Source organism: Xanthomonas cucurbitae, from assembly GCF_002939885.1.
GTDB lineage: Bacteria > Pseudomonadota > Gammaproteobacteria > Xanthomonadales > Xanthomonadaceae > Xanthomonas > Xanthomonas cucurbitae.
In genome coordinates, this window is the sequence record NZ_MDED01000014.1 from 57286 (window position 1) to 105397 (window position 48112).

The 48112-nt window shown below is 65.5% G+C and carries 41 protein-coding genes and 2 pseudogenes; 22 read left to right on the top strand and 21 right to left on the bottom strand.

Annotation, left to right across the window (positions count from 1 at the left end; genetic code table 11):
* Nucleotides 1–93: 93 nt before the first annotated feature.
* The 3 genes from XcuCFBP2542_RS09395 to XcuCFBP2542_RS09405 form a co-directional block, all read right to left on the bottom strand.
* On the bottom strand, nt 94–1173 hold the full coding sequence (locus tag XcuCFBP2542_RS09395; protein ID WP_104603320.1) for a glycoside hydrolase family 5 protein: 1080 nt from the start codon (nt 1171–1173) through the stop codon (nt 94–96).
* A gap of 350 nt (nt 1174–1523) precedes the next feature.
* On the bottom strand, nt 1524–2519 hold the full coding sequence (locus tag XcuCFBP2542_RS09400) for a glycoside hydrolase family 5 protein (protein ID WP_249027634.1): 996 nt from the start codon (nt 2517–2519) through the stop codon (nt 1524–1526).
* A gap of 274 nt (nt 2520–2793) precedes the next feature.
* Nucleotides 2794–3867 carry a glycoside hydrolase family 5 protein gene (locus tag XcuCFBP2542_RS09405; RefSeq protein ID WP_104603322.1) on the bottom strand — a complete coding sequence of 358 codons (1074 nt, stop codon included), beginning with the start codon at nt 3865–3867 and terminating at the stop codon, nt 2794–2796.
* 316 nt (nt 3868–4183) lie between these two features.
* Between XcuCFBP2542_RS09405 and XcuCFBP2542_RS09415 the strand changes: the two genes are divergently transcribed.
* The gene (locus XcuCFBP2542_RS09415; protein WP_104603323.1) at nt 4184–5239 is read left to right on the top strand and encodes an NAD(P)-dependent alcohol dehydrogenase; all 1056 of its coding nucleotides are present in this window, start codon (nt 4184–4186) and stop codon (nt 5237–5239) included.
* A gap of 196 nt (nt 5240–5435) precedes the next feature.
* On the opposite strand, the gene XcuCFBP2542_RS09420 is transcribed toward XcuCFBP2542_RS09415, so the two are convergent.
* The 3 genes from XcuCFBP2542_RS09420 to XcuCFBP2542_RS09430 all read right to left on the bottom strand — a co-directional run bounded on the left by XcuCFBP2542_RS09420 (nt 5436) and on the right by XcuCFBP2542_RS09430 (nt 12083).
* A complete protein-coding gene (locus XcuCFBP2542_RS09420) occupies nt 5436–6917 on the bottom strand; it encodes an FAD-dependent oxidoreductase (protein ID WP_104603324.1) in 1482 nt (493 codons plus the stop codon).
* A gap of 110 nt (nt 6918–7027) precedes the next feature.
* Entirely contained in the window at nt 7028–11500 is a 4473-nt protein-coding gene (gene gltB, locus XcuCFBP2542_RS09425; protein WP_104603325.1) for a glutamate synthase large subunit, read from the bottom strand.
* A 202-nt stretch (nt 11501–11702) separates the two neighbouring features.
* Nucleotides 11703–12083 (bottom strand): I78 family peptidase inhibitor, encoded by a 381-nt coding sequence (locus tag XcuCFBP2542_RS09430; RefSeq protein ID WP_104603326.1) that lies wholly within the window; start codon nt 12081–12083, stop codon nt 11703–11705.
* A 56-nt stretch (nt 12084–12139) separates the two neighbouring features.
* Here XcuCFBP2542_RS09430 and XcuCFBP2542_RS09435 point away from each other — a divergent pair, with 56 nt between their 5' ends.
* Entirely contained in the window at nt 12140–13411 is a 1272-nt protein-coding gene (locus XcuCFBP2542_RS09435) for a DNA topoisomerase IB (RefSeq protein ID WP_208800434.1), read from the top strand.
* A gap of 101 nt (nt 13412–13512) precedes the next feature.
* On the opposite strand, the gene XcuCFBP2542_RS09445 is transcribed toward XcuCFBP2542_RS09435, so the two are convergent.
* Together XcuCFBP2542_RS09445 and XcuCFBP2542_RS09450 are read right to left on the bottom strand one after the other, a co-directional pair.
* Nucleotides 13513–13857 carry a hypothetical protein gene (locus XcuCFBP2542_RS09445; RefSeq protein WP_104603329.1) on the bottom strand — a complete coding sequence of 115 codons (345 nt, stop codon included), beginning with the start codon at nt 13855–13857 and terminating at the stop codon, nt 13513–13515.
* Nucleotides 13858–14176: 319 nt separating this feature from the next.
* Nucleotides 14177–15196 (bottom strand): integron integrase, encoded by a 1020-nt coding sequence (locus tag XcuCFBP2542_RS09450; protein ID WP_170066975.1) that lies wholly within the window; start codon nt 15194–15196, stop codon nt 14177–14179.
* Between the two features lie 185 nt (nt 15197–15381).
* Here XcuCFBP2542_RS09450 and XcuCFBP2542_RS19590 point away from each other — a divergent pair, with 185 nt between their 5' ends.
* The 7 genes from XcuCFBP2542_RS19590 (at nt 15382) to XcuCFBP2542_RS09490 (ending at nt 20587) form a co-directional block, all read left to right on the top strand.
* Nucleotides 15382–15855: a hypothetical protein gene (locus tag XcuCFBP2542_RS19590; RefSeq protein WP_139015168.1), complete on the top strand. Its 474-nt coding sequence runs from the start codon at nt 15382–15384 to the stop codon at nt 15853–15855.
* A 79-nt stretch (nt 15856–15934) separates the two neighbouring features.
* Nucleotides 15935–16261 (top strand): hypothetical protein, encoded by a 327-nt coding sequence (locus tag XcuCFBP2542_RS09460; protein ID WP_104603331.1) that lies wholly within the window; start codon nt 15935–15937, stop codon nt 16259–16261.
* 88 nt (nt 16262–16349) lie between these two features.
* On the top strand, nt 16350–16829 hold the full coding sequence (locus XcuCFBP2542_RS20295; protein ID WP_104603332.1) for a DMP19 family protein: 480 nt from the start codon (nt 16350–16352) through the stop codon (nt 16827–16829).
* A 1058-nt stretch (nt 16830–17887) separates the two neighbouring features.
* Nucleotides 17888–18133, top strand: coding sequence for a hypothetical protein (locus tag XcuCFBP2542_RS09475; protein ID WP_104603333.1), 246 nt, complete (start codon nt 17888–17890; stop codon nt 18131–18133).
* Nucleotides 18134–18257: 124 nt separating this feature from the next.
* Nucleotides 18258–18542, top strand: coding sequence for a hypothetical protein (locus XcuCFBP2542_RS09480; RefSeq protein WP_104603334.1), 285 nt, complete (start codon nt 18258–18260; stop codon nt 18540–18542).
* Between the two features lie 105 nt (nt 18543–18647).
* On the top strand, nt 18648–19178 hold the full coding sequence (locus tag XcuCFBP2542_RS09485; protein WP_104603335.1) for a hypothetical protein: 531 nt from the start codon (nt 18648–18650) through the stop codon (nt 19176–19178).
* Nucleotides 19179–19450: 272 nt separating this feature from the next.
* Complete coding sequence (locus XcuCFBP2542_RS09490; protein WP_104603361.1) at nt 19451–20587, top strand: saccharopine dehydrogenase family protein; 1137 nt, start codon at nt 19451–19453, stop codon at nt 20585–20587.
* Nucleotides 20588–20733: 146 nt separating this feature from the next.
* Here XcuCFBP2542_RS09490 and XcuCFBP2542_RS09495 read toward each other — a convergent pair whose 3' ends face one another.
* Nucleotides 20734–21210 (bottom strand): MarR family winged helix-turn-helix transcriptional regulator, encoded by a 477-nt coding sequence (locus XcuCFBP2542_RS09495; protein WP_104603336.1) that lies wholly within the window; start codon nt 21208–21210, stop codon nt 20734–20736.
* A gap of 118 nt (nt 21211–21328) precedes the next feature.
* Between XcuCFBP2542_RS09495 and folE the strand changes: the two genes are divergently transcribed.
* Genes folE through XcuCFBP2542_RS09510 form a run of 3 tightly spaced genes read left to right on the top strand, consistent with a single transcriptional unit; the run spans nt 21329 to nt 24111 of the window.
* Nucleotides 21329–21931, top strand: coding sequence for a GTP cyclohydrolase I FolE (gene folE / locus XcuCFBP2542_RS09500; RefSeq protein ID WP_104603337.1), 603 nt, complete (start codon nt 21329–21331; stop codon nt 21929–21931).
* Between the two features lie 19 nt (nt 21932–21950).
* A complete protein-coding gene (locus XcuCFBP2542_RS09505) occupies nt 21951–23420 on the top strand; it encodes a DUF3375 domain-containing protein (protein WP_104603338.1) in 1470 nt (489 codons plus the stop codon).
* Nucleotides 23407–24111: a DUF4194 domain-containing protein gene (locus XcuCFBP2542_RS09510; protein ID WP_104603339.1), complete on the top strand. Its 705-nt coding sequence runs from the start codon at nt 23407–23409 to the stop codon at nt 24109–24111. Before XcuCFBP2542_RS09505 ends, XcuCFBP2542_RS09510 begins: the two co-directional genes overlap by 14 nt.
* Nucleotides 24112–24245: 134 nt before the next feature.
* Here XcuCFBP2542_RS09510 and XcuCFBP2542_RS20225 read toward each other — a convergent pair whose 3' ends face one another.
* Entirely contained in the window at nt 24246–24368 is a 123-nt protein-coding gene (locus tag XcuCFBP2542_RS20225; RefSeq protein ID WP_276329809.1) for a hypothetical protein, read from the bottom strand.
* A gap of 271 nt (nt 24369–24639) precedes the next feature.
* Between XcuCFBP2542_RS20225 and XcuCFBP2542_RS09515 the strand changes: the two genes are divergently transcribed.
* Nucleotides 24640–28656 (top strand): SbcC/MukB-like Walker B domain-containing protein, encoded by a 4017-nt coding sequence (locus XcuCFBP2542_RS09515; protein WP_104603340.1) that lies wholly within the window; start codon nt 24640–24642, stop codon nt 28654–28656.
* 78 nt (nt 28657–28734) lie between these two features.
* On the opposite strand, the gene XcuCFBP2542_RS09520 is transcribed toward XcuCFBP2542_RS09515, so the two are convergent.
* On the bottom strand, nt 28735–29553 hold the full coding sequence (locus XcuCFBP2542_RS09520; RefSeq protein WP_104603341.1) for a sulfite exporter TauE/SafE family protein: 819 nt from the start codon (nt 29551–29553) through the stop codon (nt 28735–28737).
* A 46-nt stretch (nt 29554–29599) separates the two neighbouring features.
* On the opposite strand from XcuCFBP2542_RS09520, the gene XcuCFBP2542_RS09525 reads away from it, so the two are divergent.
* The 4 genes from XcuCFBP2542_RS09525 to XcuCFBP2542_RS09540 all read left to right on the top strand — a co-directional run bounded on the left by XcuCFBP2542_RS09525 (nt 29600) and on the right by XcuCFBP2542_RS09540 (nt 33564).
* On the top strand, nt 29600–29989 hold the full coding sequence (locus XcuCFBP2542_RS09525; protein ID WP_104603342.1) for a YchJ family protein: 390 nt from the start codon (nt 29600–29602) through the stop codon (nt 29987–29989).
* A gap of 217 nt (nt 29990–30206) precedes the next feature.
* Entirely contained in the window at nt 30207–30413 is a 207-nt protein-coding gene (locus tag XcuCFBP2542_RS09530; RefSeq protein ID WP_104603362.1) for a hypothetical protein, read from the top strand.
* A gap of 370 nt (nt 30414–30783) precedes the next feature.
* Complete coding sequence (locus XcuCFBP2542_RS09535) at nt 30784–32319, top strand: DNA recombination protein RmuC (RefSeq protein WP_211292991.1); 1536 nt, start codon at nt 30784–30786, stop codon at nt 32317–32319.
* A 693-nt stretch (nt 32320–33012) separates the two neighbouring features.
* The gene (locus tag XcuCFBP2542_RS09540) at nt 33013–33564 is read left to right on the top strand and encodes a glutathione peroxidase (RefSeq protein ID WP_104603344.1); all 552 of its coding nucleotides are present in this window, start codon (nt 33013–33015) and stop codon (nt 33562–33564) included.
* A gap of 138 nt (nt 33565–33702) precedes the next feature.
* On the opposite strand, the gene XcuCFBP2542_RS09545 is transcribed toward XcuCFBP2542_RS09540, so the two are convergent.
* Genes XcuCFBP2542_RS09545 through XcuCFBP2542_RS09570 form a run of 6 tightly spaced genes read right to left on the bottom strand, consistent with a single transcriptional unit; the run spans nt 33703 to nt 37787 of the window.
* Nucleotides 33703–34755, bottom strand: coding sequence for an MlaA family lipoprotein (locus XcuCFBP2542_RS09545; protein ID WP_104603345.1), 1053 nt, complete (start codon nt 34753–34755; stop codon nt 33703–33705).
* 10 nt (nt 34756–34765) lie between these two features.
* Entirely contained in the window at nt 34766–35053 is a 288-nt protein-coding gene (locus tag XcuCFBP2542_RS09550; RefSeq protein ID WP_104603346.1) for an STAS domain-containing protein, read from the bottom strand.
* Nucleotides 35043–35705: an MlaC/ttg2D family ABC transporter substrate-binding protein gene (locus XcuCFBP2542_RS09555; RefSeq protein WP_104603347.1), complete on the bottom strand. Its 663-nt coding sequence runs from the start codon at nt 35703–35705 to the stop codon at nt 35043–35045. Before XcuCFBP2542_RS09555 ends, XcuCFBP2542_RS09550 begins: the two co-directional genes overlap by 11 nt.
* On the bottom strand, nt 35702–36235 hold the full coding sequence (gene mlaD, locus XcuCFBP2542_RS09560) for an outer membrane lipid asymmetry maintenance protein MlaD (protein WP_104603348.1): 534 nt from the start codon (nt 36233–36235) through the stop codon (nt 35702–35704). The genes XcuCFBP2542_RS09555 and mlaD overlap by 4 nt, the downstream gene beginning before the upstream one ends.
* An 8-nt stretch (nt 36236–36243) precedes the next feature.
* A complete protein-coding gene (locus tag XcuCFBP2542_RS09565; protein WP_104603349.1) occupies nt 36244–36993 on the bottom strand; it encodes an MlaE family lipid ABC transporter permease subunit in 750 nt (249 codons plus the stop codon).
* The gene (locus XcuCFBP2542_RS09570) at nt 36993–37787 is read right to left on the bottom strand and encodes an ABC transporter ATP-binding protein (protein WP_104603350.1); all 795 of its coding nucleotides are present in this window, start codon (nt 37785–37787) and stop codon (nt 36993–36995) included. The genes XcuCFBP2542_RS09565 and XcuCFBP2542_RS09570 overlap by 1 nt, the downstream gene beginning before the upstream one ends.
* Nucleotides 37788–38166: 379 nt before the next feature.
* Between XcuCFBP2542_RS09570 and XcuCFBP2542_RS09575 the strand changes: the two genes are divergently transcribed.
* Entirely contained in the window at nt 38167–38454 is a 288-nt protein-coding gene (locus tag XcuCFBP2542_RS09575; RefSeq protein ID WP_104603351.1) for a DUF6916 family protein, read from the top strand.
* Here the strand turns inward: XcuCFBP2542_RS09575 and XcuCFBP2542_RS09580 are convergent.
* From XcuCFBP2542_RS09580 to XcuCFBP2542_RS09595, 4 genes are read right to left on the bottom strand one after another with little or no spacing between them, the layout of a single operon-like run.
* Nucleotides 38447–39019 carry a GNAT family N-acetyltransferase gene (locus XcuCFBP2542_RS09580; protein WP_104603352.1) on the bottom strand — a complete coding sequence of 191 codons (573 nt, stop codon included), beginning with the start codon at nt 39017–39019 and terminating at the stop codon, nt 38447–38449. The genes XcuCFBP2542_RS09575 and XcuCFBP2542_RS09580 overlap by 8 nt on opposite strands.
* 3 nt (nt 39020–39022) lie before the next feature.
* The gene (locus XcuCFBP2542_RS09585; RefSeq protein ID WP_104603353.1) at nt 39023–39559 is read right to left on the bottom strand and encodes a phage tail protein; all 537 of its coding nucleotides are present in this window, start codon (nt 39557–39559) and stop codon (nt 39023–39025) included.
* Nucleotides 39560–39618: 59 nt separating this feature from the next.
* Entirely contained in the window at nt 39619–40146 is a 528-nt protein-coding gene (locus XcuCFBP2542_RS09590; RefSeq protein WP_104603354.1) for a phage tail protein, read from the bottom strand.
* Nucleotides 40147–40195: 49 nt separating this feature from the next.
* Nucleotides 40196–40741: a phage tail protein gene (locus XcuCFBP2542_RS09595; RefSeq protein ID WP_104603363.1), complete on the bottom strand. Its 546-nt coding sequence runs from the start codon at nt 40739–40741 to the stop codon at nt 40196–40198.
* A 251-nt stretch (nt 40742–40992) separates the two neighbouring features.
* On the opposite strand from XcuCFBP2542_RS09595, the gene XcuCFBP2542_RS09600 reads away from it, so the two are divergent.
* The 4 genes and pseudogenes from XcuCFBP2542_RS09600 to XcuCFBP2542_RS09610 all read left to right on the top strand — a co-directional run.
* Entirely contained in the window at nt 40993–46374 is a 5382-nt protein-coding gene (locus XcuCFBP2542_RS09600) for a putative Ig domain-containing protein (RefSeq protein WP_425478018.1), read from the top strand.
* A gap of 348 nt (nt 46375–46722) precedes the next feature.
* Nucleotides 46723–47151: a nuclear transport factor 2 family protein gene (locus XcuCFBP2542_RS19360; RefSeq protein WP_146090321.1), complete on the top strand. Its 429-nt coding sequence runs from the start codon at nt 46723–46725 to the stop codon at nt 47149–47151.
* Nucleotides 47069–47524: pseudogene (locus XcuCFBP2542_RS09605) on the top strand (IS5 family transposase); the annotation flags it as partial. The gene XcuCFBP2542_RS19360 and the pseudogene XcuCFBP2542_RS09605, both read left to right, overlap by 83 nt.
* Nucleotides 47525–47748: 224 nt before the next feature.
* Nucleotides 47749–48024, top strand: a pseudogene (locus XcuCFBP2542_RS09610) (transposase); the annotation flags it as partial.
* Nucleotides 48025–48112: the final 88 nt, after the last annotated feature.

A 48112-nucleotide genomic window follows, 5' to 3' on the forward strand; every position in this document is an offset into this window, starting at 1 on the left:
CGCCGGCGGGTACGGGCGCCCGTGTCCGCGTGGGCGGGCCAGTAACGTGCTGCCGGTGCATGGCGGCCATCGCGTGCGCCGCAGGACGGGCCGTCAGCGCCTGGACCGTGCGCTACCGCTGGTACGTGTTGCACGACTCGCCTGTGGCGACAGGATCGACATCTGCGGCTTTTCGGTGCCGTCCTTGCTGGGATGCACGTTGTAGGCGTAGGAAATGTTCCACCACGCACCGGCCGCCCACCAGGTCCAGCCCAGCCACACATCGGCGTTGGTTTCCATGAAGGCCAGCATGCCTTGCAGCGCCTGATTGCATACGGCGTTGTCGGCCGTCCCGAACTCGGCCAGGAAACCGCGCTTGTTGTGGATGCGCAGCCACTGGGTGAAATTGCGCAGGCGGTCGGCACCGATGGTGGGGCTGACGCAGACGCTGCTGGTGCCGCTGGAATCGGCGTCCAGGTATTGATGCACTTCGAAGGCATACCGATCCAGCGGGTCATAGATGGACGCCAGCGCCAGCGCGTTGGAATAGCCATCGCTGGTCGCCGAATACCAGCTGTGCGCGCCGGTCCACGACGCGCCGGGCACCAGGATCAGGTTATCGGCGCCGGTGGCGCGGATGGTATCGATGGCCGCCTGCGCGGCACCGGCCCACTGGCTGGACGCAATGTTGTACGGCTCGTTCATCAGCCCGAAGATCACCGCGTTGTCGCCCTTGAACACCATGGCCAGGCGACGCCACAGGTCGGTGAAGGTGGCGACCGGCACGTCCGGCCCGCCGATCAGGGAGCCGTAGTACTTGGCGTAGTTATGGATATCCAGCACCAGGTACATGCCCGACGCCTTGGCGCGCGTCACCGCCTGTTGCACCAGCGCCAGTTGCACCGCGTCCAGCTCGCCCTGCGCGCTGGGCTGCAGGCGTTCCCACAGGATGGGAAGACGGACCGTGTTCATTCCAACGCCAGCGAAATAGCTGTAGTCACTGGCCGAGGCATACATGTAGTCCTTGTTGAGGACACCGGGCTTTTTCGAGGAAGCGAACTCCGCGCCGGACACATTGACCCCGGCATAGGTGAGTGCGCGGGTTTGTGCCTGCACTTGAGGCAATCCCGCGAGCAGGACAAGTAGCAGGACGTAGCGGGCGATACTGCGTAGCGGGACGGAAACGACGGACATGGAAACACTCCTGGCAGCGCGGTGGGGGTGCGTCGCAGCGGTTTGCGTGCAATCTGCGCACGAGATGGCGCATCGATGCACTGCTGTGCATCGGCCGTGCCTAAACGGCGGCGGCGCCGCGTGGCGCAGGATCTGTGCATGCGTGCGCAGTCACTGACGACATGGCGCACGCATGTGGCAACGCGTTAACGCGTTGCCGTGCCACGGCCGTCGCTGGCGCCGGCATCCGGGCGTATGGAAGCGCCCGCCGCCAATGTCATGACGCCAGCGCACCGACGCCGCAGTGGTCGCCGCCCTCGCCCGTGGGCACCACACGACAGCACTGCATCGCGTACCGCGCCCGGGATGTCCTACCGCGCGCGCCGCGCCGCGTGCACGCGCAGCACCGACATCTGCGGCTTGTCGCGTCCCTGGGCATCGGGATGCACGTTGAACGGATAATCCGCCTTCCACCACGCGCCAGCGGCCCACCACGTCCAGCCCAGCCAGAGATCGCCATTGCGCTCCAGATCATCCAGCATGTTGTTCAGTGCGCGATTGCAGGTCGCGTTGTGGCCGGTACCAAATTCGCCGAGAAAGCCGCGCTTGCGATGCAGGCGCAACCACTGGGTGAAGCTGCGCAGGCGTTCGACTCCGACGGTGGCGCTGACGCATCCGGCGGTGGTGCCGCTGGAATCGGCATCCAGATACTGATGCACTTCGATGGCATAGCGGTTCAGCGGATCGTGGATGGAGGCCATCGCCACCGCGTTGGATTCACCGGCGTCCGTGGAATACCAGCTGTGCGCGCCGCTCCACAGCGCACCCGGTACCAGGATCAGATTGCTGGCGCCGGTCTGGCGAATGGTGTCGATGGACGCCTGCGCAGCAACGGCCCAGGCGCGTGGATCGATACCGTAGGGCTCGTTCATCAGGCCGAAGATCACGCGGTTGTCGTGCTTGAACGCAATGGCCAGCCGCCGCCATAGATCGGTGAAGGTGGCGATCGGTACCTGCGGGCTCCCGATCGTCTGTCCGTAATACCGGGCGTAGTTGTGCACGTCCAGGATCAGGTACAGCTTCGCCGCCCGTGCGTTGGCGAGCGCTTGCTGGATCGCGGCAAGTTGCGCCGGATCGAGCGCGCCGCCAGCGGTGGGCTGCAGCCGCTCCCACAGGATGGGCAAGCGGATGACGTTCATCTGCTTGCCGGCGAAATAGCCGTATTCCTCGGCACTTGGATAACGGTAATCGACACCAGGCACGCCGGGTTTTTGCGAGGATTTGATCTCTGCGCCGGACAGATTGACGCCGACCAACTTCAGCCGGTTGCCGTCCTGTGCGTGGGCCAATGGCATGAGGACGAGCAGCAGCAACAGCAACGCGCGCGCGCAGCTGGGCAGCCGGCGCAACTGGGTGGGAAAAGACGACATGGGCACTCCTACTACAAACGGGGGAGATGCAGTGCCCTGTCCTGGACATGCCACCAACCTGACGGCACCGCACCGCCGATCAGGCTAAGCGCATTGGTACCGGCAAACTATGCATGCGAGGGATTGCAGTGGCGAGTTGTGCGGCACTTCTCGATCGAACTGTCGATGCCGTACAACGCTCGCCATACAACGCTGCACGCAACGCAGGCACTCAGCGAGTGGCACGCTGTGCGTACTTGCTCAGGATCTTCATCTGCGGCTTGTCGCTGCCGTCCTTGCCTGGCTGCACGGTGAAGGGATAGTCCGGCTTCCACCACGCACCGGCGGCCCACCAGGTCCATCCCAGCCACACGTCGCTGTTCTGTTCCATGTAGGTCAGCATGCCTTCCAGCGCCTTGTTGCAGACCGGATTGTTGGCGGTGGCGAATTCGCCCAGGAAGCCCTTCTGCTTGTTCTCGCGCAGCCAGGCGGTGAACCCGCGCAGTTTCTCTTCGCCCACGGTGTCGCTGGTGCATACCGGCTTGGTGCCGCTGTAGTCGCTGTCCAGATACTGGTGCGCCTCGAACGCCAGATGGTTGCCGGGATCCTTGAGCACCTGCAATGCCGTGGCATTGGAGATCCCGTAGCTGTTGCTGCGCCAGCTGTGCGCGCCGGTATAGGCGGTGCCCGGCACCAGGATCAGGTTGTTCGCGCCGGTCTTGCGAATGGCGTTGATCGCCGCCTGCGCGGCGCTGGCCCAGTCCGGTGCGGAAATGCCGTTGGGCTCGTTCATCAGCCCGAAGATCACCGTCTTGTCGCCCTTGAATTCCAGCGCCAGCCGGCGCCACAGGTCCGCCACGGCGGCAATGGGCACCTCGTCGCTGCCGATGCGCTTGCCGTTGTAGCTGGCGTAGTTGTGCAGATCCAGGATCAGGACCTGTTGATTGGCCTTGGCGGCGGCCAGCGACTTCTTGATGAGCCCAAGCTGTGCCTGATCCAGCGCGCCGCTGAGCGTGGGTTGCACGCGCTCCCACAGGAACGGCAGCCGGATCGTATTCATGCCCTTGCTGGCGAAATACCTGAAATCCGCGTCGGCCGGGTAGGTGTAGTCCTTGAACAGCGTGCCGGGCTTCTTGCGCGAGTTGAACTCCGCGCCGGACAGATTGACGCCCACATATTTCAGGCCTGTCGCGGCCTTGCCGGGGCTGCCGGGCGGTTTGGCATGCGCCAACGAGGGGCCGGCGAGCAGGGCGAGCAGCAGCGCGGCATGAGGCAACGCTGCCAATTTCACGGGAGAGCGGAACATGGTAGACTCCTTCGGCATCGACGTGGGGCCGCAGGGGGAGGGCACGGCCAGAAGCAATGGTGCAGGGCGAGCGCTACGATCGTCAGCCTAGAAGCTCGCACGTTAGCGCGTCATTCACGCGGCATCGCATGCATCGGGCCTGCGCGGCCTGCACGCCCCGTCTCATGCCGCTGCGCTAGCGTTCGCAAGAGGATGCGCAAAACGCACTGTCACAGGAGTGCGACGCCACCGTGTTCTACCCTATCGACCCTCCTCATCTTGCCGTGCCTGGCGTTTGCAGTTGCCGCCCACGGCCCACCATTCCGGAGTCTTCCCCATGAGCCAAGCCCACGCCTACGCCGCCCAGGCTGCCGACCAGCCGCTTGCCCCGTTCGTGTTCGAACGGCGCGCGCCCGGCCCCAACGACGTGCAGATCGACATCGCTTATTGCGGTGTGTGTCACTCGGACCTGCATACCGCGCGCAACGAATGGCATAACACGCAGTATCCATCGGTTCCCGGCCACGAGATCGTCGGCCGCGTCACCGCCGTCGGCAATGCGGTGACCGGCTTCAAGGTCGGCGACCTGGCCGGCGTTGGCTGCATGGTCGACAGCTGCCGCAGTTGCGCCTCCTGCCAGGAAGGTGAAGAGCAGTACTGCGAAGCTGGCTTCACCGGCACCTATAACGGCCCGATGTTTGGTGGCGAGAACACCTATGGCGGTTACTCCGACCATATCGTGGTCGACCAGCAATACGTGCTGCGCATCTCGCACAGCGACAATCTGGCCGCCGTGGCGCCGTTGCTGTGCGCCGGCATCACCACCTACTCGCCGCTGGCGCACTGGAAGGTGGGTCCGGGCCAGAAGGTGGGCGTAGTCGGCCTGGGCGGCCTGGGCCACATGGCAGTGAAGATCGCCAAGGCGATGGGTGCCACGGTGGTGCTGTTCTCCACCTCCGAGAGCAAGCGCGCCGACGCACTGCGCCTGGGTGCCAGCGAAGTGGTGATCTCCAAGGACCAAGCGCAGATGGCCGCGCAGGCCAACACCCTGGACTTCATCCTCAACACCGTAGCGGCCCCGCACAACCTGGACCCGTTCCTCAACGCGCTCAAGCGCGACGGCGCCATGGTGCTGGTCGGCGTGCCCGAGCAGTCGCACCCCTCGCCGGCGGTCTTCAACCTGGTGATGAAGCGCCGCACCCTGGCCGGTTCATTGATCGGCGGCATCCGCCAGACCCAGGAAATGCTGGATTTCTGCGCCAGGCACAACATCGTCTCGGACATCGAAACGATCCGCGCCGACCAGATCAACGAGGCCTACGAGCGCATGCTCAAGAGCGATGTGAAGTATCGCTTCGTGATCGATATGGCGACGTTGGACAAGGCGGCCTGATTCGCAGTTGCGTCAGGGTGTGATGCACCGTCTGCGCCCATCGGGCGCGGACGGTGGCATATGAACCCAATGGCGCTTACGACGTTCGAGTGTTCAGCATGCCAAGCACACATGTGCCACGAACAAGCGCATAACCCCAGGCGAATGGCTTCCCACTGCAGGCCAACAAGTCACCTGAGCATGTGACTAGCACCCCTCACGCCGCAGCCGGCTCCTTGACCTGCGCTTTCACACCCAGCAGCTGCACGATGCTGCCCGCCGCATCGCGGCCTTCGGCCACTGCGGTCACCACCAGGTCGGCACCGCGCACGCAGTCGCCGCCGGCGAACAGGCGTGGGTTGCTGGTCTGGTAAGGCAGGCGGCCATGGCCGTCGGCCGGGGCGACGATGCGGCCGTTGCTGCCGGCGTCCACGCCTTGCGATGCCAGCCAGTCGGGCAGGGTGGGCGAGAAGCCGAAGGCGATGATGACCACGTCCGCTTCCAGCAGCGATTCGCTGCCTTCCACCGGTACCGCATTGCGGCGGCCGCTGGCGTCGGGGTCGCCGAGTCTGGTTTCCACCACGGTGACGCCGATGGCTTCGTCATCGGCGCCGGATTCGATCGACAGCGGCTGGCGGTTGAACAAAAAACGCACGCCTTCTTCGCGGGCGTTGGCGACCTCGCGCGCTGAGCCGGGCATGCTGGCTTCGTCGCGGCGGTAGGCGCAGGTGACCTTGGCCGCGCCAAGGCGAATCGCGCTGCGCACGCAGTCCATGCCGGTGTCGCCGCCGCCCAGCACCACCACGCGCTTGCCGTTGAGGTCGGGCAGGGCGAGCTGGTCTTCCCAGCCGGCGATCGGCCGGCCGTGCGGGTCGTTGCCGCTGACGATGCGGCTGTTCTGCACCAGGAAGGGCAGGGCCGGCAGCACGTTCTTCAGGTCCTGCCCGGGCAGGCCGCCGTCGGTGTAGCGATAGGCGCCGGTGCCCAGGAACACGGCATCGTATTCGCCCAATAGCTGTTCGATGCTGATGTCCTTGCCGATCTCCACGCCCAGGCGGAACTGCACGCCCATGCCTTCGAGGATCTCGCGGCGCTTGCCGATCACCGACTTGTCCAGCTTGAAACTGGGGATGCCGAACTGCAACAGGCCGCCGATCTGCTCATAGCGGTCGTAGACCACCGCTTCGATACCGGCGCGCGCCAAGCGGTCGGCACACGACAAGCCGGCCGGGCCGGCGCCGATTACCGCCACGCGGTGGCCGCTGGGCTGCACATTGCCCAGGTCCGGGCGCCAGCCCATCTTGAAGGCGGTATCGACGATGTATTTTTCCACCGCGCCGATGGTGACCGCGCCGAATTCCTCCAGTGTGCAGCTGCCCTCGCACAGACGGTCCTGCGGGCACACGCGCCCGCACACTTCTGGCAGCGGGTTGGTGGAATGGCACAGCGCGGCGGCTTCTTCGATGCGGTTCTCCTGCACCAGCTGCAGCCACTGCGGGATGGCGTTGTGCACCGGGCATTTCCAGCTGCAGTACGGATTACCGCAATCCAGGCAGCGACCGGATTGGTATTGCGCGTCGGCCTTGTCGAACTTGCCGTACAACTCGCCCCAGTCGCCGGAGGTACGCAGTTCCACCGGAATGCGCGTGGGCATGGTCCGCGGCAGGTCGAGGAATTGGAAGGCTTGTTTGCGGCTCATAAGAAAATCCGTGGCTGATTCCCTTCTCCCGCGTGCGGGAGAAGGTGCCCCGAAGGGGCGGATGAGGGGCGCGGGGCACNTCTCCCGCGCGCGGGAGAGGGGAGCACAACTCAGGCGGCGCGCCGCAGCGACTCAGTAAGCGACTCAATACTGGCGGCCTTGGGTTTGACCAGCCAGAACTTGCCGATGTAGTCGCGGAACTCGTCCAGGATCTGCTGCGCCCAGATGCTGCCGGTGAGCTCGCGGTGGCGGCTGATCAGGGTGTGCAGATGCTGGCGATGGTTCTCGAAGCCTTCGGCGGAGACACGGTGGATGTCGATCAGTTCGTGGTTGTAGCGGTCCACGAAGTCGCGTTCGATATCCAGCACATAGGCCAGGCCACCGGTGAAGCCGGCGCCGAAATTCAGGCCCACCTTGCCCAGCACCAGCACCACGCCGTCGGTCATGTATTCGCAACAGTGGTCGCCGGCACCTTCCACCACCGCCAGCGCGCCGGAGTTGCGTACCGCAAAGCGCTCGCCCGCCCGCCCGGCGGCGAACAGCTCGCCGCCGGTGGCGCCGTACAGGCAGGTGTTGCCCACGATCGGGGTGCTGCGCGCTTCGAAACGCGCGCCACGCGGCGGACGCACCACCAGCCGGCCGCCGGCCATGCCCTTGCCGACGTAGTCGTTGGCTTCGCCTTCCAGTTCCAGCTGCAGGCCGCCGGCATTGAACGCGCCGAAGCTCTGCCCGGCGGTGCCGCGGAAGCGCAGGTTCAACGGCGCATCGCTCATGCCGTGGTTGCCATGCGCGCGCGCGATGGCACCGGACAGGCGCGCGCCGATCGAGCGGTCGGTGTTGTGGATCAAAAAGCGATGGTCGCCGCCAGTCTTGTGGGCGATGGCATCGGCCAGCAGGCCGTCCATCTGCGTGGCCAGGCTGTCCGGCGATTCGTACAGGCGCTGGGCGGCGCAATGGCCGCCGTCGTAGCGCGCATGGGTGAGCAGGCGCGAGAGGTCGACCTTGACGCCCGGGCGCGGAGAGACCTCCAGCTGCTCCAGCAGGTCGGTGCGGCCGACGATCTCGTCCAACGAGCGCACCCCTAGGTACGACAGCCACTGCCGCACTTCTTCGGCCAGCAGGCGGAAGAAGTGCTCCACGCGCTCGGGCAGGCCGGTGAAGTAGCCCGCACGCAGGCGCTCGTCCTGGGTGGCCACGCCGGTGGCGCAGTTGTTGAGGTGACAGATGCGCAGGTACTTGCAGCCCAGCACGATCATCGGCGCCGTGCCGAAGCCGAAGCTGTCGGCGCCCAGCAAGGCGGCCTTGACCACGTCCAGGCCGGTCTTCAGGCCGCCGTCGGTCTGCAGGATGGTGCGGTCGCGCAGGTCGTTGGCCACCAGCGCCTGGTGCGACTCGGCCACGCCCAGTTCCCATGGCACGCCGGCATAGCGGATCGAGCTGACCGGGCTGGCGCCGGTGCCGCCGTCATGGCCGGAGACGGTAATCAGGTCGGCGCCCGCCTTGACCACGCCGGCTGCGATCGTGCCGACGCCGGCATGCGCCACCAGCTTCACCGACACCAGCGCGGTCGGGTTGACCTGCTTGAGGTCGTAGATCAGCTGGGCGAGGTCTTCGATCGAATAGATGTCATGGTGCGGTGGCGGCGAGATCAGGCCGATGCCGGGCTTGGCGTAACGCAGCCGGGCGATCAGCTCGTTGACCTTGTGGCCGGGCAGCTGGCCGCCTTCGCCGGGCTTGGCGCCCTGGGCGACCTTGATCTGCAGCACCTCGGCGTTGACCAGGTATTCCGGGGTGACACCGAAGCGGCCGGAGGCCACCTGCTTGATCTTGGAGCGCTTCTCGGTGCCGTAGCGGGCCGGGTCTTCGCCGCCTTCGCCGGAATTGCTGCGTCCGCCCAGGCGGTTCATCGCGATGGCCAATGCTTCGTGCGCCTCGGGCGACAGCGCGCCCAGGCTGATGGCGGCGCTGTCGAAGCGGCGCAGCACATCAGATGCCGGGGCCACTTCGTCCAGCGGGGTGGGGGTGTCGGCACGCTTGAGCTGCACCAGGTCGCGCAGCGTGGAGGCCGGGCGTGCATGCACCGCGTCCACGTACTTCTGCCAATCGCCCGCATCGCCGGTGCGGGTGGCGCGCTGCAGCGTCATGACCACGTCGGGGTTGTACATGTGGTATTCGCCGCCGTGCACGTACTTGAGCAGGCCGCCCACTTCCGGCTTGAGCTGGTCGTTCCAGGCGCGTGCGGTGAGCTCGCGCGCCTCGGTATCCAGCCGCGACAGACCAACACCGCCAATGCGCGCAGGCGTGTCGGCAAAGCACAGTTCCACCACGTCCGGGTCCAGCCCGACGATTTCGAACAGCTGCGCGCCGCGGTAGCTGGCGATGGTGCAGATGCCCATCTTGGAGATGATCTTGGACAGGCCCTTGTAGATGCCCTTGCGGTAGCGGCGGCCGATCTGCGACTGCTCGCCGCCCTTGCTCAGCTGCAGGATGCCGCGCCGGCCCAGATCGAACAGGGTCTGGTAGGCCAGGTACGGATACACCGCGGTGGCACCGACCCCGAGCAGGCAGGCCATGTGGTGCGCATCGCGCGCGGTGCCGGTTTCGATGATCAGGTTGACGTCGCAGCGCAGGCCCACCTTGCACAGGTGGTGATGCACCGCGCCGGTGGCCAGCAGCGCATGCGCCATCGGCCGGTCCGGCACCGGGTAGCGGTCGGATAGCAACAGCATGACGGCGCCATCGCGCGCGGCCGCTTCCACTTCCTGGCAGATGCGTTCCAGGCCGGACTTCAGGCCTTCTTCCACGCTGTAGGACAGGTCGATCAGCCGATTGCGTTCGAGGTACTGCTCCATCTTCAGCAGCTGGCGCAGCTTGCGCTGGCTGAGCACCGGCGAGTTGAGGATGACGTGGTTCACCGTCTGCGCACCGGCATGGAAGATATTGGTCTCCTTGCCGAGCTGGGTGGTGAGCGACATCGCGATGCCTTCGCGCAGCGGGTCGATCGGCGGGTTGGTGACCTGCGCGAAGGCCTGGCGGAAGTAGTCGTACAGCGGCCGGGTCTGGCGGCTGAGCACCGCCATTGGGGTGTCGTCGCCCATCGAGCCGGTGGCTTCCTGCTCGGTCTCGGCCAGCGGGCGCAGGATCTGCTCCACTTCCTCGGTGCTGAGCTGGAACAGCTTGTGGTAGCTGCGCAGGGTCTGCTCGCTGAAGGGTTCTTCCACCAGCGAAGGGTCGATCAGCTCGGTCTGCAGATAGGTCACGCCCTGCTGCAGCCATTGCTTGTACGGCGCGCGCGCGCGGTTGATGCGGTCGATGGCGTCCGAGTCCAGCAGGTCGCCGCGCTTGAGATCGATGGCCATCATCTCGCCCGGACCCAGCTTGCCCTTGCGGGTGATGCGCTCGGCCGGCAGTTCCCACACCCCGGCCTCGGAGGCCACCAGGAAGTGGCGGTCGGAGGTCAGCATCCAGCGCGCCGGGCGCAGGCCGTTGCGGTCGAGCATGCAGGCCGCGTAGCGGCTGTCGCAGGCCACGATGCCGGCCGGGCCGTCCCACGGCTCGGTGTTGAGGCCATAGAACTCGTAGAACGCGGCCAGGTCGGCGTCCTTGAATTCCAGCGATTGGGTGGCCGGCGGCACCAGGATGCGCAGCGCCTGCAGCAGGTCCATGCCACCGGCGATCAGCAGCTCCAGCATGTTGTCCAGGCTCTGCGAATCGGAGCCGTGCATGGAGATCACCGGATCGAACTGCGCGATATCGAAGCGCGGGGTCTGCCACACCTTGCTGCGCGCCTGCGCCCAGCGGCGGTTGCCTTCGATGGTGTTGATCTCGCCGTTATGGGCGAGCAACCGGAACGGGTGTGCCAGCGGCCAGCGCGGCAGCGTGTTGGTGGAAAAGCGCTGGTGGAAGACGATCGCGCTGGAGGACAGGTCGCTGCGCTGCAGGTCCGGGTAGAACGTGCTCAGCTTGTCCGGCAGCACCATGCCCTTGTAGCTGATGCCATTGGGCGAGAGCGTGGTGACATAGAAGTCCTGCACGCCCTGCAGCTGCTGTTCGGCGCGGCGGCGCGCCAGGAACAGCGCCAGGGTGAAGCCGTCTTCGGTGTGGTCGGCACCGGCATCGACAAACACCTGCTCGATGCGCGGCAACGTCTCGCGCGCCAGTTGGCCGCACACGCTGTCGTCGGTGGGCACCACGCGCCAGCCCCGCAGTTGCACGCCGACGCTGAGCAACTGGCTTTCCAGTTCGGCGCGACATCGGGCGGCATCGGCGTCGTCCAGCGGCAGGAACACCACGCCGGCCGCGTAGCGCGTGCCCAGCGGGATGCCGGCGTCGCGCGCCAACCCGCGCAGGAACGCATCGGGTTTGCGAATCAATAAACCGCAGCCATCGCCGGTCAGCCCGTCGGCGGCCACGCCGCCGCGGTGGGTCATGCGCGAGAGCGCCGCAATTGCGGTGTCCACCAGCGAACGGGAAGGCTGGTCGTCCAGCTGGGCGACCATGCCAAACCCACAGGCGTCGCGCTCATCGCGCGCGCTGTTGTAGAGACCGTAGTCGTTGAGCCCTTGGCGAGTGCGGGGGGCCATGTCTGCCTCTTTGCGATCTTGGGAGAGCGGCGACGACGTTGCACCGCTCGATCCGTGGAGCGTTCCAAGAGGTCACCGGATGATCGACTAGACCACAGTTGATGCGGTGCCGCAATACACCGTTACAGCTGCAACGAGACCCGCGCAAATCCCTTGCGGCAGCTGGCTTGGCGCCGCTTCGGCGAGCGGCGCCAGGCGGTGCTCAGCCGCAGCGTACCGAGGTGACGACGTTCTTGGCATCCACTTCCAGATTGAGCCGTTCGCCGTTGAATTCCATGGTCACCATCTGGCCGGGCTTGAGTACGCGCACCGACTTGGCGCCGGCATCGCTGCGCGCCTGTTCACTCACCGCATCGGTGAGGGCTTGGCCCACCAGGGACTGCACCTGCGTGGCATCGCAGCTGCCGATCGGCGGGGCCTCGGGTGCGGTGGCCGGGGCTGGCGCTGAGGCCTGTTCGACCGCTTGCTGCGCCTTGGCGGTAACCGCTTCCTGCTCGTCCGGTTGCGGCTTGTTGCAGGCACTCAATGCAGCCAGCACGAGCAGGGGGCAGGCCAGGCGGGCAGTAGGCAGGACAGCGCGCATCGATGACTCCAGACAAAGGGCAAGGCCCAAGCATAAGCACAATTTGCACAACCGGCATGGCTTGCGCACACGCCGTTGTCATGGCGTTGACGTGGCCTAGTCTGGACAGGCCCAACAATCGGCCGACCACTTCCGATCTGTATGCAATGAAAGCCAAACGCGTTCTTCGCAAGGCCACCGTCGCGGCCAGCACGGCCGGCAAGCTCGCCACCGTTGCCGCAGGTGCAGCGGCGGCCACGGCGGCCGTCGCCACTGCCGCCGCCGTGGTTCAGGCCAAGGCCACCGCGCGTGCGGCCGGGCTGACCTATGTCAACGACCAGCAGCCCGGCATCAGCCGCCGCCGCGCCGGCAAGAGCTTCAGCTACCGCAATGCGGATGGGCAACGCATCGCCGATGCCGACACCTTGCAGCGCATCCGCGCGCTGGCCATTCCACCGGCCTACACCGAGGTATGGATCTGCGCCAAGCCCAATGGCCACCTGCAGGCCACCGGGCGCGATGCACGGCGGCGCAAACAGTACCGCTATCACGCCGAGTGGGCGCAGGTGCGGGGCGAAGGCAAGTTCGAGCGCGTGATCGCCTTTGGCACCGCGCTACCGAAACTACGCCGCCGCCTGCGCCGCGATCTGGCCGTGCCAGGCTTTCCACGCGAAAAGGTGCTGGCCATCGTGGTGGCACTGCTGGCCGACACGCTGGTGCGCGTGGGCAATGCCGAATATGCGCGCAGCAATCGCTCCTACGGGCTCACCACGCTGCGCAACCGGCACATGGAATTTCTCAAGGGCGGGCGCGCGCGGCTGAAATTCCGCGGCAAGAGCGGGCAGGAGCACGACATCGAAGTGGACGACAAGCAGCTGGTCACGCTGATCCGGCAATGCCAGCAACTGCCGGGACAATCGCTGTTCCAGTATCGCGACGACGCAGGCCAGCTGCAGCCGGTGGATTCGGGCGAGGTCAACGACTACCTGCGTGAGGCCATGGGCGAGGACTTCACCGCCAAGGATTTCCGCACCTGGGGCGGCACGTTGGCTGCGTTGCAACGCCTGGCCCGGCTGCCGTTGCCCGAGCGCAGCAGCGAACGCGCGCTCAAGCAGGTGCAGAACGATGTCATCCGCGAGGTGGCAGATGCCCTGGGCAATACGCCCTCGGTATGCCGCAAGGCCTACATCGACCCCTGCGTGTTCGCAGGCTGGCGCGCCGGCGAATTGCAGGCCATGGCGACCGGCGTGCGCGGCGAGCGGCAGTGGGAAGCGGCCACGTTGAAGTTCCTCACTGCCTCGCGTGCCAAGCGCAAGACAGCGGCAAAGTGCATTTCGAAACGCAAGTGAATGGGCTGGATCGGGAACCGAAAAGCCGCGATGCTTTCCGATTCCCGATTCCCGATTCCCGATTCCCGATTCCCGATTCCCGATTCCCGATTCCCGATTCCTCAGCCGCAATACACTGCGGTGATGTTGTTGTACGGCCCGGTCTCGATGGTGAGGTGGTCGCCGCCGCTGGCGCTGGCACCCTGCGCCGGATCGCCCAGGCCGCTGGCAGTGGTATCGCCGCTGGCACGTGCACCGCGGCGCACGCTCACCTGCAGGCTGTCGCTATCCACGCGTGCGCGCTCGATGGTCTGCCGGGCCGCCGCCAACCCGACGATGCCCCGCACCCGCTCGATATGGCACTGGCCGGAGATCACGCCATCGATCGGCTGGACCTGTGCTACCTGGTTGGAGGCGCAGGCGGACAACAGCACGGCGGCGGCCAGCGGGGCAAGAACACGGATCATGGGTGCAACTCCAGGCGGGGGACGTTGCCAACAGCGTGAATGCGTCACCGTTGCGGCGGCATGAAGGCTGTTGATGCCGGGAGAAGCTGAAAGTAACTTCTCATGCGTGTTGTTGCCTCTGGTCCACCGCAGGCACGCCAGCAACGCGACCGACGCACGCCGGCCAAGCCCCGCGTGCATCATCAAGCTTGAAAGCAGCAGCGCGGGAGCGCGAGCCATGGCTGATCGACGAGGCTTCAGAGTCTCCTAAACAAGGCGGAGCGCTTCAGGGGAGAGCTTGGCAGCAACCATCCCTCCAGTGGATAGGTCGCGCGGTACCTCACGCCTCACCACCGACACCGCCCAGCCCATCCAGCGGACTGCGGACCGCCGACGCACCGCGTCCCAGCACATGCGTGTAGATCTGCGTGGTGGTCACGTCCTTGTGGCCCAGCAGTTCCTGCACCGTGCGGATATCGTGGCCGGCCTCCAGCAGGTGTGTGGCGAACGAATGCCGCAACGTGTGGCAGGTCGCCGGCTTGACGATACCAGCCCGCTGCCTTGCCGACTGCACGGCACGCTGAAGAATCTCTTCAGAGACATGATACCGGCCAGGCCGGCCGCTGCGCGGATCCCGCGACCGGCGCGCAGAGGGGAACAGGTATTGCCACCCCTGCTCCACGTCGGCATTGGGGTACTTGCGCGCTAACGCATGCGGCAGGAACACCCGCCCGGCACCGGCCACCAGATCGGCCGCATGCACTACCAGCGCACGGTCGCGTTGCCGTTGTAGCGCCTCTCGCAGGCTGAGCGGCAGCGGCACCCGCCGATCCTTGCCGCCCTTGCCATCGCGCACCACGATCTCGCCACGCGCGGCATCCACGTCCTTGATGCGTAGGCGCAGGCATTCCATCAACCGCATCCCGCTGCCGTAGAGCAGGCTGGCCATCAGCCAGCAAGGCCCCTCCAGCACCGCCAGCAGACGTGCAACCTCCTCGCGCGAAAGCACCACCGGAATGCGCCTGGGTCGCTTGGCACGCACCAGGTTTTCCATCCAAGGCAGCTCGATGCGCAGCACTTCGCGGTAGAGAAACAACAGCGCCGCCAGGGCCTGGTTCTGGGTGCCCGCAGACACCTGGCCATCCGTGGCCAGCCGCGTCAAGAAGGCCTCGACCTCTGCCTGCCCCATCTGTGCCGGATGGCGCTTGCCGCTGGCCAGGATGAAGCGCCGTATCCAGCTGAGATAGGCCTGCTCGGTGCGTAGGCTGTAGTGCTTTACGCGCAGCCGGTCGCGCACCTGATCGAGTAACCGCATCGGTGGACGTGCTGTTACGCCATCGTTTTTGGAGGTGTACCTCATACGCCTACGCCTTTGCTGGATAACGCTGGAAGCCTCGCAAAGGTTGCGTTCGCTTGCCATCGTGCAATCCCTTGACTGGAGCTAGGAATTCCCCTATTCACAACGAATCTGCAATCGGAGATAATCGCCACAACACCGCATTTCGGCGGTCCAATAGTTGTTAGGCGCTAGGAGGAAAGTGTGCGGTGAGTACGAACTTCGAAACGACGCTAGCGCCTGTCACGCGCCGCATTTCAGAAAGCTACTTAGGTCAGATGCGGAGTGCGGCCATTGGCGGTGGCAGCTTCTCCGCCGCGATTGTCCTGGTTCTTCTTCAGGTCAAGCTGACCTCCGTTGCACTGCATGTCTCGTTTGCTGCAGCTGCTCTGGGCATCCCGATCTGGATAGTTGTCTGGCAGTACGTACAGCCATACTTGCTGTATGGGCCAGACTCCTATGCTCACTTTCGGAAAGTGGGAAGCATTGGGGTAGCTACCGGGCTAGCTGTCGCTGGGCTGATTACACTCTTCGTTAGCTTCAGCGCACTTCTGTGGCACATGTCGCTTTGGGTTGCACTCGTCTTTTCGCTTTTCAGCCTCGCTGCGGTCATCGTCATCGCGAGGCATGGCCAATCTGTGCTAGCGGCGGTCAAGCTTGTAGATAACGGGCCTAGCGCCTAACAATTCGTCCAAGCCGACGCCGCTTCGCGGCGCGGTTTAACTCCGGTGTTAGCCGTTCAATCAGCGTCTTGGTGATCTGATGATTGTTGACGAGTTCGGAGACTCCATCGGAATCTACGATGAGATGCTTCGCAGCGGAGAGCGAGATCCTTTGAGCATGCTCAACATTGTGGATAAGCGGCTTGCTGACATATCCAACCACATTGCGGTGTGCCATCGCGTTCTTGCCGAGCAACGTTCGCTCGCTCACGGTGCGTTCCTTGGCAGCACTCGCAAGCGGCATGTGGACAAGGCGGAGCAAGCCGGACAAGTTCTTGAGCAGGTGATTGCAGTGCAGTCCGACTTGTTCGACTTTCGCCACAAGGTTCTTTCTCAGGTCGCCACTCACTTGCGGGGTGTCGTGTGACCGTCGCGGGCAGAACGGCTAACAATTCATTCAAGCCGAACCCGCTTCGCGGGTCGGCTTAATTCAGGCGTTAGGCCCTAAGGAAACCATGCGATTCTTTGACGCACTAAAAAAAGATGATCCGGCATATGAGATCTTCAACTCCGCTCTGGACACAGTCTTTGACGAGGGCGATGGAGTTACAGAGCACATTGAGCGCCTTACTGATCAGGCACGCCTCGTCTACTTGCTGTGGTGCCTAGACGGAGAGGTACATAACGGTGGCTTTGACCAGCTATTCACAAACTCGCTCGGCAATCACTGCCTTGAGATCCTCCGGCACCTTGAGGTTGTTGGTGCAACCAATTCCCACCGTCTCTTGGCACGCGCAGTTTCCTGGTTCCCCAACTCATCACCCTCCCGGAATCGGACGGAAAGATGGTCGCAACATGAGTCATTCTCCGACAATCCAGAGTATCAGGCCGAGATGGATCGTCTTGACACTGAGTTCTATGAGTACAAAGACAATTTGGCATCACTGGTAAATGCATATGTGGCCCGGCACCCTGATGCCTCGGTTAGGGCCTAACAGTTCGTTCAAGCCGAACCCGCTTCGCAGGTCGGCTTAACTCAGGCGTTAGGCTGTGGTGGAGCAAATACGTTGGTTGTTGCCGCTTCGGTGAGTTCGCTAGCGTGCATGCGGTCGGCTCCGGGCAATAGTCATCACTTTTGTGGGGTGCGGTAAGTTCAGTGCTTCGCCCTTGTCCGTCGTTGACGCGCCGCGCTCATTGCGCTTGGCTTCGGTGGTACCACGCGCCGCTGCATTGCTGAGCAAGCTCAATCCCACAACCTGTGGCACACTTGGCTCAGGCGGCAGTGCTGGGGAGCATGGTTGCACGATCCAAGCCTTTGCGGCCACTCACTGCCTAACAACTCATTCAAGCCGAAGTTGCTTCGCAACTCGGCTTAATTCAAGCGTTAGCCGTCAAACCAACATTACGGGAGTTCGGAAATGGAAGGACGGTTTACGGAATTTCTGATCGATCGCACTGGAAACGCGCCACGGAACTTGGCTGAATCCATACGCCGCGTCCAAGACTGTTCTTCAGGGTTTCGCCGCAGCTGGCCCTTGCGTCAAAGTGACGCTTACGCGACAAGTCAAGAGGCGTTCGAACATCTCGATTACATCCAGAATGAGCTCCTGCGTCGCCGAGATGCAAAGTCAAACGAGGCTGGCTGGGCTAACTCGCCGCTTAAATCGGCCTTGAACGCCCTAGCTGGGAGCATCGTCACTAACGTCTCCGGCACTGATGAGGTGTGGTTCGCCTCTTTAACTGAAGGCCAAGGCGCGATCCCACCGAACTGCAGTCCAACCGACGCCAGCCTCGGTGTTGCCCTCAACAAGTTGAAGCATAGATCCACGTCTATCTTTAACTTCTCATTGCCCCCGGACGGCCGGCACCTCGTCCATGTGTACGCAACAGCTGGTATGGGGCAACCCAACTCCATCTCGCAGATCGACATTGATAAATTCTGCGATGCTTGTCGGGTGGCTGTGCCTCACGCTTGACGGCTAACAATTCATTCAAGCCGAAGCCGCTTCGCGGCTCGGCTTAATTCAGGCGTTAGGCGACATAGGAGAGTTTCATGCCAGGCAAAAAGGATTACTGGTTTCCTGCCAAGACTTACGGATGGGGCTGGGGACTGCCAAGTGTCTGGCAAGGCTGGCTTGTTTATGGTATCGCGTTCGTTCTTCTAGTTGCCGGGTTCTTCATCTTCCCGCCGGTCGTTGAGCCGGTAATTTTTCAGATTTATATCTGGGCAGTTCTACTAATTCTCGTGGCCATCTGCTGGGTCAAAGGTGAGCCGCCGCGTTGGCGTTGGGGTAAGTAGGTGCCGCCTAACAATTCGCTCAAGCCAAACCCGCATCGGGGCACCGCCTGGGTGCTTTTCCGCTACGCTAGCACCCAGTCGCCACCCCGCTACGGGTCGGCTTAACTTAGGTGTTAGGCACCAAATGGGCTACCCTATCGTTGAAAAAACTCTGCGCACGATGTTCAACGCTGAGGATGGGCTGTCCCTAGCTGTGTCATGCGGTTTGTATGCACGTAGCGTCCGCTCTTCGCCAGCTTTTCGCGATCTCAAGGAAGAGCTCGCCCGTGCGTTCGCGGATCAGAATTTGTCGTGGAAGGAATTGCTTTCCAATGAAAGGTACGAGGTTGTTGAACTGGAGACCGAAGATGACGCTAAGGCGTTTGCCCATCGCATCTTGATCGTGTCGCTAGAAAGCGATGTTGAATAAAGACGCAATCTCGTGTCGGTTCGCCGAGTGCGGCCACTCACTGCCTAACAACTCATTCAAGCCGATGTTGCTTCGCGGCTCGGCTTAACTCAGGCTCTAGCGCCCATGGAAAAAGTTCTAAGGCTCCCAACGTTCAGTAAAGCACTGGCCGGCCTCTCGTTAGCGATCGCGGCTTGGAAGCTCGCCACTCTCGTTCCCTATCGAATCGGCTTCGAGCTGAGATATCTGATGTCTCCGAGTGCGCTCTACAGCTTCGCCTTCGACGCAGTGTTGGCGATAGGCGCGGTTCTGCTCTGGCGCGGCCGGCCGGCAAGCCGGTGGCTCTTTGCCGCGCAGGCGACTATGACCACGGCCGGATGGTTCGCAATCGGCGGTTTGCATCGCTTGCCCTTCATCCTTATGTATCTCAAGGGCACCGACGATCCCTCCGCGCAGGCTGCAATCGGCTATATGGCGCGGCCATTCTTGGTCTTTGGTGTGTGGTGCCTGTTCGGCTGGCTCCTCGCACTCGCTTGCTTTGCGTGTTTCGGAACGGCGCGGGGCGCCCCGCGCCGGAGTTCCAGTATGCCCCGAGCCGAACGGCCTGAGGACCCTACTCTGGCCGAGATCATGCGCCGCAAAGCGGATGAGCGCTAACAATTCGTCCAAGCCGACGTGTCCCGCAACTCGGCTTAATGCAAGCACTGGCAGCGCAGCAACGCGCATGGGCCGACCCGAAGACCGTACTGGCCTGCAAGCAAGCCGCCGCACAGGCGCGCGTCACACGCCAGGCGTTGCAGGTGTTGCACGACGCGCTGGAGAGTGGCCTGGCCACGCGGGTCGCCGGCACTGAGCCGGCTTCGCCAGGGCGGGGCACCAATACCGCTGTGGTCGCCGATACTGTGCGGCAGGCAGACGGTGAGCAAGCGATGACATACCGGGTGGTGGTATTGGGTGGTTTCGGGCACTTCGGAGCGCGCATCGTGCGGGCGCTGGCGGCTACTCCGCAGGTGCATGTGATTGCCGCCGGCCGGCATCCCGGCGAGGTTGCCGTGCACTGGCCGGAGGCCGCCGCTGGATGCATTTCAACGTACCGGCTGGATATCGACGCGGAGGATTTCACGACCCGGCTGGCGGCTACCGGTGCCGATGCGGTGGTGCACACGGCCGGGCCATTCCAGGGGCAGGCCTATGCGGTGGCCCGCAGCTGCCTGCAGGCCGGCATGCATTACATCGACCTGGCCGATGGCCGCGCCTTCGTACGCGACTTTGCGGCGGCGCTGGATGCGTCTGCGCGTCAGGCGCAGCGGGTCGCCATCAGTGGTGCCAGCACGTTGCCTGCGCTCTCCAGCGCGGTGATCGACGCGTTGTTGCCGCGCTTTGCGGCCTTGCACGAGATCGGCATGGTGATCGCGCCTGCACAGGGCACGCCGCTGGGGCTGGCTACCGTGCGCGCAGTGCTGTCGTACTGCGGCACGCCGTTTGCGTGGTGGCACGATGGCCGCTGGCAACAGGTGGTGGGCTGGTCGAGGCCGGTGCGTGTGCAGTTCGCGCGGCTGGCATCACGCCTGGCTTCGCCCTGCGATGTGCCCGACCATGACCTGCTGCCGCAGCGTTATCCCGGCGTGCGGACGGTGCAGTTTCGCGCCGCGCTGGAAGTGCCCTTCCTTCAGCGTTGCCTGGCGGTCATCGCCTGGCTGCGTCAGCACGGCGTGCCGCTGCCAATGGCACGCGTGGCCAGGCTGCTTGCGCGTGCCGGGCGCTGGTTCGACCGCTTTGGTACCGATCTGGGCGGCATGCGCGTGGACCTGCGCGGGCAGGCGCATGCCGTGGATGCTGGCGAGACCGCAGTGCCCTTGTGGCTGCAGTGGGATCTCACCGCTCCGATGTTGCATGGGCCAGAAATCCCATGTTTTGCGGCAATTCTGCTGGTCCGCAAACTGGCTGCCGGGCACCCGTTGCCGATCGGTGCACACGCCTGCATGGGGCTGCTGACGCTGGCCGATTTCGAACAGGAATTTGCTGCATGGCAGATGCAGGCGGAGGTGGTCCAAGTGCTTGGGTAACTGCAGGAATGGCCGGAAACGTGCCCCAACAGGTAGACGCTGGCGAGCACGGTCCAGGTGGGGAACCACACCATGCCGGGCGCCGGGGCGTCGTGGGCCGCATTGCCTGCACTGCGCTAGGCCTGACAGCCACTTGCGCCGTTCCGTCAGCCGCTCGGCCCTGACTGGCCCAGCCGCGCATGTGCCTGCGCGATCTGCTCCCACAGCGTCAGCACCACTTGCACCTGCGCCTCGCTGAGCGTGCCGAAGACCTCGGTACGCAGCGCATCCAGCCGGGCCTCGATCCGCACCACCAGCGCCTGGCCCTCGTCGGTGAGCCATAACTGGTTGGCGCGGCGGTCACTGCTGTCGGCCTCGCGCCGCACCAGCCCCTGCGCGGCCAGCTTGTCCAGCAGCCGCACCAGCGAGACGCCTTCCATGCCCAGCTGCTGGGCCAGCGCCACCTGGCGGATGCCGCCGCCGGAGCGGCCCACCATCAGCAAGGGCCCGGTGCAGGCGCTGGACAGGCCGAACGCTTCAAAGGCCTGGTCGGCCAGCCGCTGCCATTGCCGGGCGGCTACCAACAGCCCGGAGCTGAGCTGGGCGCGGGCGAGAGCAGTGTACTCGCCATAATTGTTATGGATGCTATCAATTCAGTACTGAATAAATAGTCACTGAACCCGCGGCAGCCGCCGCAACTGCCACTGGGGCCGCCACCCCGTCCTCGGGTACCATGCTCGCCCCCTTTGGGTGCACTTGCGCATGAGCCAGTCCGACCAGCCCGATTCCTCCGTCACCCAGGCCCAGGCCGAAGACGCCGTGCGCACCCTGCTGCGCTGGGCCGGCGAAGACCCTGCCCGCGAAGGCCTGCTGGACACCCCGCGCCGGGTGGCCGAAGCCTATGGCGACTGGTTCAGCGGCTACCGCGAGGAACCGCGCGAGTACCTGGAGCGTACCTTCGAGGAAGTGGCCGGCTACGACGAACTGATCGTGCTGCGCGACATCTCCTACGAAAGCCATTGCGAGCACCACATGGCGCCGATCATCGGCAAGGTGCACGTCGGCTACCTGCCGAGCGGCAAGGTGGTGGGCATCAGCAAGCTGGCCCGGGTGGTGGAAAGCTATGCGCGCCGCTTCCAGGTGCAGGAAAAGATGACCGCGCAGATCGCCCAGTGCATCCAGGACGTACTGCAACCGCGCGGCGTCGGCGTGGTGGTGGAAGGCGCGCATGAGTGCATGACCACCCGCGGCATCCACAAGCGCGGCGTCAGCATGGTGACCTCCAAGATGCTGGGCAGCTTCCGCGAAGACGCGCGCACGCGCGCCGAATTCCTGCAGTTCCTCGAAGTGGGCGGCAAGCGTTGAGGCAGCCCCTGCAGTCGCCATGAAGCACCAGGCACGGATTGCCGGCTATCGCCAGTTGCGCGAGCAGCCGGCCTGGAAACTGCTGGCCGCCGATCATGCCCCGGAGCTGATCGGCCTGCTGCAGACGCTGTTGATGGATGGCGAACGCCGGTTGCCGTCGGCAGTGCTGCACGCGCGCCTGCAGCGCCAGCTGGACGCGCTGCGCGGCGATGAACTTCTGCGCGAGCTGCCGCGCACCGCGCAGGCCTATCTGGCGCACTGGCTGGCGCAGGGCTGGCTGGAACGCCGCCTGCCCGAAGGCGCTGCCGAAGAGGAATACGAACTTTCGCGTGCGGCCACCCAGGCGATCCGCTGCATCGCCGGCCTGCGCGAGAGCGGCAGCAGTGCCACCGAGAGCCGGCTGTCGCTGGTGATCCAGCAGCTGGTGCAACTGGCCGGCCAGACCGAAGCCGACCCGGACACGCGGCTGGCCGCATTGCGCGAAGAACGCGCGCGCCTCGATGCCGAGATCGAGCGCGTGGCTGCCGGTCGCGTCGCTACGCTGGACGGCAAGCGCGCGCTGGAGCGCACCCGCGACCTCATCCACCTGTCCGACGAACTGGCCGAAGACTTCCATCGCGTCCGCGACGACTTCGAGCAGCTCAACCGCCAGTTCCGCGAGCGCATCATCGATGACGAAGGCGCGCGCGGCGATGTGCTGGAGCAGCTGTTCAACGGCGTGGACGTGATCGCCGACAGCGAGGCCGGGCGCACCTTCGAGGCGTTCTGGAGCCTGCTCAACGACACCCAGCAAAGCAGCCAGCTGGACCAGGCGTTGGACGCCCTGCTTGCACGCGGTTTCGCGCGCAAGCTCGATCGTCGCGAACGCGCCTTCCTGCGCGGGCTCACCGGCACGCTGCTGGAGCGCGGTGGCGAAGTGCACACGGTGATGCAGCATTTCGCACGCAGCCTGCGCGGGTTCGTGCAGAGCCGCGGCTATCTGGAACAGCGCAGGCTCAACCAGTTGCTCAAGCAGGCCCAGGGCGAAGCCCTGCAGCTGCGCGACAGCCTGCACGCCACCGCCGCCACCGGCTACACCCAGGCGCTGAGCAGCAGCCGGCTGCGCTCGCTGTCGCAATGGCGGCTGCACGACCCGCGGCTGACCCAGGTCGATGGCCGCGTGCACGCCGCCGATGCGGCGGACATCTCGCTGGACAGCGTGGGCGACCTGGTCGCGCAATCGGAGATCGATGTGCGCACCTTGCGCAACGATCTGTATGTGCTGCTTGGGCAACAGCTGCGGCTCACCATTGGCGATGCGCTGCAGCGGCGCCCTGCGGTACAGGGGCTGGGTAGCGTGATCGGTTATCTGTCGCTGGGCACGCGCCACGGCATGGTGATCGACGGCCAGATGGAGACGGTGCAATGGGAAGGCGGCGACGGCGCGGTACGCCGTGCGCGCATTCCCTTGGTGTGGTTTACCCGGGAGAAACGCAATGAACTGGTCTGAGCAGGCGCGGTCCGACATGCACAAGGACGACGAGGGCGCCGCCGACAGAGCCACGCCGCTGCGCGCCAGCGATGCCGCCGGCGACGTACCGGGCGGTGCGCTGTTCCTGGGCGACACCGGCACGCTGCCGTTCGAGGCGCGCCGCGCGCTGTGCCAGTTGCTGGCCGGGCCCAGCATCGATGCGCAGCGGCATGGCGCGTTATGGCCGGCGCTGCTGCGCAATGAAGCGGCCATCCGCCAGGTGTTGTGCGAGCTGTTCCTGGAGCTGGTGCTGGACCGCGAGGGCGGGGTGGCGTTCACCCGCCAGGCCGACACCGCCGAGCTGGAATCGCCCAGCTTGCTGCGCAGCGCGCCGCTGACCTTCATCGAGTCGGTGCTGTTGTTGTTTCTGCGCCAGCAGCTGGCCGAGGCGGATACGCGCGGCGAGCGCGCGGTGGTGGACGAGGCGCAGTTGGTGGAGGCGTTGTCGGTGTACGAGAAGAACGTCTCCACCGACAAGGCTGGGTTCACGCGGCGGGTGATGACGGCCATCGGCAAGATGCGCGACAACCAGTTGCTGTCGCGGCTACGCGGCAGCGAGGAGCGTTACGAGGTGTCGCCGGTGTTAAAGCTGTTGTTCTCGGCGGAGGATGTGCAGGCGTTGGTGCTGGCGTATCGGCAGTTGCGAGAGGGGGAGGTTGCGCTGGAGTGATGCCTCTTGCATCTCTCTTCTCCCTGCGGGAGAAGGTGCCCGAAGGGCGGATGAGGGCGCGGTGTCAGGCGGTGCGTGAAGTGTTACGGGTTGTGTTTGGTAGGGCAGAGCTTTCACGCCCTTTCGGGCGCGAGTCACTTTTCTTTAGCTTGTGCAAAGAAAAAGTAACCAAAAAGAAAGCACACCCCGTCCTCGCGCCCTCCGCGCCTGCGGCGCTGCGGGTGCGCAAGTCCGGCAGAAATTTTTGTAAGGGACATCCCTGTCCCTTACAAAAACCTCGCCCATCCATGCGCGCCGCCCTACGGCTTGTATCTGCCGGCCTTGCCGCTGCGGTATGGGGCCCCGAAATGCAAACTGCAACAGCAAACCTGCTCTTGTAGGAGCGACCCTGGTCGCGAAGCCGTCCACGCACGCCATCCGCTACCCTGTCCAAGCTCATCCCGCACCACCGCACCACAAAAAAATGCGTCACCGTTCGTGATGGTCTGTCCCTGGCACCTCTGTCGTTCCGTTATTGGTGAGTGAGCAATGAATTTCCAGTCCAACCTGTCGCCGGCGTCGCCGGGTGCTTCCTTGTTCGCCGAGACGCTGGCCGAGCAGCGTGCGCAGCAGTTCCGTATGCGGCGCCTGCAGGTGCACAACTGGGGCACGTTCAACGGCTTGACCGAGGTGCCGATCGCCGAGAAGGGCTTTTTGTTCGTCGGGCGCTCGGGGTCGGGCAAGTCCACCTTGCTGGATGCGATGTCGGCACTGCTGACGCCACCGAGCATCGTCGACTTCAACGCCGCCGCGCGCGAGGCCGAGCGTAGCGGTCGCGATCGCAATCTGGTGTCGTACGTGCGTGGGGCCTGGGCCGATCAGCAGGACAGCGCGTCTGGCGAGATCGCCACGCAATACCTGCGCAAGGGTGCCACCTGGACGGCGCTGGTGCTGGAATACCGCAACGCGCAGGGCGAGGCGGTGAGCCTGATCCGGTTGTTCTGGATTGCCGGCAGCGGCAATGCGGCCGCCGATGTACGCCGCCACTACATGGTGGCGCCGCGCCGCTTCGACGTGGCCAGCGAGCTGGATGGCTTCGACCTGGACCTGCGCAAGCTCAAGGCGCGGCTGGGCGAGGAGGTGGCGCATTTCGATGGGTTCTCCGGTTACGCCGAACGCTTCCGGCACGCGCTGGGCATCGGCAACGAGATGGCGCTGCGCTTGCTGCACAAGACTCAGTCGGCCAAGAATCTGGGCGATCTCAATGCGTTTCTGCGCGGCTTCATGCTGGACGAGCCGCGCACCTTCGAAGCCGCCGATCGGCTGGTGGAGGATTTTGCAGAGCTCGATGGTGCGCACCATGCGGTGGTCACTGCACGCCGCCAGGTGGAGACGCTGACGCCTGCGCGCGAGCACCATGCGGCGCTGATGGCGTTGCGCCACAGCGTCGGCGAGTTGCGCGAGCTGCAGTTGGGCGTGGACAGCTACCGCGAGCAGCAGCGGCTGGCCCTGCTGGATGAGCGCTTGCAGGAGCTGGACAACCAGGACCGCGGCCTGGCCGGCGAAGAAGGCCAGCGCCGCGAATCGCTGGACAACCACGAACAGAAGCTGGTCGGGCTGGAACGCGAGCAGCGCGCCGCCGGCGGCGAGCAGATCGAAGAACTGGAACGCGAGCGTGCGCGCGTCGAGCGTGAGCGCGACGAACGCCTGCGCCGTCGTACGCTGATCGAACAGGCCTGCCGCCAGCTCGGTACCGCCCTGGCGGCCGGGGCCAGCGGCTTTGCCGCGCAGATCGCGCATGCGCAAACCGTACTGGACAACGGCAAGCACGACGCCAGCGCGCTGGACGATGCGATCGCCGAGCGCATGGGCGCGCGCCGCGACGACGAACGCCGCTTTGCCGAGATCCGCGCGGAACTGGATGCGCTGAAGCGCGCGCCATCGAGCATGCCCGCACCGATGCAGGCCCTGCGCGCACGGCTGTGCGAAGACACCGGCATTGCCGAGGCCGCGCTGCCGTTCGTCGGCGAGCTGGTGCAGGTGCGTGATGACCAGATGGCCTGGCGCGGTGCGATCGAGCGTGTACTGCACGGCTTTGCACAATCGCTGCTGGTGGACGAGCGGCATTACGCGCAGGTCAGCGAATGGGTCAATCGCACCCACATCGGCACGCGCCTGGTGTATTTCCGTGTGCGTCGCAACGACGAGCTGCACTCGCGGCGGGTCGATCCCGACGCGCTGCCGGGCAAGCTGCAATTGCGCGAGCACGCCTTCACCGAGTGGCTGCGCAACGAGCTCACCCGCCGCTTCGATTACGCCTGCGTGGACAACGCCACCGCGCTGCGCAACGCCGACCGCGCCATCACCCGCGAGGGCCAGGTCAAACACCCCGGCGATCGCTATGAGAAGGACGACCGCCACGCGGTCAATGATCGCAAGCGGTGGCTGCTCGGCCACGACAACCGCGACAAGCTCAAGGTGTTCGAGCGCGAAGCGCAGGCGCTGGCGCAGCGCATTGCCAGCTGCGATGCCGATGTCGCAGCACTGCGCAAGCAGCGCGAACAGGACCAGGAACGCCAGCTCGCCGCGCACACGCTGGTGGAGCGCGACTGGGACGAGATCGACGTTGGCCCCAAGCTGCAGCGCCTGAGCGATATTGATGAGCAGCTGGTGCAGCTGCGCGAAGGCAACAGCGGTTTGCGCGCGCTCGGCCAGGCCATCGATACCGCACGCACCTTGCGCGACCAGGCCAAGCGCACCTATGACGATGTGCGGCTGGAACGCGCGCAACTGGCGCGCGAGCGCGTACGGCTTGCGCAGCAGCATGCGGCGTGCGCGGGCCGCGCTGGCACTGCCACGCTCACGCCCACCCAATTGCAGGGGTTGCGGGAACGGCTTGCCGCATTGACCCCGCTGTCGCTGGACAATCTGGAAGCGCATTTCCGTGTGGTCGAGCGTGGCCTGGCCGAGCAACTCGCCGAAAGCCAGGGCCGCGACAGCCGGCTCAGCGCGCAACTGCTGGAATGCTTCCGCAAGTATTGCCAGCAGTGGCCCGAAGACAGCGGCGACTTCACCGTGAGTCTTTCCAGCGCCGACGATTTTCTCGCACGGCTGGATCGGCTGGAAAGCGATGGCCTGCCGCGGCACGAGCATCGCTTCTTCGACCTGTTGCAGACCCAGAGCAAGAACAACCTGCTGGCCTTGCAGCGCCACACTGCCGAGGCCCACAAGGGCATCAAGCAGCGCATGGACGAGGTCAATGCCAGCTTGGAGCAGGTGCCCTTCAACCGCGACACCATCCTGACCATCGAGGTCAGCGACCGCCGCCTGACCGAGGTGCAGGAATTCCAGCAGCAGTTGCGCGCGGTGCTGTCGCACCAGCAGACCGAAGATCGCGCCTTGGCCGAGGCGCAGTTTTCCACCTTGCGTGCGCTGGTGGCGCGGCTGGGCGCGCAGGAGCCGGAGGCGCGGCGCTGGCGCGAACAGGTGCTGGACGTGCGCCTGCATGTGGAATTCATCGGCGTGGAACTGGACGCGCAAACGCGCGTGCAGGTGGAGATCTACCGCAGCGGTGCCGGCAAGTCCGGTGGTCAGCGGCAGAAACTGGCCACCACCTGTTTGGCGGCGGCACTGCGTTACCAGCTCGGTGGCGAAGATGGCGAACTGCCGCGCTATTGTGCGGTGGTGCTGGACGAAGCCTTCGACAAGGCCGATAACGAGTTCACCGCATTGGCGATGAACATCTTCGAAAATTTCGGCTTCCAGATGGTGGTGGCCACGCCGTTGAAGTCGGTGATGACGCTGGAACCCTTCATCGGCGGGGCGTGTTTCGTGGAGATCAGTGGCCGTCATAACTCCGGCGTGTTGCTGATCGAATACGACGAACAGGCGCAACGCTTGAAGCTGCCCGAACGCTCGCGTGGCGATGAGCCAGCGGTTGCCGATGCGACGGACGCTGCGCCATCGCTCACGGCTGCGAGCGAGCCTGCAGGAGTGCAGGGTGCTGCAAACGCAGATGGCATGGCAACGGATGCCGTTCCAGCGCATCCGACAGTGCCAGCGGCGTACGAGGCATCGCCCGCAACGGAGAACACGCGCAGCAACAAGCGCAAACAGTCACTGGCGACGGCGAACAAGCAGACCAAGAAAGCCAGGACTGCATCGCCTACGCGCGCCACGGTACAGGCTCAAGTAAAAAAGACGGGCATATCGTCCGTGGCCAGCGAGCCGGCATCGGACAAACACGCAGGGGGTGGGTCGCACGCGCAGGCGGTGCCTTCGCCAGCAACGGCGTCCGCGCCCAATCCGGCCAAGCCTGCACGGTCGTCAAGAACGGGCAAGCCGATCGCCGCGCCACGCACATCCAAGGTCACATCGAAGAAGGCCGCCACAGCATCTGCGGCAGCGAAAGCCACCACCGCCAAGCCGCGTGCAACAACCGCGTCGACGGGGCGGCCAGCACGTGGTGCCGGCAAGACAGCCTCGGCACGCGCGGCGACGAAACCGTCGCCAGCCAAGAAGCGCGGCGCCAAGGTAGGCACCCCGCAGACGCGCGGCAAGCGCTGACACAGTGCACGTTGACGCTACTTGCCCGGGTGGCGTCACCGGCTTCGATCACCTCGCCCTGGCAGCGGGTTTCCACGGCTAGTGCAGCAGATCCCAGCCCATCTTGCCGATCAGCACGATCACCAGCACCAGGAACAGTTTGCGGATCAATGGCGTGCCACCGCGTAACGCCATCCGCGTGCCGACTACCGCGCCGGCCACGTTCGCTGCCGCCATCGGGATGCCGATCGCCAACATCACTTGTCCGCTGGGCAGAAAGAACGACAACGCGGCAAGGTTGGTGGCCAGGTTGACCACCTTGGCTGCCGCCGAGGCGCGCAGGAAATCCAGCCCGAAAAAGCGGATGAACAGGAAGATCAGAAAGCTGCCCGTGCCTGGGCCGAAGAACCCGTCGTAGAAGCCGATTGCCGCCCCCATCGCCAATGCGGTCGCCAGTTCGCGACGGCCGATCTGGCGTGGCCGGTGCAGCGCACCGAAATCCTTCTTGATCAACGTGTAGATCAGCATCGCGACCAGTAGCACCAGGATCAGCGGCCGCACCGCGTGCTTGGGCATCAGGCTGACCGCGGTCGCGCCCAGGAACGAAAACGTGAATGCTGCCGCCGTTGCATACAGCACCGGCCGCCACGGGAAGCGCACCGTGCGCGCATACCGCCAGGCCGACGCCCCGGTGCCGAACATTGCGCTGAACTTGTTGGTCCCCAGGATCAACGATGGCGCTTGCTGCGGCAGTGTTGCGAACAGGCCTGGCAACTGGATCAATCCACCGCCGCCGACCGCCGCATCCACCAGCCCGGCGACAAACGCAATGCACAGCAGCCACGGCAATTCGGTGGGAATCAATTCCAGCAAGGCCACGCTCCGCAGGACGAGGGCGACAGCATAGCCGCCGCTCATCCCTCCCCGCTCCCCAATTCCCAGTCCCATCCCGCACAATCCCCGCATGCCGACCTCCACGCCTACCGACCCCTGTCCCTGCGGTCGTCCTGCCGGGTACGCGCGCTGCTGCGGCCAGTACCACGCCGACGCGGCCGCCCCCGATGCCGAAACCCTGATGCGTGCGCGCTACAGCGCCTACGTGCGCCGTGATGTCGCGTACCTGCTGTCCAGCTGGCACCCGTCCACCCGCCCGGCCGAACTGCCCTTGGACGAAGGTGGCCGTACCACCTGGCTCGGCCTCACCGTCCAGCGTGCCCTTTCCACCAGCGAGGACAGCGCCGAGGTGGTGTTCCTGGCGCGCTACCGCATTGGCGGCGGCAGCGCGGTCCGCATGACCGAGCACAGCCGCTTCGTCCGCGAAGATGGCTGCTGGTTCTACCTCGACGCTTGTTGATCGGCCGGCGCAGTGGGTTCAGTCCCACGCCCACCGTCGCCATGGTCGAGGGCCGGTGGCCTGCTTCTGCGGCACCCCGCACCCGGCGCCATGTCACCGTCGTCCGCCATTCATCCGATCAATGGCATCAGGCGCGGGGATTTGTCGACATGGCGTTCGCAGCCGATCCGCCAAGCTTGCCGCGCTGGCGGGACTCGCCGTGGGGGTGCACGCGATCATGGGAACCTTCAATTTCTGGCTGTGGGCATTACTGGCCATCGTGGTCTTCGCGGTCGTGCTGCCGGCGGTGCTGGCCACCGTCATGGTGCGCTTCGGGCCGCGCCACGACGCACCGCCACCTGCACGCCTGCGCCGGACCGTCGATGGCAGTCTGGCGGCAGCAACGCTTTCGCTGCTGACCGGCATCGCCGGCGACGGCCACTAACGCGGTCACGCGACCAATCGCAGCACCAGGCAGGCCGTCGGCATCGAGGCGATGGCGCCACCGGCAAACCCTCCGCCACCGCGCGTGCTGGTCCTGGTCAAGGCGGTAGTGCCACACGACGCGCACGCCATGCGGCGTCCTCCAGGCGGCCATCGCGAAGGCGGCTTCAACGCGGGCGTCGCCGCGCTGTTCGGCTGACCCACGACAGGGCTGCCGACGCCCCACCTCAACCCTGCCGCAGGCTGCCGCACGGCGATCACCTACGGCACGCACCGCACCGCACCGACGCAGCCCCTGCGACCGGCGCCGTTACACTGCACGCATGTCATCCGAATCCCTGATCCTTCTCGGGCTGCTCTGTGCAGTCTTCGTGCTGCAGCTGGTCATGCTGCTGCGGCGTTCCTCCACCGGCGGGCTGGAGCAGGCGCTGCGCGCCGAGCAGCGCGAAGGCCGCGGCGAATTGCGCGACCAACTCGAAGGCCTGTCCCGGCAGCAGGACGCGCGCCTGGAAACCTTCGCGCGTCATCTCAGCGAGCTGTCCACCCGTACCGACCAACGTCTGGACCTGCTGCGCGAGGCGCTGGGCGAAGACGCACGCAAGGCCCGCGAAGAGGGCACGCTGGCGCAGCAACGCACCGGCGAGCTGTTGACGGCCCGCCTGACCGAACTGCGCACCCAGCTGGAAGGATTCGGCCAGCAGCAGGAAACCCGCATCCACGTGTTCGGCCAGCAATTGAGCGAACTGATCGCGCGCACCGACACGCACATGGCCGCCTTGCGCGAGGCGCTGGCCGAGGATGCGCGCAAGAGCCGCGCCGAAGCGGGGCAGTCGCAACAGCGCTTCACCGAGGCATTGGGCCTGCGCCTGAGCGAACTCACCCAGCGCAACGAGCTGCGCATCGGCGAAATGCGCGCCACGCTGGAACAGCAGCTGGCCAGTCTGCAAAGCGACAACGCCAGCAAGCTGGAACTGATGCGCGCCACCGTCGACGAAAAACTGCAGACCACGCTCAATACGCGGCTGGATGCCTCTTTCCAGCTGGTCTCCGAGCGGCTGGAGCAGGTGCAGCGCGGCCTGGGCGAGATGCAGCAACTGGCCACCGGGGTGGGCGACCTCAAACGCGTGCTGACCAACGTCAAGAATCGCGGCGGCTGGGGCGAGGTGCAGCTGGACAACATTCTCGAACAGACGCTCACTGCCGAGCAGTACGCGCGCAGCGTACGGGTACGCCCGGAGACCAACGAGGCGGTGGATTTCGCGGTGCGCCTGCCCGGGCGCGGCGATACCGACACGCCGGTGTGGCTGCCGATCGATTCCAAGTTCCCGCGCGAGGATTACGAGCGCTTGCTCGACGCGCAGGAAACCGGCGACGGCGAGCAGATCCGCCTGCTCGGCAATCAACTCGAGCGCGCCATCCGCATCCAGGCCCGGTCGATCAGCGACAAGTACATCTGCCCGCCGCACACCACCGATTTCGCGGTGATGTTCCTGCCCACCGAAGGGTTGTACGCCGAAACCATCCGCCGGCCCGGTCTGGTCGATGTGTTGCAGCGCGAACACCGGGTGGTGATCGCCGGCCCCACCACCGTCACCGCCTTGCTCAACAGCCTGCAGATGGGATTCCGCACGTTGGCGATCGAAAAGCGTTCCAGCGAAGTGTGGGGTCTGCTGGGTGCGGTCAAGAGCGAGTTCGGCAAGTTCGCCGGCATCCTGGAAAAAGCGGAGAAGCAGATCAGCACGGTGGGCCGCAGCCTGGGCGAGGCCAGCCGCAAGACCCGCACCATCGAACGCCGCCTGCGCGGCGTGGAGACCTTGTCCACCGATCAATCGCAGGCGCTGCTCGACGACGCCGGCAACGACGACACCGGTAGCACGGACGACCAAGCCGGCGACGAGCAGGAATAAGGGATGTCACGGATCACCGCGTCCGTACCCCAACCGACGTGATGTAGGAGCGCGCCCGGGCGCGATGAAGCGTTCCCGGTGGTGCCCCATCGCGCCCAGGTGCGCTCCTACAGGGCGGAAGGCATCGCAGCGCCCCCGGATACCCACCGACGTGACGTAGGAGCGCCCCCGGGCGCGATGAAGCGTTCCCGGTAGTGCCCCATCGCGCCCAGGTGCGCTCCTACAGGGCGGAAGGCATCGCAGCGCCCCCGGATACCCACCGACGTGATGTAGGAGCGCCCCCGGGCGCGATGAAGCGTTCCCGGTGGTGCCCCATCGCGCCCAGGTGCGCTCCTACAGGGCGGAAGGCATCGCAGCGCCCCCGGATACCCACCGACGTGATGTAGGAGCGCCCCCGGGCGCGATGAAGCGTTCCCGGTGGTGCCCCATCGCGCCCAGGTGCGCTCCTACAGGGCGGAAGGCATCGCAGCGCCCCCGGATCCCAACCGACGTGACGTAGGAGCGTCCCCGGGCGCGATGAAGCGTTCCCGGTGGTGCCCCATCGCGCCCAGGTGCGCTCCTACACGACCAAAGGCACCCTGCCGCCCAGCGCCAGGCGGTTCTGCTTCGATTCACCGGCGGGTCCGCATGCGCGCGCGCCTGTGCAGGCGGGGCGGTCTATGCTCTGGGGCCCCTTGCAACCAGGCCGCGCCAATGCACCAGAGTATCCACGACATTCCCCTGACCCGCATCGATGGCGCTTCCGCCACCCTTGCCGACTACCGCGGCAAGGTGCTGCTGGTGGTCAACGTCGCCTCCAAATGTGGATTGACCCCGCAATACACAGTCCTGGAAGCGCTGTATCGCGACAAACAGGCCGCCGGTCTGGAGGTGCTGGCGTTTCCGGCCAACGATTTCAACGGCCAGGAGCCCGGCAGCAACGCAGACATCGCCCAGTTCTGCCAGCTGACCTACGAGGTCACCTTTCCGATGTTCTCCAAGATCGCCGTGACCGGTGCCGATATCCATCCGCTCTACCAGGCATTGACCAGCGCGCAACCGCAGGCGGTCGGCGACGGCCCGATGCGCGAGAAGCTCGCCGGCTACGGCATCGTTCCCAATCCGATGCCCGGGGTGCTGTGGAATTTCGAGAAATTCCTGGTCGGCCGCGACGGCGCCGTTATCGCTCGCTTCGCCCCCGACGTGCCGGCAGACGATGCCCGCCTGCGCGCCGCAGTGGACGCGGCACTGGCGAGCGCTGCGTAGGCGCAACCGTCCGGCATCGCGCAGTACCGACCCGTGGCAGTTCGTCACCGCCACTCACACCCCTAGCGCGTCCTGTGCGCCAACAACACTCCCGGGATCACTCCCGCGTGTGTTGTTCACAACAGCGTTATGGTGCAGTTACCGGATCCACTGCGGGATCGGCATCGCATTGCCGGGCACGGTGTTGTCCTTGTCGTCGCGCAGATAGTCCGGCAGCTCGGTGTTGTCGCGATTGCTGCGCAAGTCGCGGGTGATCTGGTAATTGCGTCGCTGCATCCATGCGTCGCGGGTCAGCGCATACTCATCCGGAGCCTGGTCGCGCAGCGCGTCCAGTGACATCAGCTGCGCACGCGTATCCACCAGCTGCAGGCCCTGCAGCGCAAAGCGCGCGCCGCTGTCGTCGACATGGCGTATCCACGACAGCGGGATGTCGCCGGCCAGGCCAAGGGTATCGCGCACGGTGCGCGGGCCGAACAGCGGCAGCTCGAAATAGCGCGAGTTACGCCAGCCCCAGGCACCCAGGGTCTGGCCGAAGTCCTCGCTGCGTCGCGGAATGCCGGCAGCCGTCGCCGGGTCGAACAGGCCCGCCACACCCACGGTGGTGTTCATCACGAAGCGGCCCAGCGACTGCGCCGCATGCACCGGATGCCCCTGCAGCAGCTGGTTGACCATGGTCAGCGGCGTGCCGAGGTTGTCGAAGAAATTGGTCACGCCCAACCGGGCCGGGCCGGGTATCACCTTGGTGTAGGCGGTCGCCAGCGGTCGCGCCACGCCACGGTCCACCGCAAGATTGAAGCGGTGCATGCCGCGGTTGTAGCGTTCCCACGGGTCGTAGGCCGGTGCCGCTCCCGGTTGCGCCGGTGCGCCATTGGCGCCGGCCTGCGGGGTGGTCGGGCCGTACAGCGCATCGAAATCGTCTTCGGCCGTGGTGGGAGCGCCTGCGGCTGCCGAGGCCCCGGCGGTCGCGGCCGTGGTGCCATCGTCGGTTTGCGGGTCAGCGGGCGTGGCGCTCGGCGTAGCCGTCACTGTGCCGGGCGTGGCCGGTTGCGCATTCGCTCCGGCCTCGTCGCGGGGAAGCGGCGAGGCACTGGCGGCAGGCGCGGCCGGCGGCGGCGCGGATTTCGGGGCATGGCTGGCGCAGGCACCGAGCAAGAGGCAGGCCAACAGGGGAATGCAACGGAACTGGGTCATGGCGTGGCGCTCAGGCCTGGAAATCGAGAGTAGGGGACAGGCGGTACGCGGCGCGCAGGTCGTCCAGCGCGGACGTCCCACCCACCAGCGCCACCGCACCGTGTGCGCGCGCGGCCAGTTCGGCCAGCATCGCCACACCGGCGCTGTCCAGACGTTGTACACCCGACAGGTCCAGCGTGCGGACGCCATCCAGCTGCGCCACCGCCTGCGGCCATGCCGCCGTCACCGCCGCACGGTCGAACACGCCGGTGAACACCAGCGTGTCGCCGTTGCGCTGCACCGGGCTGTTACTTGCCATTGGCCGGGGGGGCGCCCACCTGCAGGCCACCGTTGCGCAGATCCGCAGCGACCTTGGCGATGCCCTTTTCGCGCAGCGGGCCATCGAACTGGGTCTTGAAGGTCTGCACGTAGGAGATGCCTTCGATCATCACGTCGAAGATCTTCCACTGGCCGCCGACGTTGCGCATCAGGTAGTCGACCGGGGTCGGGTCGTTGCCGGCACGCAGCAGGTCGGTGGACACCTTGACGCCGCGGTTGCCCGGCAGCGCGCTCTCGGACTTGCCACGGAAGCTTGGCTTGCCTTCGAAGTTGAGCAGGGCGGTGCCATAACGCTGCATCAGGTTGTCGGCCATGGCATCGGCAAACAGCTTGATGTCCGCATCGGACGCGCCGCGGCCATGCACGCCCAGCACCAGGCGTGCGGCGTAGTCGCGGTCGAAGGCCTTGTTCAATTCGCCGTCGATGTACTGGCGCAGCGCCGCCGGGTTGCTGCGGAATTCGGCGCGGCGCTGTTCCAGCGTGCCCAGGATACGGGTGCTGCTGTCGATGACGGTCTTGGTGGCCGCCCCTTGCGCAGGCGCGCTGGCGGCGGCCGGCTGTGCCAGCACGGTGGCCGGTGCGCACACCAGCAGGGTGGAGGCCAGGACGGCGGAGAGCAGGGTGGTCTTCATTGATGCGGTTCCGTTGAGGAAGAAGCGGGCTGGGCAGGCGGGGCGGCCTGACCGTTCGCAGCGGATTTATCACCGCCGCCACTGAACATGTACTTGCCGACCAACTGCAGCAGATCCACCGCCGGCTGGGTGAAGCCAATCTCTTCGCCCGGCTTGAGCGTTTCCGGGTCGCCGCCCGGCTGCAACCCGATATAACTCTCGCCCAGCAGTCCGCTGGTGAAGATGCCGGCGGAGGTGTCGGCAGGCAGGTCCTTGTACTTGGTGTCCAGCGACAGGGTCACCACCGAATCGAACTTGGTGGGGTCCAGGCTGATGTCGGCCACCTTCCCAATGGTCACGCCACCGATCTTCACCGGTGCCTGCGCGCGCAGCTGGCCGATCTGGCTGAAGCGCGCAATCAAGGTGTACTGGCTGGAGCCGAAGCCCCAACGCTGGTTGGTCGAGGCCACCGCCAGCACCAGCAACGAGGCCAGGGTCAGCAGCAAAAAGGCGCCGACGGCGAATTCGAGTCGTGGTCCACGCATGGCCATGGGCTATCTCACCTGAACAACATTGCAGAAAGGACGAAGTTGAACATCAACACCAGCAACGAGGCGTTCACCACCGCGCGCGTGGTGGCGATCGAGGTGCCTTCGATGGTCGGCTCGGCATGGAAGCCCACGTAGGCGGCGACCAGCGCGGCAGTGCCGCCGAAGATCGCCGACTTGAGCAGTGCCACGCCGAAGTCGTCCCAGAAGTCCACGCTGGTGCGCAGCCCCGACCAGAACGTGCCGTTGTCGATGCCCAGCACATGCACCGCTTCGAAATAGCCGCCGGCGATGGCCAGCGAGCAGAACACCCCGGTCAGCAGCGGCACCGTCAGCACCGCCGCCCAGAAGCGCGGCGCCACCGCCTTGGCCACCGGGTCGATGGCCATCAGCTCCAGCGCCTTGATCTGGTCGGTGGCACGCATCAGGCCGAGCTCGGCGGCGATCGAGCTGCCAGCGCGGCCGATGAACAGCAGCGCGGTCAGCACCGGCGCCAGCTCGCGATACAGCGACAGCCCCAGCAGCGTGGACAACGCATCGGACGCACCGTAGGTGGAGAGCGTGCGGTAGCCCTGCAAGGTCAGCACCAGGCCGACGAAGGCACCGCCCACCGCAATGATCGGCAGCGAGCGCGCGCCGACCTTGTAGATCTCGCGCACCAATTCGGCGATGAAATCGCGCGTGGGCAGCGAGCCGCGCACCACCGTCAGCGAGAACAGGCCGGCGCGGCCAAGACTGCGGATGGATTCGACCAGGGCCATCAGGCGGCGCTCCGGTCGCGGCGCGGGGCGGCGTCGAAGGCGATCGGGCCATCCGGCTGGCCGTGCAGGAACTGCTGCACCAACGGGTCGGTACTGTCCTGCAGTTGTTCTGGCGTGCCGGCGAACACGATGCCGCCATTGGCGATCACCACCGCCTGGTCGCAGATCGGCAGGGTCTCGTGCACATGGTGGCTGACGATGATGCTGGTCAGGCCCAGGCTGTCGTTGAGGCGCTGGATCAGGCTCATGATGACTCCCGAGGCGATCGGGTCCAGCCCGGTCAGCGGCTCGTCGTAGATCATCAGCGGCGGGTCCAGCGCCAAGGCACGCGCCAGTGCCACGCGCCGGGCCATGCCGCCGGACAACTCGCGCGGCCAGGCATCGGCGGCGGCGAGCAGGCCCACCGCATGCAGCTTCATCTGCACCAGGCGCCGCAGCACCGGCGCCGGCAGGCGCGTATGCGTGCGCAGCGGCAAGGCCACGTTGTCGGCCACGCTCAGGTCGGTCAGCAGCCCATTGCCTTGCAGCAGCACGCCGACGTTGCGGCGCATCTCCAGCAGCGCACGGTTGCCGTGCGGGATGGGGTTGCCGAACAAGGTGACGGTGCCGGCCAGCGGGCGTAGTTCGCCGGTCAATGCGGCCAGCAGCGTGGATTTGCCGCTCCCCGACGGACCGAGCACGGCGGTGATGCTGCCGCGCGGCACCTGCAACGAGACGTCGCGCAGGATCGTGCGCCCGCCGCGATCGATGCGGACGGCGGACAGGTGCACCACGGGGGGAGCGGACGCTGACATCCAGGCCTTTAACAGAATTCCAACGCGATAGAGTAACCGTCACACGGCTGAACATAACCGAACCGCCGCGTGTACTATTGTCGCATCATGCGTCAACGTTGCAGTCCTTTGGTGAAGCATGCTTCATGCAACAACGTGTCCTACAACGCAGGACACGCCTCGTTCGCCAAACCTACGCGGTGAGGGAGCAGGGCCGCGGGTGCCCGGGCTTGGTCCGGCATGCCGGGGATGCGCACCCCGGACACTAGCCGGGCCACTCTCTAACGGCTGCCGGCCGACCCGGATCTGTCGAGTGCGTCGCGTTGTTGGCATCGGCGTCTTGTCGGATCGGCGCCAAGAAGCAACGATCCGCGCTACATCGTCGCCGAAGGAGGTATCCATGGAATTGCTGACGCTTGAACATTTCGCCGGTAGCGTCAACGAGACCTTCGCCGCCGCATTGAACGATGGCGAAGTGCCCTTCGTGCTGGTGGAAGCGAGGCCGCTGAAGAACGCGGTCAACCCGCAACGTGCGCCATTTTCGTTGCTGTTCCGCAATAGTTCCGCCTTCCTGTTTCCGCAGCAGACCTACCAGATGCGCCATGCACGCCTGGGCGAAGTGGGCATTTTTCTGGTGCCGATCGCGCGTGAGCGCGATGGGTTCCTGTATCAGGCGGTGTTTAACTGACCTGCTCCGACGGCTGAGCAGGCCGCCGCCAGTGCATCTGCAGATGCGTCTGATTGCTGCAGCCGGCAACGAAGCCGTGGCGGTCGTACAGGCGACGGGCGGACGGATTGGCGTGCAGCACGTGCAACGACAACACGCATCCGGCCGCACCCGCCCACGCCTGCGCACGGGCGATCAGCTGCGAGCCGATGCCTTGGCCACGCCACTCCGGCAACAGGCTGATATCGATCAGCGTATGCTGCGCCGCGCCGCGGTGCAGATACAAGCGGCCGACACGTAGGGCGTTCACCTGCACGAGCAAGAAGTCGGCATCTGCAAAATGCTGCCGATAATGCGCGCGCTGCAGGGTGAATTGTTGCCCGGTGAACGCGCGCTTGACCGCGTCCGGCCAGGGCACGCTGGCGAGTTCGTCGCTGCGCGTGCTGGCGTAAAGCTGTTCCAGCCAGGCCAGGTCATCGGGTTGTTCGGGCCGCAATACCAACGCCGCCGCCGTCGGTGCACAGGCCACCTTCGTCCCGGATTGCAGGCGCGCGGACGCCTGCGCAACGTGCTTGGGGGCCGGCATCGCTCAGGGAAACACCGGGTAGTCGCCCTGTAGCGCGATGCAGAAGTTCAATGCCAGGTAGGGCTGCCGGTTCTCGTGTGGCAGACCGGCACCGGTGGGGAGCAGCATGACCGGAGAGAACTGCTTGTCCGGCGCGGCATTGGTGAAGGGCCGCTCGCTGTTGATGCTCAGGTTCGAAAACGCCGCGCCGCTTGCCGGGGTGCCGCTTTTCTTGGTCTGATCGGTTTGCGCGTAGGCGTTGACACCATGCTCATGCGAAGGCATCTGCGTGGTGAGCAGACTCACCGATGCCGCGCCGAAGGCGTTGCCCATCGCGTGTGCGGTCAGGCCCGGGCCCGGGCCCTGTTGGCAACCGGCACGCGCGCAGAAGTTCGGTAACTGGAAAGTACTGCTGCCATTACCGCCGTAGGCCAACGCGAGCAGTGAGAACAGCGCGGTGTTCTGCGCCACCGGCAACGTGGCACCGTTGCACAGTGCCCATCCGTACGGGTTGTAGTCGAAGCCGAATAGCTGGATTTCGCCGAGATAGGGTTCGGTCATGTTGCGTATCTCCGAGGGAGCGGATGCGCGCTGCAGCCAAGCCGGCGCAGTGCGCCGGATCAGGCCTGCTGCGGGAAGATGCCGAGGGTGGCGATGCAGTACTGCACCGTGAGCGCCGGCATCAGGTTGTCGTGCGGCTGGCCGCCGCCGGCGTACGAGGTGCTCTGCCCTGACATCGGCTGTGCGGTCGCGTTGGTCAAATCGCTCACGTAAAACGTTGTCCCGCCGACTGCGGCCGGCAGCAGGCCGGCCGGTGCGCTGGCGGTCGCGGTGGCGGTGGTGGCCTGCGCGGTATGCGTATGCGCCGGCAATTGCAGCTCGGTCAGCGTCACCGTTTCAGTGCCGCCGGATTTACCCAGGACATAGTTGTTCAGCGCCGGTCCCTGGCCTTGGTGCACCGGCAGGCGGCCGCGCAGGTCCGGAACGCCGAAGGTCGTCTGACCGTCGCCGCCGTAGGTGGTGCCCAGCAGCATGAACAGTGGTTCGTAGTCGGAAATCTTCAGCGCCGAGCCGTCGCATGCCTGCCAGCCCTGGGGCGTACGACCGAAGCCGAACATGCGGATTTCGCCGATGAATGGAGTGCCCATGAGATCCCTCTTGATCGATGACGCGCCGTATGCGCGCAGATGGAGACGGCTAGTTGCGCGACGGGAAGATGCCGGACAGCGCAATGCAGAAATTCAGCGCTGTGTAGGGCTGCAGGTTCGGGTGCGCCTGGTTGCCACCGGCGGTCGCGACCGTGGCCTGGGTCAGCGGCACCAGCGCTCCCGGCGCGGCATACAGCGAGGTGACCGCTGCGGCTGTACTGACATTGGCGGCAAACACCCGCCCGCCTGGCGCGCGGTTATTGCCGGCAGCACTGGCGCACTCCATCAGGTGGACGTGCGGGGGCAGGTTGTCGGGTGCCAGGGTTACCGTCTCCGCACCTGCGGCCTGGGCCATCGGCACCGGCGACGGTTGCCAGATCGGATCGACCGAGGGCCCATATCCGACCGGTGTGCGCCCGCGCAGGTCCGGCAAGGCGAAGGTGGTTCTGCCATCGCCGCCGAAACGCGTGCTGAGCAGGCTGAACAATGCCTGGTTCTGGTTGACGGGCAACAACTGACCATTGCATTGCGCAAAAAACTTTGGCGCGAAGGCGAAGCCGGTCAGCATGACCTGACCGATGAAGTACTCGCTCATGCGGATCTCCTTGCGTAGGTGCTGCACCGACAGCCGTCGGGGTGTGGCGTACAGATACCCGCCAAGGCCGTGTCCGGCAAGCCTCACATGTTCAAAACTGGGATGAAGTATTAATTTTTTGTTCTTTAACTGGCAGTCAGTTCCTGTTCCAATGCCTTCGCAATGCCGGAAGGGGCTTTCTTCGGGGCGGCATTGCCTTCAGGCACGAGGACCGTGCTGGCGCCGGGGTGGCGCTTCTCCAGGGGTAGAACGTGAACAAGTTGCAGGGGCGTGGGATGAGGGCTGGCGTGCCGGTGCGCCGGGTCGTGGCGTGGGTGGTGTTTGCTCTGGCGATGCTGTTGCCTGGCTTGGCCTGGTCGCAAGGCGCGTCCGCGTACTGCCCAACGCAGAACCGGACCATCAATCAGGGCCAGTCGGCCACGTTCGACGTGACCAATTGCGATGGTCCCACCGACATCGGAATGGGCGATGACCCCAGAAACCCGCTGGCCCCTTTCGGCAACGGCGGAGGTAATGGCAGCACTCCCAACGGAACCATTGTCCTCAGTGAGCTGGCCGGACCTCCCAACAACACGCAGACCGTCACCTATACGCACGGAAACAATAGCGCCACGTCCGACACGTTCTACCTGCGCGACGAGGACGAGAATGTCCTCACCTTCAACATCACCATCGTGCCGTCGCGATCCGCCAGCATTGCGGTGACGCCGGCCAGCAGTTTGGAAAACAGCGGCGGCTCGTTCGTCTACACGGTCACGCTGAGCCAGACCAACAGCATGGCCACGACGGTGAACCTGACCCGCAGCGGTAGCGCGGACAGCGCCAACGACTATTCCGGCGCGCTAAGCACCGTCGTGATTCCGGCCAACGCCACGTCGGCCAGCTTTACCATCACCCCGACCCCCGACGCGACGGTGGAAGCCGATGAGACGGTCGTCTATACCGTTGGTACCGGTACCGGGTACGTCCCCGGCAGCCCGGGCAGCGCCACTGCCATCATCGTCAACGATGACTTTCCCGTCGCGAGCATTGCGGTGTCCCCGGCCAGCGTGGCCGAAAATGGCGGGAACAACCTGCTCTATACCGTCACCCTGAGCCAGGCCCCGACCTCGCCCGTCTCGATTGGTTTCGTCACTGGCGGTTCGGCGACGTCCGGCACTGACTATACAGCTGTCAATTCGTCGCTGGTCATTGCGGCCGGCCAGACCACCGGCACCATCACCATCGTGCCCAGCCCCGACACCACCGCCGAGCCCGACGAGACCGTGACCATCACCCTGGACAATGGCAGCGGTTACCTCGTGGGTGCGCCAGCCAGCGCCACCGGCACCATCGCCAATGACGACCAGCCGGCGCTGTCGATCAACGACGTCTCCCTGAGCGAAGGCAATGCCGGCACCACCAATGCCACCTTCACGGTATCGCTCAGCCAACCGGCCGGCGCCGGCGGCGTCACCTTCGACATCGCCACCGCCAATGGCACCGCCACCGCTGGCGTGGACTACGTGGCGTCCAGCGCCACCGCGCAAACCATTCCCAACGGCAGCAGCAGCGCCACCTTCACCGTGCTGGTGAACGGTGACACCCTCAACGAGCCGAACGAAACCTTCTTGGTCAACGTCAGCAACGTCGCCGGCGCCAGCGTGACCGATGCACAGGGAGTGGGCACCATCGTCAACGACGATGCACTACCGGCGTTGTCGATCGATGACGTCAGCGTCAACGAAGGCAATAGCGGGACCGTCACGGCCACGTTCACGGTGAGCCTGAGCGCTGCCAGCGCGCAGGCGGTCACCGTCAACTACGCCACCGCCAATGGCAGTGCCACCGCCGGCAGCGACTACACCGCCGGCTCGGGGACGCTGAATTTTGCGCCCGGCGTCACCACGCAGACCGTGGTCATCACCGTCAATGGCGACCTCACGGTCGAGTCCAACGAAACATTCAGCGTCAATCTGTCCGGTGCCACCAATGCCGCCGTCGCGCGCGCGACCGGCACGGGCACCATCCTCAACGACGATGTGGTGGTCACCATCGCGCCGACGTCGTTGCCGGCGGCTACTGCCGGCACGGCGTACAGCCAGAACCTGAGTGCCGCAGGCGGCACCGCACCTTACAGTTTCGCCATCACCGGCGGCGCGTTGCCGGCCGGGCTCACCCTGAGCGCCACCGGCGTGCTGGCCGGCACGCCCACCGCCAGCGGCAGCTTTGGCTTCACTGTGACGGCTACCGACAGTGGTGTCCCGAGCTCCGGCAACCGCGTCTATACGCTGACCGTGGGCGCGCCGGCCATGACCCTGCCGGCGACCACCTTGCCCAACGGCACTGCCGGCCAGGCCTACAGCGCGCCGATCACCCCGGCTAGTGGCGGCATCGCACCGTACACCTACGCGCTCAGCACCGGCGCGTTGCCGCCGGGAATCTCGATCAATAGCGCGACCGGCGCGCTCAGTGGCGTGCCGACGGCGCCAGGCAGCGCCAGCTTCACCCTGACTGCGACCGACAGCACCGGCGGTACGCCCGCACAGGCCAGCCAGAACTATGCACTCAACATCGTTTCGCCCAGCATCGTGGTGGCACCGAGCAGCTTGCCCGCTGCCACGCGCGGCACGGCCTACAGCCAGGGCTTGAGCGCCAGTGGCGGCGCTGCGCCATACACCTATGCGATCAGCAGCGGGGTGTTGCCGGCGGGCCTGAGCTTGGCCAGCAATGGCACGTTGTCGGGCACGGCCACGGTGGAGGGCAGCTTCAGCTTCACTGTCCAGGCCACCGATGCGAATACCTTCACCGGAACGCAGGCCTACACGTTGACGGTAGCTGGCCCGAATCTGGTGCTGCCAGCTTCCACCCTGCCGGCTGGCACAGCCGGTCAGGCGTATACGGCGGCCATCACCCCAGCCACCGGCGGCACCGCGCCCTACAGCTATGCGCTGAGCGCGGGCACACTGCCGGCCGGCATCGTGGTGGATGCGGCCACGGGTGGATTGAGCGGTACGCCGACGGTGGCGGGCAGCTTCACCTTCACGCTCACCGTTTCCGACAGCACGCCCAGCCCGGCTGCGCAGGCATCGCGCAGCTATTCGCTGACCGTCGCTGCTCCGCAGGTGGTGGTGGCACCGAGCAGCTTGCCCGGCGCCACGCGCGGCACGGCCTACAGCCAGGGCTTGAGCGCCAGTGGCGGCGCTGCGCCGTACACCTATGCGATCAGCAGCGGGGTGTTGCCGGCGGGCCTGAGCTTGGCCAGCAATGGCACGTTGTCGGGCACGGCCACGGTGGAGGGCAGCTTCAGCTTCACTGTCCAGGCCACCGATGCGAATACCTTCACCGGAACGCAGGCCTACACGTTGACGGTAGCTGGCCCGAATCTGGTGCTGCCAGCTTCCACCCTGCCGGCTGGCACGGCCGGTCAGGCGTACACGGCGGCCATCACCCCGGCCACCGGCGGCACCGTGCCGTACAGCTATGCGCTGAGTGCGGGCGCACTGCCGGCCGGCATCGTGGTGGATGCGGCCACGGGTGGATTGAGCGGTACGCCGACGATAGCGGGCAGCTTCACCTTCACGCTGACCGTTTCCGACAGCACGCCCAGCCCGGCTGCGCAGGCATCGCGCAGCTATGTGCTGACCATCGGCGCTGCCACGCTGGTGATTGCGCAGGGCACGTTGCCGCCGGCCGTGAGCGGTACCGCATACACACAGACGCTGGCCTCCAGTGGAGGGGTGGCGCCTTACGGTTTCGCGGTGAGCAGCGGTACCCTACCGGCGGGCCTGACCCTGGCCAGCAACGGCACGCTGTCGGGCACGCCCAGCGCTGCGGGCACCAGCAACTTCACCATTACCGTGACCGACCGCAGTGCCGCCAGCGCCTCGCAGGCCTATACCTTCACCGTTGGCGGTGCCGCGCCGGTAGCGGTGGCAGACACCGCCGTAACCATGGATGGCACGGTCGTGACCGTGGCGGTGACCGGTAACGACACCGGGACGATCAGCGCCGTCGCCATTACCACCGCGCCTGCCAATGGCACGGCGGTCGTCGATGGGCTGCAGGTGATCTATACGCCGAACGCTGGCTTCATCGGCACCGACGTGCTGCGCTATACCGCCACCGGTAGTGGCGGCACCTCGGCCGCAACCACGCTGACCATCACCGTCAACGCGCGGCCGGTGGCGGTATCGATCACCGCAGAAGCGGTACCTGGCGAAGCGCAGCAGGTGGACCTCACCCGTAATGCCACCGGCGGGCCATTCGTGACCGCCGCAGTGGTGGCGGTGCTGCCGGCCTCGGCAGGCACGGCCAGCATCACCCGTGTTGGCGGTGCAGCCATTGCCTCGGCGGCGGGTGCCTCCGGCCCATCGACGGCGGCCACTGCCATGGCCGAGCCGCCCAGCTTCGTACTGACCTTTACACCCAACCCGGCCTTCGTTGGCCAGGCCACGGTGCAGTTCACCCTGTCCAATGCGTTCGCCACCTCCATCCCGGCCAACGTTGTCTTCAACATCGCGCCGCGCCGCGATCCGAGCCAGGATTCAGAAGTACGTGGCCTGGTAGATGCGCAGTCCGAGTCCACGCGGCGGTTTGCGCGGGCGCAGATCGACAACTTCCAGCGCCGTCTGGAAGCGACCCATCGCGGTGGTGGCGGCGTCAGCAACGCGGTGAGCTTCCAGCCCACCTCGCATTGCCGTGAGGCCGACCGCGGCACCGGTGCGCAGCACTGCCACCCGGACACGCAGGACGCCGACAACGACTTCCGCGATGCGCCTGCGGTGGCAACAGGCAGCAGCACCGGTGCGCAGGGCCAGGGCGATCTGGGCCTCTGGGTCGGCGGTGCGATCCGTTCGGGCAGCTTGAACCGGCAGGCCAACAGCAATGGCGTGGATTTCCAGACCGACGGCTTGAGCGTGGGTGCCGACTACCGGCTGGCGCAGTCGCTGGCGATCGGTGCTGGCCTGGGTTGGGGCCGCGACGACAGCGATGTTGGCACACGCGGCAGCCGCAGCAAGGGCACCGCGTACACCATGGCCCTGTATGCCAGCTTCCATCCGGGCAAGGCGTTCTTCTTCGACACCCTGGTGGGCTACCAGCTGCTGTCCTACGACTTGCGCCGTTTCGTGACCGACGACAGCTCGCTGGCCGAAGGCAACCGCGACGGCAAGCAGTGGATCGCCTCACTGTCCACGGGTGCGGACCTGCAACGAGGCGAGCTGCAGGTGACCCCGTATGCGCGCGTGGATGTGGCACGCGCCACGCTGGATGGCTATGTCGAAGACGGTGTGGCGCCGTTCGCGCTGCGCTATGCCGACATGGACGTGGCCACCAGTACCGGTAACCTGGGCCTGCGCCTGGAATGGCGCCGCGAAGTGGCCTGGGGCCGGCTGACTCCGCAGTTGCGCGTGGAGTATCAGCGCGACTTCCAGGGTCGCGGCGATGCCACGTTGAGCTATGCCGATCTCAGCGGCGGTCCGTTCTACCGCACCGGGCAGGCCGCGTTCGACCGCAATCGCCTGATGGTGGGTATCGGCGCGGCGTTGCTGACCGAGCAGGGCCTGTCCACGCGGCTGGAATACCGCGGCATCACCGATGGCGACAGCAATACCGATCAGACCTGGATGCTCAACCTGGAAAAGAAATACTGATCGCCTCGATCGTCAGGCGGGTTAGCGCAGCGGGCCGGGGAGCATCCTCCCCGGCCCGCTGCGCATTACCCATTGCCAACCATGGCTGCGGTGGCCGGCACTGGCGTACGTATTCGCGCGCAGCTGCGGCATACCGTGCGCAGGCCTGCGTTACGCCTCGCTCAAAACTGACCGTGCCATCACCGTGGACAACTTACCCTCCGAAAAGCGCTCGGACCAACGCTTGCGTCAGAGCGGCTCGCATGACCGCAGCCGGCTCGGCTGGATGTCGATACTCCCGAGTGCCATTCATGGCGCTCTCCACATGAGGCGGAATGCTGGCGTTCAATTGATCGGAGATAGGGAAGCATGACAAATGACGCCGATCTGTTCCCGAATCGGTCGTCTCTTCTGAGGCAGGCGCTGGGTGATTTGATTTCTCCTGAAGCGACCTCGTTCCTCGATATGTGCGATGACGATATCGTTTTCGAATTTCCCTATGCACCGGAGGGAACGACTGCGCGTCTTGCAGGAAAATCGACACTCGAGGCCTATCTTCCGACGGTAGCGCAATTGCTGACGATTCAATCGATGAGCCTTGGTCGAGTCATCGTTGCCGCAGGGGGGGACGCAGCCACGATCGAATTCAGCTGCAAGGGATATTCCAACGAGACAGGCGCGGGTTACGACCAGGTCTACGTGTCAGTGGTTGAAGGGCGAACGCGATCCGGTAATGCACCAGACCAAGAAGGGCAACCAGTACTACTTCGGGATGAAGGCGCACATTGGCGTGGATGATGAGTCCGGATTGGTGCACCACGTGGAATGCGCGGCGGACATCACGCAGGCGCACAAACTGCTGCACGGCAAGGAAGACACGGTGAGCGGGGACAGCGGCTACACCGGATTGGACAAGCGCGAAGAGATGGCGAGCAAGCGCAAGCTGCGCTACCTGATCGCAGAAAAGCGCTCGAAGTTGAAGCAGATCAAGAACAAACGCGCGTTGAAGCGGGCAAAGCGTTGGGAGCACACCAAGGCCAGCCTGCGGGCGAAGGTGGAGCATCCGTTCCGCGTTATCAAACGCCAGTTCGGCTACGTCAAGGTGCGCTATCGCGGTTTGGCGAAGAACACCGCGCAGGTGTTGACGCTATTTGCGCTGTCGAACCCGTAGCTGAAGCGAAAGCACTTATTGCCTGCGATGGCCGAGTTGCGTCTGTAGTCCGGGAAAACCCTCGGAAATGCGCTGAAAACGGCGAAAATCGAGGGTCTGAACGAGTTTTACGCGACCCAGGACGGCTTTTTCCGTCTCCTGGCGGCGTTGATCAGACAATCCCTAATCCTACTGTGTCATATAAATGTTATTCTGCATGCAATCCACACCGCGCTGAGATGAACATGGCCGCAGTCAGTCACCAAGCGCGTTTTTCCGCCTATCTGGATGACCTATCCGCTGCGCTTGGTCATGCTGATCGCGCGGCGGGCTTACACGGTTATTGCCGGGGATTGATGCTGCCGTTGGAGCGCAAAAGCGTAGAGCCGCTGGCGGCGCATGTGGATCCGCTGCGGACACGGGCTCGGCATCAGGCGTTGCACCATTTTGTGGCCAAGTCGGATTGGTCCGATGCGGCGGTGCTGGAGCGCGTCCGTCAGTACGTCTCATCGCATATGGATTCCTGATTAGCCCCATTCCTCAGCCGGTAGTTGCAGGATTTGCGACGGGTCGGCTGGACAATGGCCCCACTTGAAGGCAACGGAGGTG

Excerpts from the sequence above, each read along its gene's own strand:
- XcuCFBP2542_RS09570 (WP_104603350.1), bottom strand. The coding sequence starts at position 37,787 with ATGTCAGCGTCCGCTCCCCCCGTGGTGCACCTGTCCGCCGTCCGCATC.
- XcuCFBP2542_RS09590 (WP_104603354.1), bottom strand. The coding sequence starts at position 40,146 with ATGGGCACTCCATTCATCGGCGAAATCCGCATGTTCGGCTTCGGTCGT.
- XcuCFBP2542_RS09520 (WP_104603341.1), bottom strand. The coding sequence starts at position 29,553 with ATGAGCGGCGGCTATGCTGTCGCCCTCGTCCTGCGGAGCGTGGCCTTG.
- XcuCFBP2542_RS09480 (WP_104603334.1), top strand. The coding sequence starts at position 18,258 with ATGGGCTACCCTATCGTTGAAAAAACTCTGCGCACGATGTTCAACGCT.
- XcuCFBP2542_RS09490 (WP_104603361.1), top strand. The coding sequence starts at position 19,451 with ATGACATACCGGGTGGTGGTATTGGGTGGTTTCGGGCACTTCGGAGCG.
- XcuCFBP2542_RS09565 (WP_104603349.1), bottom strand. The coding sequence starts at position 36,993 with ATGGCCCTGGTCGAATCCATCCGCAGTCTTGGCCGCGCCGGCCTGTTC.
- XcuCFBP2542_RS09415 (WP_104603323.1), top strand. The coding sequence starts at position 4,184 with ATGAGCCAAGCCCACGCCTACGCCGCCCAGGCTGCCGACCAGCCGCTT.
- XcuCFBP2542_RS09585 (WP_104603353.1), bottom strand. The coding sequence starts at position 39,559 with ATGACCGAACCCTATCTCGGCGAAATCCAGCTATTCGGCTTCGACTAC.
- mlaD (WP_104603348.1), bottom strand. The coding sequence starts at position 36,235 with ATGGCCATGCGTGGACCACGACTCGAATTCGCCGTCGGCGCCTTTTTG.
- XcuCFBP2542_RS09460 (WP_104603331.1), top strand. The coding sequence starts at position 15,935 with ATGATTGTTGACGAGTTCGGAGACTCCATCGGAATCTACGATGAGATG.
- gltB (WP_104603325.1), bottom strand. The coding sequence starts at position 11,500 with ATGGCCCCCCGCACTCGCCAAGGGCTCAACGACTACGGTCTCTACAAC.
- XcuCFBP2542_RS09525 (WP_104603342.1), top strand. The coding sequence starts at position 29,600 with ATGCCGACCTCCACGCCTACCGACCCCTGTCCCTGCGGTCGTCCTGCC.
- XcuCFBP2542_RS20295 (WP_104603332.1), top strand. The coding sequence starts at position 16,350 with ATGCGATTCTTTGACGCACTAAAAAAAGATGATCCGGCATATGAGATC.
- XcuCFBP2542_RS09550 (WP_104603346.1), bottom strand. The coding sequence starts at position 35,053 with ATGGCAAGTAACAGCCCGGTGCAGCGCAACGGCGACACGCTGGTGTTC.
- XcuCFBP2542_RS09575 (WP_104603351.1), top strand. The coding sequence starts at position 38,167 with ATGGAATTGCTGACGCTTGAACATTTCGCCGGTAGCGTCAACGAGACC.
- XcuCFBP2542_RS09405 (WP_104603322.1), bottom strand. The coding sequence starts at position 3,867 with ATGTTCCGCTCTCCCGTGAAATTGGCAGCGTTGCCTCATGCCGCGCTG.
- XcuCFBP2542_RS09420 (WP_104603324.1), bottom strand. The coding sequence starts at position 6,917 with ATGAGCCGCAAACAAGCCTTCCAATTCCTCGACCTGCCGCGGACCATG.
- XcuCFBP2542_RS09510 (WP_104603339.1), top strand. The coding sequence starts at position 23,407 with ATGAACTGGTCTGAGCAGGCGCGGTCCGACATGCACAAGGACGACGAG.
- XcuCFBP2542_RS20225 (WP_276329809.1), bottom strand. The coding sequence starts at position 24,368 with ATGTCCCTTACAAAAATTTCTGCCGGACTTGCGCACCCGCAGCGCCGC.
- XcuCFBP2542_RS09450 (WP_170066975.1), bottom strand. The coding sequence starts at position 15,196 with ATGAGGTACACCTCCAAAAACGATGGCGTAACAGCACGTCCACCGATG.
- XcuCFBP2542_RS09545 (WP_104603345.1), bottom strand. The coding sequence starts at position 34,755 with ATGACCCAGTTCCGTTGCATTCCCCTGTTGGCCTGCCTCTTGCTCGGT.
- XcuCFBP2542_RS09430 (WP_104603326.1), bottom strand. The coding sequence starts at position 12,083 with ATGCGCGCTGTCCTGCCTACTGCCCGCCTGGCCTGCCCCCTGCTCGTG.
- XcuCFBP2542_RS09435 (WP_208800434.1), top strand. The coding sequence starts at position 12,140 with ATGGCTTGCGCACACGCCGTTGTCATGGCGTTGACGTGGCCTAGTCTG.
- XcuCFBP2542_RS19360 (WP_146090321.1), top strand. The coding sequence starts at position 46,723 with ATGACAAATGACGCCGATCTGTTCCCGAATCGGTCGTCTCTTCTGAGG.
- XcuCFBP2542_RS09530 (WP_104603362.1), top strand. The coding sequence starts at position 30,207 with ATGGGAACCTTCAATTTCTGGCTGTGGGCATTACTGGCCATCGTGGTC.
- XcuCFBP2542_RS09445 (WP_104603329.1), bottom strand. The coding sequence starts at position 13,857 with ATGATCCGTGTTCTTGCCCCGCTGGCCGCCGCCGTGCTGTTGTCCGCC.
- XcuCFBP2542_RS09540 (WP_104603344.1), top strand. The coding sequence starts at position 33,013 with ATGCACCAGAGTATCCACGACATTCCCCTGACCCGCATCGATGGCGCT.
- XcuCFBP2542_RS09555 (WP_104603347.1), bottom strand. The coding sequence starts at position 35,705 with ATGAAGACCACCCTGCTCTCCGCCGTCCTGGCCTCCACCCTGCTGGTG.
- folE (WP_104603337.1), top strand. The coding sequence starts at position 21,329 with ATGAGCCAGTCCGACCAGCCCGATTCCTCCGTCACCCAGGCCCAGGCC.
- XcuCFBP2542_RS09515 (WP_104603340.1), top strand. The coding sequence starts at position 24,640 with ATGAATTTCCAGTCCAACCTGTCGCCGGCGTCGCCGGGTGCTTCCTTG.
- XcuCFBP2542_RS09475 (WP_104603333.1), top strand. The coding sequence starts at position 17,888 with ATGCCAGGCAAAAAGGATTACTGGTTTCCTGCCAAGACTTACGGATGG.
- XcuCFBP2542_RS09595 (WP_104603363.1), bottom strand. The coding sequence starts at position 40,741 with ATGAGCGAGTACTTCATCGGTCAGGTCATGCTGACCGGCTTCGCCTTC.
- XcuCFBP2542_RS09485 (WP_104603335.1), top strand. The coding sequence starts at position 18,648 with ATGGAAAAAGTTCTAAGGCTCCCAACGTTCAGTAAAGCACTGGCCGGC.
- XcuCFBP2542_RS09395 (WP_104603320.1), bottom strand. The coding sequence starts at position 1,173 with ATGTCCGTCGTTTCCGTCCCGCTACGCAGTATCGCCCGCTACGTCCTG.
- XcuCFBP2542_RS09505 (WP_104603338.1), top strand. The coding sequence starts at position 21,951 with ATGAAGCACCAGGCACGGATTGCCGGCTATCGCCAGTTGCGCGAGCAG.
- XcuCFBP2542_RS09580 (WP_104603352.1), bottom strand. The coding sequence starts at position 39,019 with ATGCCGGCCCCCAAGCACGTTGCGCAGGCGTCCGCGCGCCTGCAATCC.